Genomic DNA, 57,671 nt, shown 5'->3' with positions numbered 1-57,671 from the left:
GCCCGAATCGGCCTCTCTGTTCATCAATTTTCTGCCCAGCGTGGTGTATGATCCTGCCGTCTGTTTAAACAGCACCTTTCAGGCGTGCCAGCGCACAGGCGCAGACCTGGGGCGTCTGGTTTTCGAGGTGGTGGAGTCTGAGCACTTCCCGGACCTCACCCTGCTGAAATCCATTCTGGACCGTTACCGTGCAGAAGGGGCAAGAGTGGCCCTGGATGACCTGGGTGGCGGGTACACCAGCCTGTCGTATCTGGAGGTTCTGAAGCCCGACATTGTGAAACTGGACCGCACCCTGATCCGGGAAATCACCCCGGATGATCCACGGGTGCAACTGGTGTCTGCACTGATCCGCTACGCCCATGACCTGGGGGTCGAGGTGATTGCAGAAGGCATTGAGACCCTGCAGGAATTGCAACTGGCCTCAGAACTGGGTGCGGATTACGTGCAGGGGTATTTTCTGGGCAAACCTGCTCCACAATTGCAAAGCATCACTGTCCAGGCCCAGGCATTTTTTACGGGCACCTGAACCCTGCGTTTTTGATTTTGCGTTTTTAAGGGCTGAAGGACCCTGCAAATCCTTCGGCCCTTTTTTGAGTTGCAGGTGCAGGATCATCTGTGGTTTTTCACGACTGACATCACTCAGGCTGCGTGTGATGCAGGGGCTGTGGTGTTGTTTAAAAGCAAAACAGGTAGAATTGACATGGAGGTTCTTATTGTAAGGGTTTTGTTGTCAGGAGTTTCTTGGTCCCATGCCATTGTTCTTTGAGGTATCAAATGTATCATCTGAAAAAAACACTTGGGTTGCTTTCCGTTGCTCTTCTCGCATCATGTGGAATGTTGCAGGCCCCTGTTTCATCCACCAGTCCAGATCCCGCTCCTGATTTTGAAGAGCTGGGAGTGCCTCCTTCCTGCAGTGCATACACGTCAACGGGATCAGGATGGTCCCAGAACTTTTACGTCAACGACGGGGCTGCACCCTACAACTATCACAGTTTTACCCTTGCCCTGCCCCAGAGCACAGACCTTCACCTCGAGCCTTACTCGGCCAACAGTGCCGGTTCCAAAACGGTGGCTGCCCCGCTGTATTACAGCTACTTCTACCGTCCAACCCTGACCCTTTCGGGAATGCCTGAAGATGGCGGAGCTGCCACAGCAGTGTATGTCAATGCCACGGCTTTTCAGGGGCTGGTCTACCGCAATGACCTGAAAACCTGGGAATTGCGGGTGCAGAATGAATCAAACAATTACCGCAGCATCACGGGTGGAGTGGCCAGTGGCACCATTGTTGCTGGAGCCTCGATGAAGGCGTTGTCGACCCGCCGGTTCAGTCCAGGTGAAATCGTCAAGCTGGAAGCCTATCTGAAGCGCAATGTCACCTACCGCGATGAAATGGTGCTGGCCAACTACCAGGGGCAGGGCAACCTGCCAAAGAAATGGTTCAAGGTGGCCATGCCCTACCAGGACCTTGTGGTGAAAGTGACTTCCCTGACGGACAGTGGCACCCCAGTGTACCTGAGTGTGCCCCTGCGGGGCTTCACAGATGCCCCAGACGTCGACCATCGGGTGCGTTTCCGTAACGAACTGTATTATGCAGCGCCTTATGATGCCACCAGTGGAACCACGCTGGCAGCAGGCAGCAGTGGATTCTACACCTGGCTGGATGGCCGCAAGGATCACCTGCTGAACCTGATGGTGATGGACCAGTTGATCGGGAAAGTGACCGTCGATGCAAACAACAACCCATCGCTTCCTGTGGAGGTCAGGCGCATGGCAGACTGGGGCATTGGCATGCCCTCAGGCAGCAATGCCCTGAACTGCGTCAGCAAGACGGCAAGCGTGTACCGCAGCCAGACCATGGTGGATCACATCATGCCTGCTGCAACCCAGGGTGTGGCGAGTCTGAAAACCGCCAAACTTTCTGGTCCTGTGCTCAACCAGGTGAAGGTTCGCACCATCACCAGTCGGGACTCCCTGGTGCCTCCAGTCAAAACCGCAGCCACCCTGGTGTTGAAGAACACCGGGTCACAGCCTCTCACCTACGACTGGGACCGCATGAGTGACCTGAGTGTCAGCAATGGAGGCCTCTCACAGGTGGTGCCTCCAGGAGGTTCCCACACCCTGACCCTCACGGCAGACTGCCCTCTGGACCCCCTCACAGGCCGCCCGGTGGTGGGGGTGTTCTTCCAGAAATTCCGTGTGGTGACCAATGATCCTGGCATCTCGGGCCGCCCTGAGACGGCCGTGGAATTCAACTGCGGAACCACCACCCTGTATGGCTGGTCTGATGCCACCCGCACCTTTGTCAATGTGGATTACCCCGCCAGCACCGTTGCCAGTGGGGCTTCCCCATCCGCCAACCCCCTGGCAGACTTCAAGGCAAAACTGACCCCGGATCTGGTGTACAGCAACGTGCGGGAAGTGAACCCCCCTGCTGCACGCAACCACTGCCAGAGTTCCATCACCCGGGCCAACGACGCCACCCGCTGTTACTGGGCAGATGTTGAACCCAACCCCATTTACACCGAACCCAACCGTCTGGCTGTTTCCTGTGCAGAGCGGCTGATCACGGCCACACAAATCTGGCAGATCGATTTTGGAGGTCCCGGGTATCCTGCCGCTTCTGCACTTTATGGCGACAGCCAGAAAGCCTCCGAGTACACCACCGGGGTGTGCAACACCAGCAACCTGGTGATCACCGGAGACGCCGTTCCCAGCGGGTCCTTTCTGTACACCGTGAAGCACGTGCAGGGGAACACCACCTACACTGCGAGCACCAGCGGAATTGAGCCCAATCCCTTTTCTTTCAATTTCAAAGCAGCCAATTGTGCCACCGCTTTGCAAATGGGGGCTACAATCTGGTCTATCGATGTGGGCGGTCCCGGGTATCCTGCAGCATCAGAGCTGTATGGAGACAGCATCAAGGCTGAAAGATTCTCCACAGGTCCATGCAACAACCCGGATCTGACCATCACCGGAAATGCCGTGACCAGTGGAACCTACACCTACACCGTGAAACATCGGCTTGGAAGCACCACCTATACCTTGACTGAAGAGGGAATCAGTCCCCGTCCACGGGCCATCACCCCAGATGAAATTGCCTACAGTTGTGTTCAGAGACTTAACCAGGCGATCAGGACCTGGGAAGTGGATTACGGCTTCAACGAGGGTTATCCAGCAGTTTCTTACTTTTATGCCGATGGCAACACATCCTGGATGTATCAGGCAAGAGCCTGCCAGAATTCCACTCTGGTGCTGGGTGGTGCTGCTGTTCCTGCCCACACCTCTTACCAGTACACTGTGAAGCATGTGCAGGGAGCGACCACTTTTAACCTGTCTCAAACGGGAATATACCCTCCTGCTCCGTTTGCACAGTCTTGGCATTATGATCACCCGTCCAGCAATTGTGCGTGGAACCTGAAGAATGCTGCAGAACTGTGGAAACTGGAGCACCCCACCACCAGCGGTTACCCCACGGTTCAGACGTTCTACGGAGACCGGGCACGCAATGAGAAATACGGAACCTATGACTGCGAGTATCCGGGCCTGAAGATCGCGGGTGCAGCGGTCACCAGCGGGTCTTTCCAGTACACCGTTTCCCATCAGCTGGGGTCCAAGGTTTACACCGTGAGGGAGAGCGGCGTCACTTCTTCCCCTCTTTGATCTGTTGACACTTGTGCCCTCACTTTCGGGTGAGGGCTTTTTTGTTGCCTGAGTGTCCGTCTGGAATCCAGAATCCTTCAACGGTATTATGCTATTAACAAAACAATGGCAAGTAGATCTGTATATAGTACAATTGAGCCATCAGGTGTGCCCTGCAGCACCCAGGAAGGACCCCGAAATGAAACTCGTGATTGTGGAGTCTCCCGGAAAAATCAAGAAGATCGGCAGTTACCTGGGAAACGGCTATGTGGTCGCGGCCAGTTTTGGACATGTGCGGGACCTGCCTGCCAAAAAAGACGACCTGCCCGAAAAATACCGCACAGAGGCCTGGGCCAATCTGGGCATTGACGTGCATAACAAATTCCGGCCTTACTACGTGCGAAGCAGCAGCAAATCGGCCCAGATCCAGAAACTGCTGGAGCTTTCCAGAAAAGCCACGGAAATTTTACTCGCCACCGACGCGGACCGGGAAGGGGAGGCCATCTCCTGGCACCTCCTGCAGATCCTCAAACCCACCGTGCCCGTGCACCGCATGGTTTTTTATGAGATCACCCAGAGCGCCATCCAGCAGGCCCTGCAGAACCTCAGACCGTTGGACCTCAGTCTGGTGGCTGCACAGGAAAGCCGCCGCTGTGTGGACCGCCTGTATGGTTACGAGATCAGTCCCCTCCTGTGGAAAATGGGGCCCCGGCTGAGCGCGGGTCGGGTGCAGAGCGTGGCCCTGCGCATGGTGGTCGAGCGGGAACTGGAACGCATCCAGTTTGTACCCACGGCCTTCATCTCGCTGGATGCCCTCACCGAGCACGGTTTCACAGCCCGTCTGACCCACCACCACAACCAGAGGGTGGCCACGGGCAAGGACTTTGACAGCAAAGGCAAACTGAAAGAAGGGGCCTACCCCCTCAGCAAGGAAGAGGCCGATGCGGTGGCGGCGCAGCTCAAAAAGCATCCCCTCCTCTTGCAGAAAGACGAGGAGAAGCCTTTCACCCAGAAACCCCCAGCACCCTTCATCACCTCCAGCATGCAGCAGGAGGCGTCCCGCAAACTGGGCTTCTCGGTGAAAAAGAGCATGGATGTGGCCCAGAAGCTCTATGAGGCGGGTTACATCACCTACATGCGCACGGATTCCCCCTCCCTTTCAGATGAGGGCACCCAGGGGGCACGGGCTGCCGTGGCCCAGCATTACGATCCCAGGCTGCTTCCAGCAAACCCAAGGGTGTACGCCAGCAAGAACCAGAATGCGCAGGAGGCCCACGAGGCCATCCGGCCCTCTGGCAAGGTCTTCAAGACTTTGCAACAGGCGAAAAAAGACCTCTCTGACGATGAATACCGCCTTTACGAACTGATCTACAAGCGTACCCTGGCCAGTCAGGCCATCGATGCGCAGGGAAGGCAGCGCGTCCTCACCCTCAACCTCGAAGACCACCTGTTCACGGCAAGCGGCAAAACCTACGATGAACTGGGGTTTCGCACCCTGTATGTGGAAGGTAAAGACGAGCAGGAGGAGGAAGGGGAAAAACTTCCTCCCATGCAGATCGGGGATGCGGTCAAGGTCAAGAAGACCACTGTAAAAAACAACAAAACCCAGCCGCCTGCCCGTTACACCGAACCCCGACTGGTGCAGACGCTGGAGAAGGCCGGGATTGGCCGGCCCTCCACCTACGCAGCGATCCTCACCAACATTGAGTCCAGAGGGTACATCCAGCGCACCAAAAACACCCTGCATGCCACCTGGCTCGGGGTGGCGGTGGTCAAATTCCTGACCGAGAAATTCCCGCGTTTTCTGGACTACGCCTTTACCGCAGAAATGGAAAAGCAACTGGATGACATTGCAGAGGGGAAACGCACCCGTCTGGACTACCTGAACCAGTTCTATTTTGAGGCGGGCGGGCTTGCTGTTGAACTGGAAACCTACCGCAGGCAGCCTCCAGCAGACATCGACTTCACCCCTGAAATCCTGAAGGAAGCCGGTCTGCGGGTGCGCATTCAGGAAGGCATTCCCCTGCTCAGCGGGTCCGGGAAAGCTGTGAAAATTCCTGACACCCTCAAACCCGACGACCTGACCCCCGAGAAAGCGCTGGAACTGCTGGGATCGGGGGAGACCGTGACGATTGCAGCTCCAGCAGCCACCTCCCAGAGACGGGTGCTGGGCACCCATGAAGGGCAGGAGGTTTCACTCGGGGTGGGAAAGTATGGTCCCTACCTGAAAGTCGGAGAGGAATTCCGCAAGCTGAAAGTGCACTCCAGTGCAGTCCCACACCTGACCCTCGAAAAAGCCCTGCAACTTGCAGAAGCCGCTTCCAGCGAAAATGCCGTGCTGAAAGAACTGAAAAGTGGACGGGGAAAGATTCAGGTCAGGCGCAATGAAAGGGGCATGTACCTTGCCAGTGGCAGGCACTTTGCACCCCTGCCCGAAGGCACATCGCTGGACGCACTCACTTACCAGCAGGCCAGTGACCTGATCAAGCAGCACCAGGAGGGCCGCAAAAAACGTCCCCGAGGATAACACATGCCAGAGAAACCAGAACAGACCCCCCCTGACATCCCTGCTGAACTCCAGCACCAGCTGCAGGCCAGACGCCTGACCGAAAAGCAGGCCCAGGAGCTTGAGGTGCGCTACGGGAAGGTGTTCCGCTTTGTGCGCAGGTACATGCAGGAACAGGGGGTTCGCATGGAGCATCAGGTGGAGGGGGTGTTCACCGCGACGCGCTGTGTGCAGTGCAAACGGGCCGTGGTGTTCTTCGACACCTCCCGCTTCATTCCGCAGGCCTCACAGTTTCATCGTCTGCTCCGTCTGAGCCCCAACCAGGGCACCGGACCGAGGCACCGCTACATCAACACCTGCCCTTACTGTGGTCGCTGGCATGGCAAACGCATGATCGAAACGATCCATGACCAGAACCGCGAAAAGGAAGAGCAGACCTGTGTGATTTTCTCTGGAATGCAGTACCTCCTGTGGTTGCAGTCCCAGCCACAGGAGGAGTAGAGGATCAGGCCTGCTGTGGACTGGGTGGTTCGGTCACCCACTGAACCAGCTGATAGATGATGCCGTTGGGGTCCTGCGTCTGGAAGTACCGTTCTCCCCATTCTTCTGTTTCGATGGGGGTGACGATGGGTGCCCCTTCATTCTGGAGTCTGGTGTACTGGTCGTCGATGTCATCCACCACGAAAGCGACCAGAAGTCCCTGTCCTGCGCTGTCTGCATGGCTGGTGGGTTTGAAGCTGGAAAGGCCTGTCTGCAGGTAGATCAGGTGGAAATCCACATCCGGGCGGGCCAGGGAGACCATGAAATCAAAGTTCATTTCTGGCTGAAAGCCAAAGTGTTGCTGCACGAACCGGGCAGAAAGGGCAGGGTCGGGCACGTTCAGAGAAAGGGCAGAACGGGTGATCTTCATGGGTCCTCCTGAAAGGGGAGAGGGCGATGTGTTTGTTCTTTCTGGGGGCAGAACAAGACCGCTGCAGGTTTCTGGCAGAGCTCCACCACCAATCCGTACAACGTACCGTACACTGTACGTTAGATTTGTGCTAAAGTCAAGTATGGCCGAGGCACCGTCATCTTTCGATCCTGCACGCACCCTGGCCCTGTTGTGGGGGGCCCACCCTAAAACAGGCCGCTCGGGCCTGAATGTCAAAACCATCGTGGGTGCAGCCATTGCTGTGGCAGACCAGGAAGGCCTGAATGCCCTCTCCATGCGGCGCGTGGCCGAGCACCTCAAAGTGGGCACCATGTCCCTCTACACCCATGTGTCCGGCAAACCCGAACTGACCGAGCTCATGATCGACACCGTTTATGGTGAACTCTACGTTGATGCAGACGAACCTGCCAGGCAAACAGGAGGGTGGCGCAATGCCCTTGCCTTTGTGGCAATCAGAAACTGGGACCTGTACCACAAGCATCCCTGGTTGCTGGACCTCCCTGGAGCACGTCCGGTGCTGGGCCCCAACGCCACCCTCAAGTACGAGGCTGAACTCAGACCACTGGACGGAATTGGCCTCACGGATGTGGAAATGGACGCCGTGCTGACCCTGATCCTCACCCATGTGGAGGGCAGTGCCCGCATTGCAGTGAATCAGGCCCGTGCACATCAGGAGAGTGGCATGACCGACACCGAGTGGTGGACCCAGAGTGCGCCCCTGCTGGAAAAAGTCATGGATGCCAGACGTTTCCCCACTGCTTCGCGGGTGGGTCAGGCCGCAGGAGAAGCGTATGGGGCGGCGTTTGATCCCCAGCATGCCCTGCACTTTGGACTTCGGCGCATCATGGATGGGACAGATGCGCTGGTGGCTTCAAGGTCCAGATAGCTGAACCGGTCAATCCGAACCGACCACAGGCTGGAACAATCCCTACAGCGCAGCTTTTCATCGGGTGCTAGCATGCGCAGCATGTTTGAGTGGATTGAAAACCTGATGAACAGCATGGGCTATCTGGGCATTGTGCTCCTGATGTTTCTGGAAAACGTCTTTCCGCCCCTGCCCTCGGAACTGATCATGCCGATGGCGGGATTCGCTGCAGCCAGAGGGGACCTGACGTTCCTGGGCGTGGTGCTTGCAGGAACTGCAGGCTCTGTGCTGGGTGCCCTTCCCCTGTACTTCATTGGCCGTCTGGTGGGTGAAAAACGCCTGACCCGCTGGGCAGACAAACACGGGAAATGGCTCACCCTGTCTGGCGACGACATCAAGAAGGCCGATGACTGGTTTGACAAACACGGCAAGAAATCGGTCTTTCTGCTCCGTCTGGTCCCGGGCATCCGCTCTCTGATCTCCATTCCTGCCGGAATCAGCGAAATGCCCCTGATGCTGTTCATGCTCTTCACCGCACTGGGTACGGGTCTCTGGTCTCTGGTGCTGGCCTATGTGGGAAGCCTGCTGGGTGAAAACTACAAGGCTGTGGAAACCTACCTGAAGCCTGCCAGTTACGTGATCCTGGGCCTCATGGTGGTCTTCATTGTCCGGTGGGTGCTGAAGCGACGCAAAGAGCAGCAAAATGAGGGTTCCAAAGTCCGGCAGTAAAGGTTCAGGCACAGGAACAGGGTTTCAAAACCCTGTTCCTTTTTTGTCGTTTTTCAGAAAGAAAGAGGGAAAACCCCTACCCTGACAGCCTTCCAGCTGAAAGGTGTTGCTGGACAACAAAATGTCTATGCTGCTCTGGACCTAGAGCAATTTTTCATGATTCCGTCAGCTTCCTTTGTTAAATTTGATCAACTTCAAAAAAGCCACCCAGCACAGAAATCCTGCACCGGCAGGTTGGTTTCCCATTGCCAGGCCTTCATGCTGGAACCTGTTCCAGACAGTCGTTTCAGAAAAACCTTTCAGGAGTTGCTCATGTCCAGAAACCTCAAAGTCTCCCTTGCTGCCCTCACCCTCACTGCCCTCATGGCCGCCTGCAGCCAGCAGAACCCCACCTCACAGGTGACCGAACAGGTGCTGCCCCAGGCCCAGAGCACCCAGAATTACGTGCCCGACGAGGTGCTGGTGCAGTACAGTGGCACAACGGACACGCAGGAGCAGGCCATTGAGAAGAACCGTGGACTGTCCAGAAAAGAAACCGTGTCCAGCAAGAACGGCAAGCACCTCAAACTCCTGAAGATCAACAATGGCAAAGACGTGAAAGCCGTCATTCAGGAACTGAAATCCCAGCCCGGGGTGATGTTCGCCGAACCCAACTGGATTTACACCCATGAGGCCACCTCCAATGATCCCTACTTCACCGGAAACAATCTGTGGGGCATGTACGGAGATGGCAGCACTCCCGGCAACGCATTCGGCAGTCAGGCTGCAGAGGCCTGGGCTGCAGGACACACCGGATCAAAAAGCGTGTTCATCGGGGTGATTGACGAGGGCATCCAGGTCACCCACCCTGATCTTGCTGCCAACATCTGGACCAACCCTTTTGATCCTGTGGATGGTGTGGACAACGATGGCAACGGCTACGTCGACGACACCCACGGCTGGGATTTCGCCAACGGTGACCGGACGGTTTACGACGGCACCAAACGTGCAGGGACCGACGACCACGGCACCCATGTTGCCGGAACCATCGGCGGCATTGGCGGCAACGGACAGGGGGTCGCCGGGGTGAGCTGGAACGTCACCATGATCTCAGGGAAGTTCCTTGGGGGCAGAGGGGGCACCACCGCCAACGCCATCAAGGCCGTGGATTACTTCACCGACCTGAAAAAACGCCACGGGCTGAACATCGTTGCGACCAGCAACTCCTGGGGGGGCGGCGGGTTCTCACAGGGCCTCCTGGACGCCATCAACCGGGCAGGGGACGCAGGCATCCTCTTCATTGCCGCAGCAGGCAACGGAGGCAACGACCAGGTCGGAGACAACAACGACACCGTGACCAACTACCCCTCCAATTACGAGTGCACCAATGGAGGCTCCAGAGGGTGGGACTGCGTGATCGCTGTGGCCGCCATCAACAGCACGGGAGGCCTGGGAGGCTTCTCCAATTACGGTGCGAGAACCGTGGACATTGGGGCTCCCGGAGTGGCGATCAACTCTTCTGTGCCCACCAATTCCTACGCCTCCTACAGCGGCACCTCCATGGCAACCCCACACGTCTCTGGCGCTGCTGCACTCTATGCCAGCACCCACGCTGGAGCCACGGCACGGCAGATCAAGGACGCCATTCTGTCCTCGGCTGTGCCCACCCCCTCTCTGGCCGGGAAGACCGTCACCGGTGGTCGCCTGAACGTCAGCGGATTCTGAGCCCACAACTTTCAGAAGCAGGCAGAGGTCCTCTGCCTGCTTTTTCAGTTCATGATTTCCTGGGTTTCGCTGGACCTGTGCACCACCCTGTTGCGCCCCAGGTGCTTGGCTTCGTAAAGGGCCAGGTCTGCCTGCTGGATGAGCAGGTTGGGTGAGGTGCCGTGCTCAGGAATGAGGTTTGCAAGCCCCATGCTGACCGTGATCTGTGAAGACACCTCAGAAGCCGCATGGGGCAGGGCAAGTGCATTCAGCTCCTGTTGCAGGCGTTCAGCAACGCGCATGCCTCCTGCGAGATCGGTCTCTGGAAGGATCAGGGCGAACTCCTCACCACCATAACGGGCGGCCATGTCCTCCCGGTTGCGGGCACACCGCTCAATTGCCTTTGCCACCTGCTTCAGGCAACTGTCCCCCTGCAGGTGACCATACAGGTCGTTGTATTTCTTGAAGAAGTCCACATCGCACAGGATCAGGGACAGGGGCTGACTGGAGTCCAGGTGACTTTTCCACATGCGCTTCAGGTGGTCATTGAAGGCTGTGCGGTTGAAGATGCCTGTGAGGCCATCAAGCAGCACACTGCGTTGCAACTCCTGGTTGGCGACCCTCAGGGCTTTTTCGGCACGGGTGCGTTCCTTCACCTCCTGCTGCAATTCATGGGTGCGTTCCTTCACCTGCTGTTCCAGGCTCTCGGTGTAACGGCTCTGGGCCTGCACCTTCACCACCTGACTGAGGGCACGGCTGATCAGGTAACGGGGCATGTCCCCATCCAGATTGAATTTGGTGTGTTTCCCGGTCAGCAAGAGGCCGTAGTGCTCATCGTTGATGAAAAGGGGCATGGCGAACCAGGTGTCCTGATGCAAAGTGTCCTGCATGCTGTCCGGGACCAGCTGTCGGGTGGGGAAGGAGGAGGGTTCTGTAGGATGCGCTTCTGAGCACAGGGCCACATGGGCGGTGGCTGAAGGCTCAGGACCGAAGGTGTCATACAGCACCAGCACGTAACGTTCCACCTCCAGCCAGTCCAGATAGCGTTTCAGGCCCCCGAGCAGTGAAGGCAGATCCTGATAGGAGAGCAGTTCCGCATCAAGCCGCATCTGGTGGATCATGGTCATGGTGTAACTGAAATACGACCTCGACTGGGCCACCTTCTGGATCTCGTACAGCAGCCTGTGTCCTTCCAGCAGGGTGCGGGTCAGTTCTGGCCACAGGGCAGGGGAGAGGTTCTGCTGGGCCTGCAACTGCAGTTCCATCAGTTGCTGCTGCAAGGGGTCCAGTGGATCACCCAGGTTCACGGTTTCCAGCAGCAATTCATACCAGTGGGCTGTAAACCCGCCTTTGCATTCAGGCTGGCGCACCGTGTCCAGCAGGCTCTGGTACAGCCGATTCTCCCGGGTCAGGGGGAGGGTGGACATGTCTTCCAGACCAGGCAGGGTGCCGCAGGACTGCCGGACCACCAGCTGACTGCCCAGAAACACCTCTTCACGCCCCTGCCCTTCCAGCAGAAGGTTCACCGCCTCCACCCCCAGCTCCTGCAAAGGCTGGCGAATGGTGGTGAGGGGAGGAATGCGCACCTGCGCTTCTGCAATGTCATCAAAGCCGACCACGGCAACCTGGGTGGGCACCCGCAGTCCGTGGTCCTGCAAAGCCTGCATCACCCCGAACGCCATCTCGTCGTTGGCACAGACCACCACCTCAAAGTCCCGGCGCTGCAACAGAAATTCACGCATGGCGGTGTACGCACGGGCACTGTGGAAATCTCCGGTGAGAAAGTGCTCTTCCAGGATGTCCAGACTGTGCCGTTTCAGGGCGGCCCGGAAGACCTGCTCCCGCACCTGTGCATCGTGGTGCTGGGCAATGCCCCGCATGAACACAAACCGTCGGAAATGGCGTGTGACAATCAGGTGTTCCATCAGGTCCTGCATCCCCAGGGTGTTGTCGACCAGCACGGTGGGGATGCCAGGAAGCTTCCGGCCAATGCCCACGATGGGAAGTGGATGGTACGGTTCCAGAAAATCCAGGAACTCTGCATCAGACAGGTGGGTCCCGATGGCTGGAGTGAGGACGATCATGCCAGCGTGCCGGGAGGGATCAATCAGGCGGTACAGGTCGTTGGCCTTGCGGTAAGCAGAATTCTGGTTCACATCATGCACGGCATGTCCCACATAGGTGACCCAGGGGACACCTCTTCGGGCGAGTTCTTTTCTGATCCCACTGAAAATGCTGCCCTGGTATCCACCAATGTACGTGCCCATTTCTGCACCCAGGTAATCCAGCAGAATGGCGATGCTTTGATGGGGTTCCATGTGGCCTCCAGACAGAGAGAAAACGGCAGACAGAGGGTCAGAGTGAACTGTCTCCTTTATATGTTCTGGGACCTTACAAATTCCTCAAACCCCCCTTCACCTGCCAGCGTTCAGGAGACCCCACTCAGGTCTGGACAGGTGAAGCACCTCAAACCGTGCCGCCTGCACGGCTTCGGGTTTTCCTGCCCACAGCAGGAACTCAACCCTTTCCCAGCGGTGCGGATCAAGACCGAGCACACCCCCATGCAGATGGGCATGGCGGGACAGAGATTCCAGGCGTTTTGAAGCCTCCTGTTGTTCCTGCATGAGGTCTGCATCAGAGGCCAGGACAGTCCTGTGCAGTGTGGCCCACCGGGGTGTTTGAGAAGCCGGTCCTGCACAGAACTGCAGGCCCATCCAGCGTTCCACTGCAGGCCGACCAAAGTCCCGGGACAGGCCAGCAAATCCGGGACCGAGCAGAAAATTCTGCATCGCCTGCCCGGAAGTCCACAGGTAAAAAGGAGAATAACTGTTGACCGTCGACCCTGCAACTCCGGCTTCCCGCATCAGGTAGGCCTTGAAGCCCAGTCCTGGGAGCCTGTCCAGTGCATGCCCCCGGGTGCGGACCCGTTCACGGATGGCAGTCATGTCGAAATCCTCAGGCAACCGGATGTCATAGTGCATCAGGTGCATGTTGTGCCTCCCTTTCCATCAAACTGTTTCCTGGATGTGTCCTGAGCATCTGGGCTTCACCACATCCAAAAGACCAGTCTTCGGCGGTGTTGTGCAGCACCACCACCATGATGTCCTCTGGCCTGATGTGCAGTTTTTCTGAAAGCCTTGAGGCCAGGGTCTGGTACAGGCGTGTTTTGGTGAGGGTGCTCCTGGAGCGTCCAGCGGTGATCTCGACCAGCAGAAAGTTCGGGCTGCGCCGGATGCCCAGGTAGTCCGGGCTGAAAAAAAGCAGGCCCGTGGGAACCTCGTGGATCACCTGAAAACGGTCGTCTGGGGGCACCTCAAAAGCATCCACCAGTGTCTGGTGCACGGTGTCTGCGAGGGTCTGCAGAAACAATGGACTCTTTCCCTGATGCAAGGAAAGGCGAACAAAGGGCATGGCTGTCACCTCCTGTGGAAGAAGTGTAGTCCTGCCCAACCCTTCTGTCCATTAGAACTTTTTGAAGCAACACTTTGATAAAATCGAAGCATGCCACGCAAGCATGTGAACCTGGATCTGGACGTGCTGAGAACCTTCGTGACCGGGGTGGACCTGGGCAGTTACGGCAAGGCTGCAGAGCACCTCTCCCGGTCCCCCTCTGCCATCAGCAGCCAGCTCAGAAAACTGGAACAACAAACTGGGACGGTCATTTTTCAGAAGTCTGGCCGGGGCCTGTCCCTCACCGAAGCAGGAGAGGTTCTGCTGGTGCAGGCCCGCAGGTTGCTGGACCTCAACGATGAGACCGTCACCAGACTGCGCGGCCTGAACCTTGATGGTCAGGTGCGACTGGGTATGCAGGAGGATTTCGCAGAGGGGATCTTGCCTGAAGTGCTGGGTCGCTTTGTACGCAGCCACCCGAAAATCCGCATTGAGGTGCGGGTGGCCCGCAACCGGGTTCTCCGGGAAGCTGTGGATGCTGGACAGCTGGACCTCGCCCTGCTGTGGGACGATGGAAGTGCCCCACAGCACATGTGTAGACTTGCCGAAATGCCCATGGTCTGGATTGGGCCTGCGCACAACAGATCGCTGGCCTTTCAACCCGCTGACCCGCTGCCCCTGGCAGCCTTTGAAGCCCCCTGCCTTTTTCGCACGGAAGGAACAACCCATCTGGACGCTGCAAAGGTGCCCTGGAGAGTGGCTTTCACCAGCCCGAGCCTTTCAGGACTTTATGCTGCGGTGTCTGCTGGCCTGGGGGTCACCATCCGCACCCCTCTGGGCCTTCCTTCCACCGTGCAGGTGATGCAAGATGGAACACTCCCTGAGCTCCGCACGGTTCCACTGGCCCTGTATCAGGTGGACCCGAATCCCAGTGCAGCCATCACCCTCTTGAAGGAGATCGTGCAGCAGGTCATTGCAGATGCTGTTTTGAACAGCCCAGGGACTCCCAGATGTTCACAGGCATCTGGAAAGGATTGAACCAAATGCAGAATCCTCACTTGGGAACAAACCACATCAATGGTCTGAACCTTCAACATCTGGAATGGTCCCCTGCTGGACTGCCTATGGTGTGGCTCACAGGAATGGGCCACACGCCGTTTGTTTTCCAGGACATCATTCCTGCGTTCTCCAGCAACTTTCATTGCTTTGCTTTCAGCCGCAGAGGGCATGGTCGGTCGGATGCGCCCACAGATGGAGATTATAGCCCACAGACACTGGCCTCGGATGTTTTGACCTTCCTGGACCACCTGAACCTCACAGATGTGGTGCTGGTGGGACACTCCATCGCTGGCAATGAAATGACCCTCGCTGCAACCCTGCAGCCCTGGCGCTTTCGAGCCCTGATCTATCTGGATGCTGCTTATGATCGGAGTGGGGTTCTGGATCGCATCCGCAAGGACCCCTTGCAGTCAGGACAGGCTTCCCCACAGCCCCACACGCCAGAAGAGTTTCGTCACAATGCCCAGCAGCAATACGGCTTCTGGACTCACGCCCTCGAAGCCGACCTGCAGAACATGCTGCTGGAAACAGAGGGACGGCTGCACCTGAGGCCTCTGGCCTCCAGCCTCCTGCCAGCGACAGACCAGCATCAGCCAGATTACACTGGAATCCAGTGCCCTGCTCTGGCGATTTATGCCCTGTTTCCAGAGGATCACCCTACAGAAGATGATGCTTCCCAGCAGCAGGTTGCTTTTCGGTCTGAGGTGATGGTGCCCTGGCAACAAGCCTCCATCCAGCAGTTCAAGACCCAATGCAAGGAAGGGCAGGTGCTTGAATGGTCACAGACCCACCATTATTTTTTCCTGTCTGACCCTCAAAGGACAGTGGAGGCCATCAGGTGTTTTCTGAGGTAATTGTCTCTTACACAGTGTTTCTGGCACAAAGGTGTTTGCTGCTGGGTTCTGGTACGCACACCCCTTCTACGTCACGGAGCGTTCAGACAGTGAACCCAGACCCAAGCCCGAAGGCCACCCGGACCTGAGCGACAAGTGGGTTGGCGCAGGACACCTGAAAGTGGGGGACAAACTCAAACAGGCAGATGGCACCTTGGGTGAGGTCCGGTATGTCAACACCATTGCTGAAACCCGCACCATGTACAATCTGGAGGTCGAAGAGGCTCATACCTTCTTTATCAGGACCCAGGGTTGGTTGTTGCATAACTCCGGTCCGAGAATAAAGATTACAGCAGACGAAATTAGAGATTTGAACAAGCAATTTGGTGGAAAGCGAGAATACAGTGCTGTTGCAGAGGCTGCAATCGGTGCAGCAGAACGATACGATGGATTCTGGGAGCAAACAGCAGCCATCGTACGTTCGGTGGCGGGTGGACATATGTTTGATCATGGAAACAAACAGCATCAGCCAATGTCAAGCTTTTACAGGAGAGACATGGTATCACTACCGGGGTCCCTGATGATATTATGAAGAAGGTCATGTTTGAAATTGCTGAGGGCAAGCTTAAAGATGTTAAGGAAAGAGCTGCCAGACTGAGAGGATTCTAAGTGAGCATGAAGACCTATCAAGGCATTTTAGACGCTGTAGAGCAGCGTAAGTACTATTTTGCAGACTCAAATAATGAGCTTATAGATTACTTGAAGATATTTGATCTAATACGACAAGAGGGATACACGGCATTCATAAAATGGGATGGCGGTAGAGAGTATGAGATATATACAGTCATGATCACTGACTTACCTGAAGATGTTGATTATATACGCAGAGAAAGTAGTGATTTGGCCGAAAGCATTAGAGGTGTGATCTCGGAGTTCATTGAAGTGATATGGAATATTAAGTGAACAAAGGAAGAAGCTCTCCTCGCGTCAAGAGAGCTTCTTCCTTTGTTCACAGCCGACAGACCTCCAGCAGTCCCAGCCGACCTTCAGTCGATGGACTTCCCAGCTGTGGCATGAGTTTCAGCCGACCAGAGGGTATTTTGATGGAACTTCTGGTTCAGCAGGAGGGCTCAGGAACCTGGAATCAAAGGCTCAGCCACCCACTCAGACACCGTTTTGCTGGCAGAATCGAAATTGACCCCCACCATCACCACCCGTTTGCCCAGGTACTTTTCTCCGTATCCAGCCCCTTTGATCTGTTCCAGGGCTTCCTGAGCGGTGCCGTCCAGTTTGAATTCAAAAATGAACACTTGCTTCTCAAGTTCAATCACCGTGTCCATTCGCCCCTTGCTGGTTTGCACCTGACTCAGGGTGGGCAGGCCCGTCGACATCAGCATCAGGTGCATCAGGGAATTGAAAAAAGCTTCTTTCCTGGGGAAAATCTCATACGGCACCCCGGCCAGGGTGGTGTTCACCTGGGCAAAGAAGGCCTCCCAGTTCTGTTTCTCCAGAGCCGCCTGCAACCTGACCCCCAGAATTTCACTGTACTGGGGTCTCTGGATGTACTCATTAAGCAGCCCCTGGCTGAAAGCCTGCCGCACTTCCTCATTGGGATACGTCAGGTCGTAAAGTGTCCCTCCAGCGGTGTGTTCAATGCTTTTGATGGTCAGATAGCCCGTCTGAAACATCAAACCGATGGGACTCATCTGGTCAATGCTTGCTGTGGTCAACACCGATCCTGGAGCCGTGAAGTCTTCAAATTCAAACGGAGTGTAGGCCTCTTGCCGGACCAGTTTGAGCAGGAAGGTCGGGGTTCCGGTTTCATACCAGTGGCCCTTGAATCCAGGGTTTTGCAAAAAGACCAACATGCTAAAGGGGCAATACACCTTGCACTGCCCATCCCAGGAATACCCGTTGTACCAGCGCCTGACCATCTCCCAGTAAGGAGCAGGCTCCATCTTCAAGTGTTCCTGAGCCCGACCATGCTGGTCCGCAAATTTCCCTTGGAGTTCTTCGCGGGTGTAGCCACACAGTTCTGCAAATCTGGGATCGAGTGTTGCGTCATACAGATTGTTGAGATCACTGAACAGGCTCAGTTTGCCAAACCTGGAAACCCCCGTCAGGATCACCAGATGCAAGTGTTCGTCTAGCCCTTTGATGGTCCCATACATGCTTTTGAGCAGATTCTGATGGTCCTTCAGTCTTTGTGGATCGTCCAGGAAATCCACCAGGGGTTTGTCGTACTCATCGATCAGGAGCACCACTTTGCCGTTTCTGGACAACTGCAGCACCAGGTCCTGAAATGCTTCACTGGGGCTGCTCAGGTCCAGGGTCAAACCCTGCTTCCCTGCCTCCCTTTGCAAGTGTTTGAGGATGCCTGTGGCGAGCGGCAGACTTCTGGAGTCGATCCCCGAGAAATTCAGGTGCAGAACAGGACGTGGCTCAAAATCATGCTGGTCGTGAATCCATAAGCCTTCAAAGAGGTGCTTCTGACCTTCAAAAATAGCTTTGAGGGTGGTCAACGTCAGGGACTTTCCAAAGCGTCTGGGACGGGAGAAAAAATAATATCCCCCCTGAACGAAAGGCATCATGTGCATGGTCTTGTCCACATACACATAACCCCCCTCCCGGAGTTTCTGGAAGTCCTGAATGCCAATCGGAAGCTGCATGAACCCAGTTTAACACCTCAGGGTTTGCTGTCTCCCAGCGTACTTTTTCTGCCTGTGAAAGGCAGAAAGTGAGTGAATCCATGAGCAGACGCAGAAAAGGAACCGGCAGCCTGACGCACAAAGATGGACGCTGGATTGCCAGCATCACCCAGCGGGAGGGTCAGGCAAGTGGATGAAGAACAGCGTCGGGAAGGGGCTTTGCCTCTAAAACCCTGATGACTGCGAACCCCGAGGGTAGCCCTGAGGGAAATGTTGATCTGTCTATTTTGCGGTTTATGCAAGCAGATAGACGATTCTTCGGCTGGAATGTCGAGGTTCCAGCCGGGTGTTTTGATTCCGCACCCTCTTTCTACACCAAGGAGCGTATGAATCCCTTTGCAACCCTCCATCACTGAGCTCATGGTGTTTTCTCGGACAGTGCCAGTGGAGACAGCTCCCGTATCATTGTCGTATTCTGGGGTACCGCATCAACGGCTTTTTCACTCTGGAAGGACGGTAGGGCATGACCCGCGATGGTTCCCAATTTCTGGACACTTCTCTTGCAGCAGGAGAGCAGGTCTTGTGGCTGGACGCCCACGGGAACATTGTGGGTGTTTCTCCTGAACTTTCCAGGATCACAGGGCTGGATCCGGAAGAGCTGTCTGACACTGGCATCTGGACCCTGCTTGATCCTGCAGACCATGCGCAGGTACAGGCTTTCCTGGAAGGGAAGGAGCAGGACCTGCAGCCGATTCGCCTGCTGCTGAAAAAGGAGCAGCCTGTCCTGTGCAGGCTGAACCGCATTCACCTGAAACATGGGCAAGAAGGGATCACACTGGTGGGGGTTCAGTTGCTCCGAAAGGAAACCGAATCCCTCCACCTGCATGAACGCACCTTTGAGCGTGCTCCGTGGGGCATTCTGGTGGTGCTTCCTGGCACTTCAGAGATCGTGATGGTCAACCCCACCATGGCCCAGATGATGAGGAGCAGTCCTGCAGACCTGGTGGGACAAAAGGCCAGTGACACCATCACCCCGGAAGGTCTGGATCAACTGCGCCCCCATGTGGAACAGCTCAGGGAACAGGGGAGACATGTGCTTCTGACATCCTTCATGCGCAAGGATGGCTCATCCTTCACCGCACGGGTCCACCTGTACGCCCTGAGGGATGCCAGTGAGACTGTGACCCACTGGGTGGTTTACGTGTATGACGTGACCTCCGAGGAGGTGCAGACCGAGCGCCGCAACCGGCTTGCGCGGGTGGCGCTGGCACTGGTGCACACCAGCACCCCTGAGGAAGTTATCGAGGTGATGCTCAAAGAGGCCGGTCCTGCCACCGATGCCTATGCAGCCCTGCTGATGACGGTCTCGGAAGATGAAAAAACCCTGACCCTCTCAGGGCAGATGGGATACCCCGAGGAGATGCTGCGTCCATTCCGTGAAATTCCAGTCACGGCTGCTTTACCCATCGGTCATGCGGTGCTGGAACACCGTGCGATTTTTGTGGGTGCGGACCAGTTGCCGGAACTTTACCCGGCGGCAGTGTCCAGCCGAAACCAGCAGACCGTCAGCATTGCCACCATTCCCCTGATTGTGGAAGAGCATGTGCTGGCAGTGCTGGGGCTGAGCTTCAACCAGCAGCGCACGTTTGATAAAGATGAACAGGACTTCCTGCTGCAACTCACCCGACAGTGCGCCCAGGCCCTGGAGCGTGTGCGCCTCAGCCTTGTGGAGGAAGAGACCCGCGCTCGGCTGGAACGCCAGAAGGGGCAGCTGGATTTTCTGTCTGAAGCCAGCCGGAGGCTCTCGGAGTCCCTGGATTTGCAGGAGACCATCCAGAGTGTTTTGCACCTGGGGCAGCACCTTGCAGAGCAGGTGCTGCTGCACAGGGTGACACCGGAAAGAGACCTGTTGCTTCTGGGCAACTCAGGACCTGAAATGCCGGTGGCCCTGGAACCCCTGCTTCGGGAGGCCCTGCAGCAGAACGCTCCGATGCTGAGCACGGAGAAGGAACACCCGGACCTGGGCGACTCTGGAATTCAGGCGATCCTGAGCCTTCCCCTTGCCGTGCATGGGGAGTCTGCTGCGGTCCTCACGCTGATGCTGGAGCAGGTGCCTGATGCAGAACAGCAGAATTTTGCTGCACAGTTTACGTCCAGAGCCGCAGTGGCCCTTGAAAACGCTGAGCTGTACGAGGAGCGCCTTCATGCAGAAGAAGCTGCCACCCAGCGTGAAAAGGATTTTGCTTCTCTGGTGGCCAACATTCCGGGCATTGTGTACCGCTGCCTTTGCAACCAGGACTGGTCGATGCTGTACCTGATGGGCCGCATGGAGGAGATCACGGGACATCCTGCTGCAGAATTCCTGGGTCAGGGGGCCCGCAGTTATGCCAGCATCATTCACCCGGAGGATGTGGACACCGTTGAGCGTGAAGTCATGGAGGCCGTGGACCAGCACCTGCCCTTTGACTTGCAATACCGGGTGCAGCACAAAGATGGATCAGACATCTGGGTGCATGAACGGGGCAGGGCCACCTACAGCGACGAAGGAGAAGTCCTGTGGCTGGATGGGGTGATTCTGGACATCACTGGACGCCGCCTTGCCGAACAGGACCGCAGTGTGCTGCTGGAACAGGTGCAACAGGAACGCACCCGACTCATTGACGTGCTGGAGCAGATGCCTGTGGCTGTCTGGCTTGCAGAAGCCCCGAGTGGAAAACTGGTGTTCGGCAACAGGCAGGTGCATGCCCTGTGGGGTCACCCTTACATCGCTGCAGAGGACATTCAGGGCTACGAGGAGTACCGGGCATTTCACAAAGATGGACGCCCAGTGGAGCCAGAAGAGTGGCCTCTGGCCCGGACCATTGCCACCGGAGAGGTGGTCATCAATGAGGAAATCGAAGTGCTTCGCCCGGATGGCAGCCGGGTTCCTGCCACCTTCAGTGCCGCCCCCATTCTGGACCAGCACGGGAAACGGGTGGCCGGGGTGGTCACAGGTCAGGACATCACTGCCCTGAAGAACGTGGAACGCGAATTGCGAGCGGCACGCGATGAGCTGGAGCTGCGGGTTCAGGAAAGGACCCGCGAACTGGAATCCCTCAGTACCCTGCTGCAACAGCAGGTTCAGGAACTGGAGGCCAGAAGCCAGGAAACCCGTCTCCTCAGCGAAATGACCGAAATGCTGCAGGCCTGCTACACCATCCCGGAAGCCCAGGAGGTGGTGGCCCAGCACGTGCAGCAACTCTTCCCACAGGCTGCTGGTGCCCTCTTCTCCTTTGGGCCATCCCGCAACATTCTGGAAGAACTGACCCACTGGAACGGTGATCCCACCAGCACCTCTGTCTTCAGTCCGGATGAGTGCTGGGGCCTCAGGCGAGGCAGGCTGTTCATGCATGAGGCCGATGAAAGGGGCATCAACTGCAGGCACCTCGCCTCTGACGAGAACCTCACCACCCTGTGTGCACCCCTCCTGGCGCAGGGGGAAACTGTGGGCCTCCTGCACCTCGCCAGAGATCAGGGGACGTTTTCAACAAACGAAGTGCGACTGGCCCAGACGATTTCGGAAACGGTTGCCCTCGCCCTGGTGAACATCCGGCTCCGGGACCGTCTGAAAGAGCAGTCCATCCGCGACCCCCTCACCGGTCTCTTCAACCGCCGTTACCTCGAAGAGACCTTTGAGCGTGAGGTGCGCCGGGCAGAACGGCACCGGCTCCCCATGGGGGTGGTGATGCTGGACCTCGACCACTTCAAACGTTTCAATGACACGCATGGCCACGAGGCTGGTGATGCTGTGCTGAATGAATTTGGTCGCCTGCTCAGAGATGGGGTGCGCAACGAGGATGTGGCCTGCAGATACGGCGGTGAGGAATTCACCCTGCTGTTGCCCGGATGCAGTTACGAGGAATCTTTACAACGTGCAGAGCAGATCCGTGAGGCCACCTCCAGACTGCAGGTGCACGCCCAGGGTCGCATTGTGGGGAACATCACCTGCTCCATGGGTGTGGCTGCCTTCCCAGACCACGGTCGGGACCTGCATGAGATCCTGCGCTCAGCAGATTACGCCCTTTATGTGGCAAAGCGTGCTGGAAGGAACCGGGTGATCGGGGCTTCGTTCAGTGAGTGAATTGGGCATCTGAACACTGGCAAAGTTCATCAGAGATCAGGTGGCAAAGCAGACTGAAACATGGTGTTGGTCTTCCCGTAATGGGCACGTAATGCCTGTTCGTTAGGCTCCTGAGAAAGGTCAGGCGAGACTTGACCCCGGGACCCTGACAGCTGCAGGCTGTCCCTGGGCGTTTTGCACGGCTGGCTCACACCAGGACCAGAACCGTCCAGGCAGGACATTCCTGTCTGGACCTTTGTTTCAGGATTGAAGGAGTTGTCATGCCCCAGGACGGTCTTCTGAATTCGCAAAACACACAAATTCCCAGCCCTCTGGCTTCCCATGCCCAGCCTCCTGAGCTGCCCCAGATCATTCAGGGCGGCATGGGAATTGCTGTGTCCAGCTGGGAACTTGCCCGCGCCGTTTCACAGGCCGGGCAGATGGGTGTGGTGTCGGGCACCAGCCTTGACACCGTGATGGTGCGCCGACTTGCCGATGGAGACCCAGGAGGCCACATTGGACGTGCTCTTCGGCACTTTCCAGAACCAGAGCTGGCCTGGCGCATCCAGCAAAAATACCACAGACCAGAAGGCCGTGCAGCAGGGACCCCTTACCCCACCTTGCCCATCAGGCAGAACCTGAAACCTTCAGACCTGGACCTGCTGATTGTGCTGGCCACCTTTGTGGAGGTGTGGCTGGCCCGTGAAGGCCATTCCGGGAAGGTCGGCATCAACCTGCTCACCAAGATCCAGACCCCCACCCTCCCTGCCCTGTACGGAGCGATGCTGGCAGGAGTGGATGTGGTCCTGATGGGTGCTGGAATTCCCAGAGAAATCCCAGAAGCCCTGGAAAGACTCTCACAGGGTCAGGCGGCCTTCATACGGCTGGAAGGGACCGAATTCAGGCTGGAATTTGACCCTGTGAAAGCTTTCGGAAGGCATTTTCCGGTACAAAAACCCATGTTTGTGCCCATCATTTCTGCCCACACCCTCGCCCAGATGCTGGTTCGTTCCTGTCCTGGAGGCATTCACGGCTTCATTGTGGAAGGCCCCACGGCAGGGGGGCACAACGCTCCCGCCAGAGGCAAAGCCCAGGATGAACTCGGGCAGCCCATCTACGGAGAACGAGACCAGGTGGACCTCGGGGTGCTCAGGGGCCTGGGCCTGCCCTTCTGGCTGGCGGGTGGAACTGGCTCCCCTGCAGGCCTGCAGCAGGCCCTTTCAGAGGGGGCCAGAGGCATTCAGGTGGGCACCCTTTTTGCTTACAGCCAGGAATCCGGTCTGACATCAGGCCTGAAAAAGACCGCCTTGCAGCAGGTCCAGCAAGGCACCCTGAAAGTGTTCACCGATTCCAGGCTTTCTCCGACTGGGTTTCCTTTCAAGTCTGTGCAGTTGCAGGGGACCCTCTCGGACCCTGAAGTGTACGATCAGCGCAAACGCATCTGCGACCTGGGCTACCTGCGGCAGGCCTACATCACCCCGGAGGGCAAATTGGGTTTCCGTTGTGCCGCTGAGCCTGTGGACCTCTACCTCTCCAAAGGAGGCAAGCTGGAAGACACAGTTGGGAGAAAGTGCCTGTGCAACACCCTTTTTGCCAGTGTGGGGTTTCCCCAGGTCCGCAAAGGAGGCCAGGTCGAAGCTCCTCTTCTGACAGCAGGGGACGATCTGGCCCACCTCAGGCCTTTCCTGGACCGTTACGGGGTGAATTACAGTGCCAGAGATGTGCTGAATTACCTTTTACCGGACTGACCATTCTCCGAGAGGGGCAATCTGAAAGTTGAAAAGAGAAGAAACGTGTTTGGCACGTTTCTTCTCTGATTTTGTCCGAAAGTTTCAGGATCTGACTCAGCTCTCGCTGTGAACTGAGAACTGAAAACTTTACAGCAATTCGAGGTGCGCCAGTCCCTGCACGGCCTCACGGACCTGGGCGAGGGCAGAGAGGCGGTTGCTGCGCAGCTTCTCGTCTTCCACCATCACCATCACATCGTTGAAGAAGGCGTCCAGAATGGGTTTGATCAGGACCACCTGACGGATCTGGGAGTCCAGGGGCAATTTGCTCTCGGTGCTTTCTGCAATGTCCCAGGCGGGGAACGAGGCTTTTGCAGCCTGCTCAAGCTGGGTGCTGGATTCCTGCAGTTCTTTCAGGGCTGCAAAGAGGGCACGTTCAGAGTCATGCTCTGCCAGATCCAGCTGCACCTCACTGGCCTGCACGTCTTTGGACAGGTTCGCTGCACGTTTGTAGAGGGTGGCGAGGTCCTCGAATTCAGGCTGCTGGGCAAGTTCTTTCAGCAGGGCAATTCTCCAGGCGGCAGCGTAAAAGTTGCTGGCCGATTCGCGGGCTGCACGCACCCCCTGCACACTGTACCCTCCGGAGGTCATCAGGCCCGAGAAACGCTCCCAAAGGAAGGTTTCCAGCTGGGTGAGGGATGCCTCGGAAACCTCGATGTTCTGGGAGGCATACACAGCTGCGGCTTCCTTCAGGAGGTCCATCAGCGAAACCTCGATGCCAAAAGCAGCGATCAGGCGCACGGCACCGATCCCCAGACGCCGCAGTCCGAAGGGGTCTGCACTGCCTGATGGGGCCTTGCCGATGGAGAAGAAGCCCACCAGGGTGTCCAGGCGGTCTGCCAGGGAGAGCACAGCACCAGCGAGTGTGGCAGGCAGTTCTGCTTCTGCAGTGACGGGTTTGACGCCCTGCTCGAGGGCATCAGCCACCTCAGGGGTGCGGCCTTCATTCAGGGCGTAGGCTTTGCCCACCACACCTGCAAGGTCTGCATATTCGTAAACCAGTTGTGTGGCGAGGTCGGCTTTGAAGACCTCTGCGGCCTGCGACACCACACCTGAATCTGCCCCCAGTTGTGCGGCGAGGCGCTGGGACAGGTCACGGAGTCGGGTCTGTTTGTCCAGCATGTTCCCCAGACCCTTCTGGAAGGCCATGCCAGAGAGCCTTTCACGGTGCTCCAGCAGGGTTTTCTGGGTGTCGTTGTTCCAGAAGAACAGGGCGTCTGAGAGTCGACCATCGAGCACCTGCACGTAACCCTTCATGGGCACAGAAACATCCGGCACCCTGTTGTTGGAGATCACCACGAAACCGTTGACCAGCCTCTTTTCCCCTTTGACGGGGAAGTACCGCTGGTGCACCATCATGGTCTCGGCCAGCACCTCATCGGGGAGCTTCAGGTACTTCTCGTCGAAGCGGCCCAGGTAGGCGGTGGGGTACTCCACCAGGTTCACAATTTCACTGACCAGATCGTCGTGCCACTCCAGAGATTGGCCAACTTCGAGGGCACCTTTTGCAGCCTCGATCACCGCGTCATAACGTTTCTGCTGGTCAGCAATGACAAAAGCTTCTTCCAGTTGCTTTTCATAGCTGGCAGCAGTCTCAATGTCAAAAGGAGTGGGGGCCATGAAGCGGTGCCCTTTGGTGGTGCGGGATGCGGTCAGGCCAGCCACCTGCACAGGCAGCACTTCATTGTCCAGCAGGGCCACCAGCCACTGCACAGGACGCACGAACTGGCAGTCCTCGACGGCACCCCAGCGCATCTTGCGTTTGGCAGGCAGGTCACGGACCACATTTGCGAGCAGATCAGGCAGAAGTTCAGCGGTGGATTTGCCCTCATCCGTCAGGGTGACGTAGTAGTATCCGTCTTTCTCGGTCAGGTCCGAGAGGGTCTTGCCAATGCTGCCTGCAAAGCCCTGAGCGGCTTTTTCGCCTGCCTTGACGCTGGGACCCCTGCGCTCGGTGACCTGACGTTCCTGACGCTCAGGAAGGCCTGATACGCGGGCGGCAAGGCGTCTGGGGGTGGAGAAGAGTTCAATGGTCTCAAATCCAAGTCTGGCCTGCTTCAGGCGCTCGGAGAGCAGGGCCTCAAGTCCCTCGCGGCCCTCGTCCACATAAAAAGCGGGCAGTTCCTCGGTGCCAATTTCAAACAAGAGAATCATTTCTGCACCTCCTGACGGGCCTCTTTGCTGTTCTCATGGTCCACGTAGGCCTGTGCAGCTTTTGCAGCAATCTTGCGCACCCGCCCGATGTACGCCTGACGCTCGGCATGGGAGATGCTGCCGGAAGCGTCCAGCAGGTTGAAGCAGTGAGACGCCCGCATCACGAATTCATAACCGGGGTACACGTGACCGGAGGCCAGCAGACGGTTCGCCTCCGCCTCGTAATTCTCGAAGTTCTGGCGTTGCAGGTCCTTGTTCACCCCATTGAAGTTGTAATCCGAGTGCTGCCATTCAAAATCCCGCCGGATGTCACCCATCAGGACAGGTGGAGCTCCGGTGATCGGTGGCGGAGCGTACTCCAGGTCAAACGCGTGGTTCTTGCCCTGCAGGTACAGTGCGATGCGCTCCAGTCCATAAGTGATCTCTGCCGTCACCGGGAACACATCAATCCCCCCGACCTGCTGGAAGTAGGTGAACTGGGTGATTTCCATGCCGTCCAGCCACACTTCCCAGCCCAGACCCCAGGCCCCCAGAGTGGGGCTTTCCCAGTTGTCCTCCACGAAACGGATGTCGTGCTTGTTGGGGTCGATGCCCAGACGGTACAGGCTCTGCAGGTACAGTTCCTGCACGTCGCTGGGGTTTGGCTTTAAAATCACCTGATACTGAAAGTAATACTGGAAGCGGTAGGGGTTCTCGCCGTAACGCCCGTCTGCAGGTCTGCGGCTCGGGGCCACGTAGGCGGTGCGCCAGGGCTTCTTGTCCAGGGCACGCAGGAAGGTCGAGGGGTAGAAAGTTCCGGCCCCCACCTCCGTGTCGTAAGGCTGGGTGATCACGCAGCCATTCTCGGCCCAGAATTTATCGAGCTCCAGAATCAAATCCTGAAAATACTGCACGTTTTGCCTCCTTGTCCTCACCAGGGAATAAAAAAACGTCCCCAGGTGGCTTGAATTCCACCTGGGGACGAATGCTGTCTAGAATAACAGGACACCCGCGGTCCCACCCCAGTTCCCGAATGCTCGGGCACTTTTATGCAGTTGTTTTGCTCCCCGTCGCCCTTCCTGTGGCTCTGACCGTCAGGCTCACACCGTCCCTGACTCGCTCGGGCTGATCGCCACAGTACTCCTACGGATCAACACGAAGACAGTATAGGAAGACTCAGGCAAAAATGCAAAGGGGAAAGGCCAGCAAGGTTTGAGGGACCATCACTTCAGATACTCGATCTTGCGGGATTCCACGACTTTGCCTCCATCTTTCAGGTGGGTGGTCCGTGAGATCCAGTTGCCCCGTTCATCCATCTGGTATTCCACCCTGACGAAATCGTAGTAACTCCGCAATCCCTGAGTGTCGTAAAGGAAGGTTTCAATTCTCTGGTCTTTAGAGGAAGAAAAGGCTTTGCTCTCCTTGATCTGACGGCCCTTGGCATCGTACTGGTAGGTGGTTGTTGAAGTCGATCCTGACGTTTTGCCGTGATCCAGGTAATGGACTTTTTTGACCAGACGGTCCCCCTGATAGGTGTACACAGCTCTGGAAGACACCTGCCATTTTTTGTTCTTGTTGAGCTCATGGGATGTCTCGGTGATGGTGTTGCCAGAGTAAGTGCAAACCGAATAGAAATCCTGTTCTTTTTTTCCTTTGGGATTCAAATCAAAAGAGTTCATCCTCACAGGACGGCCCGTGGCATCGTAGAGGTACGCGTTGAAGCTGTGCTCTCCAGCAAAATGACTCTCAGAGCTGATCATGCGACCATTTTTGTAAACGTACTTGAAGACCATAAATTCTTCATGTGGAGACATGGCATAAGCGACATATGATGTGACTTTGCCATTTTGCAGCGTCCAGCTCTCTGCTTCACCTGAAGGGAAAGATCCCCCTTCCTTATCGATTCTGTTGGTCTGGTAATCGTAAACCCTTTTGACGTTCTGGGGCTGTTTGAGCCCCAGGGTCAGCAGGGGGATTTCAGGTTTCTCAACACATTGTGCAGAAGCGAAGGACAGCAGCGAGATCAGCAAAACAATTTGAGCCCATTTCATAAGCGTTCATTATAGCTTTTTGCTGGGATTGGGTGTAAAAGCACACTTCAGGAACGCACCCACTCCCGCTTCAGATCGAACTCTTCCAGCAACCTGAACACCTCATCCTCCCAGCGCCTTTTGATCAGGCAGCAGCAGCCCACATCCTGATGGTCTTTGCTGTGCAGCACGTAGATGGCGTGGGTTTTCTCCAGGGAAACCCGTTCCAGAACCTGTTTCAGCAGTTGCCTTTCCTGCTCCTGGGAGGCCATCACCTGTTCCCTGGAGGTGTAAAGGTCAAAGTTGCGGTAGGCGTATCCCACAAGGTCTGGCAGCACAGGCTCCTCTCCTGCAGGATGGAAGAACTGGTGCAGGTCAGCAAGTCTGGCAAAATAGGCCATCTGCCACCGGGAGATCCCACGGATGTGGAAGGTGGGCAGGTGATCATGCCTCATGGAAACTGCAGCAAGTTTGTGAAAAGGTGCAGCAGACATCAGACCTCCAGGGTTGAGATGGTGCTCTGAACGCCCAGAGCCCTCCATACAGAAATGTTCGTGTGATTGCTGGTTTTTTTGTTGCGGGTGGTCAGGAACAGATGCCCCGTCCTTTCCTCAGGTCTCGGTTGAGGACTGAAGGCAGGTGCAGCATGAAAGTCTGCCCGCCAGTTCTTTTGCTGGACATGGCTGGCAGATTGAGGTTTCACTGAACGGTTTTGCAGCAAGCCCGATCCAGGCTGCATCTGCTGTGGAAGGGTCCTGATGGGTTTTCGCCTGAAGTGCATCTCTGGCAGCCTGCCTCTCTGGGAAAAGGGACAGGAAACGGCGTCTGGGAAGAGGGTGGGGGCAGAGAGGGCGAAAAGGCTGGAACAGGTGGTCTGAAGTTCAAAGTCGGCTCTGAACTTCTTTGTTCTACCCTTTTTCGGAAATCTGGGGCGGATGGGTTGTTTAGGCAGGTGCAGGGTTGCCTGCGAAGTCTGACTGGGAAGGTGGGATGAACGGGCAGCCTGGGCATTGTTGGGAATGTGGCAATGCAATAGGATCTGAGTAAATGGCACGCAATCTCACCTTTCAGTATGTTTTTGAATCTTCTTTGACCTGGTCTGAAATGCGCGAACACCTGACCATGGAACGCATTCATTTGAGAAGAACAGCCTACATCGCCGTGAAGCATCATGACGACAGGATTTCTTTTCATTTGTACCAGCAGGTGGATACAGATTTTTCCAACACATTCAGCCTGACCCTTCACCCCTCTGAGACCCGACGGTATCCAGTGGGCACAGGAAATGAGATGGAGGGTTGTGTCACGCTGTTGAACCCTGTGGTGGCTGTCTGGTTTCTGGTCCTGTCTGGCCTCACCCTGTTCCATGTCCTCCGTGAAGCGCTCACCACTGTTCAGCGTTATGGCATGGGATATGATCCTGTGCTCAAAGCCCGGATCCTGGAGAACATCATCCCCATTTTGCAAAACATGCAAAACAGCTGGATTTTCTTCTCCATGTATTTCGTGCTGTGGGCGCTGATGGCATGGACTGCTGGCAGGGAGGGAGAAGCACACCACACCGTGCGCAAAGCCATTGAGCCCCTGCTCAAAGGCAAACTTCGCAAAACCAGAAAATTCAGTGCACCTGTACCGCACCCATCCTCAGGTGCCTGAGGTTCTCTGCTTTCTGTTTTTTGTGTTCTAAATGTGAATCAGTCATTTCATTGTGCCCTGCCTCTGGTGGGGCACAACTGTTCATGGTTCGTTCAAAGGGTTTTCAGGGGGGGCGTTCTAAAGTCTAAGCATCAAAGCGGACAGCACAACATCCTCCCTCCCGCACATTCCCAGTTGGACAAGGAGCACACCATGAAAAACAGCAAAATGAACCCCGCAAAAATCGTGATCGCCACCCTGACCCTCAGCCTCGTTCTTGCCTCCTGCGGTACCCCTTCCGTGCAGGAAAAAGCAGAAGACGTCAAAACCCACACCTTCAGCAACGGAGAGACCCTCAATTACCGTCACGTCGATGGTCTGATCGTCAGCGATGACATCATTGTGGGCACCGAGCAGGAATTCCCCGGCATGATTGACAGATACGAGGAGATTCTCGTGGCCAGGAAGGACCCTGAAGCCCAGAACAACAAGGTGAGTCCGCAAGGGGTGGGCATCATCAAGAACTGTGACATCAATTTCTTCTTCACCACCTGCCAGGATTCCCGCTGGAAAGACGGCAAGGTCTACTACTCCGTGGACAACACCTTCTCCCAGACCGAGAAACAGTCCATTGCCCTGGCCCTGGCAGACTGGAACCTGCGTGTGACGGGCGTCAAGTGGATCTATCAACCCTCTGCGCCCAACCGTGTGGCTTTCACCAGAGAAACCGACCCCAACGCCTGCGGACACAGCAGCATCGGGTACAAGGGAGGCGTGCAACAACTGCGCCTGCAGTGCTTCAAGCAGGGTGTGATCCAGCACGAGATGGGCCACGCCGTGGGCCTCTTCCACGAGCAGAGCCGCTGTGACCGGGACAACTTTGTCACCATCCAGTGGGCCAACATCAAGAGCGGTTACTCCGGCAACTTCAACAAGGCCTGCGGCAACACCGTCAGCGACTACGGCACTTACAATTACAAGAGCGTGATGCACTACGGAGCCTACGGTTTCAGCAGCAATGGCAAACCCACCATCGTGCCCAAGAACGGGGTGGCCCTGACCGACATTGGACAGCGTGAAGCCCTGGATGCCGGAGACATCAGTGCCATCAACAAGATGTACGCCGCTGGAACCGTCAAGTACCACTGAACCCTGATCTCCAGATAGCAGTGAAAGGACCTCCTCTCTGGTTTGAGAGGAGGTCTGCTTGTGGCCTGCGAGAGTCAGGGCTCGAAAGGGAAGCTTCCGACCTGGGTGGTCAGGTGTTGCCAGGTGCCCTGAGTGGTCAGGGTGGGTTTCTGGTAGCTCAGGGTGGAGGACTTGTGTCGAATTTGAGGGGTTGAAACAGTGCTGGTGGTCTCGGTCATGGTTTGATGGTTCTCCTGGGGATGTTTGTCTGGTCTGATCAAAAAGGCCAGAAGGGGATGCCCCCTAAGGTAACCCAGAGTTGTGAACGAGTTGTTAACAGAAAAGCGACCGGGTCCTCCTCATGCAGGGTCCATCTGGCTCGGATATGGTGAACCCATGCGCTGGATTTTGCCTGTGATGATGGTTTTTTCGCTGATGGGCTGTGCCCCGGTGTTCGTGAATGCACCCACCAGCAACGTGCAGGGGCAGCAGGAGCGGCAATACACCTACCAGACCATGGTGTTTTCAGGTCAGGGGCTTGGCACCTTCACCAGTGCCGATTACCGGATGGTGCTGGTGATCCGTAACGAAGACCTGCAGGTGAGGGGTGTCTTTTACAACCTGTCTGGCAACAACAATTACGATGTGTCGGGTTACGCCATCCGGTCCACGGGGGCAATGGATTTCAACCTGACCCTCTCTCAGGGCGCAGGGGCAGGGACGTCCTTCCAGAGCAAGGCGGCTGTGCTGGGCAGAGAATATCAGCTTTTTGGTGCGGGATGGAGCTCAGGTACAGAAGTGAAGGCACAGTTGACGGGCGTGCTCAAAGGAGAGGTGTTTCAGGGTCGCCTCAAGGTGATCCTCAACAATTACGAGGTGACCTTGCGCCGGGAGGAATGAACCTGATCAGCACCGATTTTTGAGGCTCTGCAGTGTGCTGGGTTGGAGGCATCCAACGGTTTACAATGGGTGAGCGTTCACATCCTTGTTGTGGAAAGGAAAATCTCATGTCTGACATTGCGTCGCAGCCCTCCCGTGCTCTGCCCCAGCCCGTTCTGATTCATCAGGTGGAGGTGCAGCACAGGCAGGTGGCTTTCACTTTCGATGATGGACCCAACCCCATCTACACCCCGCAGGTGCTGGAGATGTTCAGAGAAGTGGGTGGCAAAGCCACGTTCTACATGATCGGTGAGCAAATGAAGGCCCACCCAGAGCTGACCCGACAGGTTTTCGAGGCAGGGCATGAGATTGGAAACCACACCTTCACCCATCCTGCCCTGCCTGACCTCTCACCTGCAGACCAGCGGGATCAACTGGTGCGCACAGAAAAGCTTGTTCAGCAGATCACGGGCCAGCCTTGCAGAACCTTCAGGCCCCCTTACATTGCCATCAATGAACAGGTGTTGGATCTGGCAGTCTCTCTGGGCTACCACAGCATTGGGTGTGTCAATGGGGAGGCCAGAGACTGGGAGATGCCTGGAACGGAACACATCGTCAAGGCCACACTTGAGACCAGCACATCTGGCAGCATCCTGCTTTTTCATGATGGTTATGGGGACCGTTCCCAGACCATTGCGGCCGTGCGTGAATTGACCCGGCATTTTGCTGCCGAGGGGTTTGGACTGGTGACTGTTTCTGAGCTGCTGGCGGGTGCAATGCAGAGGCATTGAGCAAAGCGTGGGGTTTAAGTTTAAGAACCCTCTGGTGCTGGTCGGAGTCGCCCGGAAAAGGGCTCGGACAGGCACCTCCTGGAGAGTGCCTGAAATGGAAACTGCAGGACTTTCACATGTTCCTGTTGAAAGGTTGTGGTGTGCACTGCCCTGATGTGAGCGGTCACCCGCAGGCGCACATGCAGGGGTTGACAATCGAATCGATTCGAACGTATGATGGGCTGAACCAAAAACACACAGGGCAAAGTTGCCCTCATCTGGCCTTTGATGGCCCTGCTCAACAGAAAGGAACCCGGCTTCACAGAATCGAATCGATTCGAATACAGGCCTTCAACCTCCATTTTGCCCCCACCAGCCTCTGTGACTGACCTCCAGAAGCTGAGCCTGACCATGTCCAGAACCCCCATCTGGCATGCAAGTTGCCTCTGGAATCAAGGAGAACCCCATGAAACGAACCGCACTTGTCACCCTTGGTCTGCTCACCCTTTCCACTGCCTTTGCCCAGACCACCATCACGGGATTTTTTGCCGATGTGAACCCCAACTGGGCGAACATGCAAGACGACGTGGGCAAGGAAATCACCAAACGCACTGGAGTGGTGCTCAAAGCAGAATTCGCAGTGGGCGACCCGGACCAGAAGATCAACCTGATTGCCGCCTCTGGACAATACCCGGACATCATTGCCCCCAAGGGTGCCGCAGGGGTCCTGATTGATGCCGACGCTGTGCTGGACCTGACCACCCTCATCAACAAAAATGCCCCAAACATCAAAAAAGTCATTGGCAAGCAGTTCAACCGCATGAAGTTCAGCAACAAAAACCAGGGCATCTACTTCATTCCCAACAACGACACCATTGGACAGGTCTACTTCGACAACGATGCCCTGTTCAAACTGCAACTGCAGGCCCTCAAAGAGCAGAAGTACCCCAGAGTCAAAACCCTCAAGGACTTTGAGAAGGTCATCGCCGATTACGTGAAAAAACACCCCAAGACCGCAGATGGCAAACCCACCATCGGATTGTCTCTGCTCGCCGATGACTGGCGTTTCGTGATCTCCGTGACCAACCCCGCAACGTTTGCGATGGGAAGCTGGGACGACGGGGAGTGGGCCATTGACCCCAAGACCTACAAAGCCATGCCCCACCACTTCCGTCCCGAAGACCGCGAGTACTTCCGCTGGCTGAACCACATGAACGACATTGGCCTGCTGGACAAGGAATCCTTTACCCAGAAGTACGACCAGTACCTCGCCAAGATTGCTTCTGGCCGGGTGGTTGGTCTGATCGATGCAGGATGGGACATCGGGGACGCCGTGAACTCCCTCAAAGCTGCAGGGAAGCATGAACAGATGTACGGACGCTTTGGTGCAGTGCTCAAACCGGGCATCAAGGCCGCCTACAATGCCCCCACCGGATTCCGTGGTGGTTACGGCGTGGGCATCACCAAATCTGCAAAAGATCCCGTGAAGATCCTCAAATTCCTGGATTTCCTGTCCAGCGATGAGGGCCAGGTGCTGATCAACTGGGGCATTGAAGGCAAGCACCACAAAGTGGTCAACGGCAAGCGTGAATTCCTGCCCAAATACGAAGAACTCCGCAAGAAGGACCCTGCCGCCTTCCAGCGTGAAACGGGCATCGGGAACTATGGTCTGTCCCTGCGCTATGGGGACGGGGTGAAGGACAAGACCGGGAACTACTACACCACCAACTTCCCCGAGCAGATTCTGGAGAACTACACCGACGCCGAGAAGGCTGCCCTGAAGGCGTACAAGGTGAAGTTCTGGGGAGACCTCTTGCCCAAAGCGTCTCAATTCAAGCCGATTCCCTGGGCTGCTGCATGGTCCATTCCCGTTCCTCAGGACAGTGCCCTCAGTGAATTCTGGACCAAAGAGCAGGAAATTGTGCGCAAGTACATTCCAAAAGCCATCCTGGCCGATCCGAAAGAGTTCGACAAGATCTACGACGAGATGCTGAACGTGATGGACAAACAACTCGGGAAGTACAACGTCCTGATGACCCAGCTGGTTCAGGACCGCCTCAAGCTCTGGGGTGTTCTCAAGTAACCCAGTTTGATGTGCAGAAAGAACCCTCCAGTGTCATGCTGGAGGGACCCTCTTGTAGACCATCAATGGCACCTGGGTGCCTTTTTGAAAGGAACGCATGACGTATCAGAACCCTGTGATTTCGGGCTTCCATCCTGATCCCAGCATCTGCCGGGTGGGGGAAGATTACTATCTGGTGACCAGTTCTTTTGAGTATTTTCCCGGGGTCCCTCTGTTTCACAGCCGGGACCTGCTGAACTGGCGACAGATCGGAAATGTGCTGACCCGCAAAAGCCAGCTGGACTTCCAGAAATGGAGCCCCTCTGGAGGCATTTTCGCTCCCACCCTCAGGCACCATGAGGGCACGTTTTACATGGTCACCACCAATGTCAGTGGAGGAGGCAACTTCTATGTCCAAACCAACGACATTGCAGGAGATTGGTCCGATCCCATCTGGCTGGAGCAGGGCGGAATCGATCCTTCCCTGTTCTTTGATGACGATGGCAAGGTGTACCTGACTTCAAGCTGGGGAAAGGGCTGGCCCTCCCCCCCTGAAATCCTGCTGGAGCATGAGTACTGGGGCATCCAGCAGAGCGAAATCGACCTGCAAACCGGCAAATGCCTCACCGAGCCGAAAGTGATCTGGCATGGCACCGGGGGGCGCTACCCGGAAGGCCCCCACCTGTACAAAATGCATGGCAAGTATTACCTGATGATTGCTGAAGGTGGGACGGAGCGGGGGCACATGATCACCCTGGCCCGCAGTGACTCACCATGGGGACCCTGGGAAAGTTGCCCCCACAATCCCATCCTGACCAACCGCAGCCTGCAAAGTCCCCATCAGGCGCTGGGACACGGTGATCTGGTGGAAGCGCACGATGGCAGCTGGTGGATGGTGTGTCTGGGCATCCGTCCACAAGGAAATCCTGAAACTGCCCACCTGGGCAGGGAAACCCATCTGGTGCCTGTGAAGTGGAACGCACAAGGCTGGCCTGTGGTTGGAGACCAGGGGGTTTTGCGGCAACACAGTCCTCTGCCGGAGTTTCCCCTGCACTCCTGGCCTGCAGCCGAGCAGGAGGACTTCCGGGGCCCAGACCTCCATCCAAAATGGGTCACTCTGGGCCATGCGCCAGGGGGGATGTACTCCCTGGCTGAGCGCCCTGGGAGCCTCAGGTTGCAGGGGAATGCAAAGTGTCTGGACGATGGACAGGGGGTTGCTTTTCTTGGCACCGCCCAGACACAGTACACCTGTGATGTGAGCGTTCACCTGGACTTTGTGCCTCTTTCAGAAGGCGAGGAAGCCGGAATCACCGTCTGGATGAACCCACAACACCACTACGACCTGCTCATCACCCTGAAAAACGGCGCACGGGTGGCCTGCCTGCGAAAACGCATCGATGACCTGATCGTGAACACAGCAGGCGTGGCACTGCAGGAAGGCCCTGTCACCCTCAAAATTCAGGCCCTGCCAGAAAAATACACTTTCCTGGTCATGCAGCCTGGAACTGCAGAACATGTGGTGGGCTCTGGCGTTCCCCGTTACCTCTCTCCAGAAGTGGCCGGAGGGTTTACTGGTGTGATGCTGGGTCTCTGTGCCACGGGAAATGGGAAGGGACAGATGCCGCCTGCGTACTTTTCAAAATTCAGGTCCCAGGGTTGATCTTTTTGCAGGGGGTCCCGGTTCCAGTCTGGAACCGGGACCCCCTGTGCTTCAAAAGGTTTGCCATCTGAAACAAAAAGGTGAAGCCTGATGAGAACAGCTCATGTCTGCAGGGGCGGATGTGCACTCAGGGAGCACGGTGAAAGTTCGGTGAACATCACATTTTTCCTTTCGAAGACAGGCTTTCGCTTCAGGGTGGCCCTTAATGTTTCTGAAGAGCATTAAGATTCATATGTACAAATCATGACGTTGATCTCATATAATGACCCAAGTTGAACTCAGTCCAGTCCGCTCTCGGGCCTTGCAGCACGGGATGGATCAACATGCCCGGTCACGGGTGTGGCTTGTTGTGCCGGACCGAGAACTCCAGATTGTGCTTCCTGAAGAGGCATGGTGAAAGCAGGTCAATGATGAACGGTTCCATGAAAAACATCCTGATGCTGGGTGCACTCCTGCTGGTGGGCTGCAATGCTGCCCTGCCCGCTCCAGTTGTTCCCCCTGTCACGGCAAAACCCAATCACCTGTTCGAGGTGGAATTTGAACGGGTGGGCACCCAGACCCCCGAAGCCCGCGTGCAGCAGGTGGCTTCAGGGGTCAGCAAGCAGGCCCTGAACAGTGTGGAGTCTGGGATCAGCTTCAAGAAGCTCAGCGTGCAGACCTTCTCGGTGGAAAGCCAGAACAAACGTTACGTGCAGGCCAGCTTTCAGGTGACCAACAACACCGGACGCACCCTGAATGACCTGACTTTCATCCCTGTGGACACCGACGACACCGATGGAGACAGCAGCAACAATGCTTCGCAGCCCACCATTCGCTCCACCACCTTCAAAAACATCTATTATTTTGACCGCAGTGACGCTGCTGCACGGGCAGAAGACCTGACCCCCGTATACCCCCAGATTTACCGCCCTGCCCTTGATCAGGTAGAAGACGACACCACAGCAAGCCCCCTCAGGCAGGAACTTGACCTGTCCCCCCTCAACATCAGCGCTCCAGCAGGCCTCTCGGTGGCCGGAGTGCGGGATTACGGCTGGCAAATCAACGGGGCCATTCCCAATGGTGAGACAGGCGTGGTGACTTTCGCAGTCAGTTATGACATGGACGCGGACGCCACCAAAGATCCCTTTGGATTCACCCTGCTGGTGTCTTTTGCCGATGACCCCGACCAGGCCAGCATCACCCGCATCCACACCATTCAGGGTTCCACAGGCAGTGGGGAGGCAGCCAGCCCGCTGAATGGACAGGTGGTGACCATCGATGGTGTGGTGACCGCAGACTTCCAGGCCAGCAATGAACTGAATGGTTTCTTTGTGCAGGAGCAGGCGGACCATGCAGACAGCGATCCCACCACCAGTGAGGGCATTTTCGTTTACTGCAACACCACCTGTGCTGATGTCTCGGTGGGGAACCGCGTGCAGGTCACGGGCACCGTCACCGAGTTCAACACCCTCACCGAAATCACCTCGGTCACCGGTGTGGTGAAACTTGGCAGCAACACCACCCTGCCTGCTGCCACCCCCATCACCCTTCCGGTCAGCTCCATCAACGACTGGGAGCGTTACGAGGGCATGAGGCTCACCGTAAGCGGCGTGGTGACCGACAATTACCTGCTGGGACGTGGCGGCTCTGTGAAACTCGCGGATGCCCGCATCCCCAATTACACCCAGGTGAATGAACCCACGGCCTCTGGCTACACCAGCTTCCTGGACGACATGAAGCGCCGAATCATCACCATTGATGACGGCATGATGGGCCAGAACCCCGAGCCCGTCAAACTTGCCAGAGGCGGCCAGACCCTCAGTGCCAGCAACACCCTGCGTGGAGGCGACACGGGCACGGTCACCGGGGTCCTGAGCTACAGCTATGACGGCTGGAATGGCTCCACCGACAGCTACCGCATTCATGCCACGAACAGCACCTTCACTGGGCCTGCCCGCCCCACTGCTCCCGGCAACCTCGGAGGCACCCTGAAGGTGGCCAGCATGAACGTGCTGAACTACTTCAATGGGAACGGTGCAGGAGGCGGATTCCCCACCTCCCGTGGCGCGGAATCCATCAGCGAGTACAACAAACAGAAAGCCAAGATCGTTGAGGCACTCGTCGGTCTGGATGCTGACGTGATTGGCCTGCTGGAAATCGAAAACGACTACAGCAGTGCAAACCCTGCCATTCAGGAACTGGTGAATGCTGTGAACAGCCACCCCGGGGTCAATGGCACCTACACCTACGTGAACCCCGTGTCCAAAGTGGGCACCGACGAGATCTCTGTGGGCATGATCTACCGCAACACCGTCACCCCCGTGGGACAGTTCGCCGTTCTGGACAGCAGCTTCAACCCCCTCTATGTGGACACCAAGAACCGTCCCACCTGGGCGAGGTCCTTCCAGGACAACACCACCGGAGGCATCTTCACTGTGGTTCAGGCCCACCTGAAATCCAAGGGTTCAGAGTGCGGGGCCGGAGACGATGACACCACCACCGGACAGGGCAACTGCAACAAGACCCGCACCGACGCTGCAACAGTGCTGATGGACTGGCTTGCCGGGCAACCCACCGGAGTCAGTGATAACGACGTCATCCTGATGGGCGACCTGAACGCCTACATGAAAGAGGACCCCATTCAGGCCATCCTGAAGGGTTCTGACGACACCGCAGCCACCGGAGACGACTTCCAGAGCCTCTTTGACCAGAACTCCTACAGCTACCAGTTCGGCTCCCAGTGGGGAAGTCTGGACCACGGAATTGCTTCGGGCAGTCTGGCCGCCCAGGTGTCCGGCGCAGAAAAATGGCACATCAACAGTGATGAGCCCACCGTGCTGGACTACAACGAGAACTTCAAAACCCCCACCCAGATCACCACGTTCTATGCTGCAGATGCCTACCGTTCCAGTGACCATGACCCCCTCAAAGTCGGCCTGAACCTGAACGCAGACGTTGCACCTGCCGCCAGCTTTGACCTGCGGACCTCCAGCAGCAATGTCGATGTGACCGTGGGCAACTCTGGAACCGTGTACGTGGGTGTGCTGGGGTCCAACTACGCTGCACCTGTGATGCTCTCCGCGAGTGTCTCAGGAGGCACAGGCATCACTGTGTCCTACCCCAGTGACCCCATCATCAGTGGTGAGGCCAGTGAAGCGGTGCAGATCGACGTGCCAGCGGGCACCCCTGATGGCACCTACACGGTGACGCTCACCGGAATGGGCATTCCTGCCGGGACCAGTGACACCGCCACTTTCACCATCACTGTGAGCGGCAACACCCCCGTGGGACCCACCCCCTGGATCAACGAGATTCACTACGACAACTCAGGGGGGGATGTTGGAGAATTCATTGAAGTGATTGTGCCCTCCGGCTACAGTGCCACTGGCCTGAAAGTGGAACTGTACAACGGTGGCAACCTTTCGATGTATGACTCTGACCCGCTGGTTCTGGTTGGGACCCACAACGGGTACTCCATTTACCGGGTGGACTATCCTGCTGATGGCATTCAGAACGGTGGTTCTGACGGCATGGCCCTGTGCAGTGGAACCACGCTGATTCAGTTCCTGAGTTATGAAGGCACCCTGACTCCCACCAGTGGATGTGCAAGTGGTGTCACCAGCACCGACATTGGTGTTGCTGAGATCAGCACCACTCTTACGGGGTCCTCCCTGCAACTCACGGGCACAGGCAACAAATACAGCGATTTTACCTGGACGGGCCCCACTGCCAGCACCACAGGGGCAGTGAACACCGGACAGACCCTCAACTGACCCCATCAAATCAGCAGAGCTTCAAACCCCATCCCCTGACACAGGTCAGGGGATGTTTCACTCTTAACAGGTTGTTAACACCTTCCCCTTACAGTACAACCAGGACCCCACGGGGGACAGAAGAGAGGCAAAGTGAAAACCATAATGCTGCTGGGGGAATGCTCGACCAACACCCTGAAACTCCAACTTTATTTTGATGGGCAGCAAGAGCGAACCCTGCTGTACAGCGCTCCTGACCTGAACATGCTGCAGTTGAATCCAGACGCACTGGTGCTGGAGGTGCAGGAACGTTTTGATTTGCGGCACTGGCTCCCGAGGCTCAGGATGCGCTGGAATGTGCCAATCCTGCTGCTGGCCTCCAGACTGGACCGGGAGCAGGTGGTGGAACTGCTGGATCTGGGTGCAGACGACTGCATTTACAAGCCTGCAGAACCCCGCGAAGTGCGGGCCCACCTGAATGCCCTGTGGCGCAGGTACCCCCTGCTGAACCCCTCGCAACCTACCTGAATCATCTGAAGCATTACTGAAGGGCAGGAATTCGGGCTTTACCATCAGGCCATGTTTCTTCTGCTCACTGGACTTGCACTTTTTCTTTATGGGGTTTCACTGGCCGGCAGCAGCCTTCAGGCCCTGCTGGGCAAGGGCATGCGGCGCATGCTGGCCCGGGTGACCCGTTCAACCTTTGGTGCAGCACTGGTGGGAACGGTGGTCACGGCGGTGGCCCAGTCAGGCACCATGATCACGGTGCTGACCGTGGAGTTCGTCAATGCAGGAATCCTGCGCCTCAGGCAGGCCCTGGTTGTTGCTCTGGCTGCTGGAATTGGCGGGACCCTCACCGTACAGTTGCTGGCTCTGGACCTGGAAAACATCCAGTACCCGCTGATCGGTGCCAGCCTGCTGCTGAGCAGCAAACGCATTCTGGACGGCAAACTTGGGCAGACCCTGCTGGGTTTCGGCCTGCTTTTTCTGGGTCTGGACCTGTTGATGGAGTCCCTGGAGCCCCTGAAAAACAATTCGCTGGCCCAGCAGATCATCGCCCTGCTGGCAGACCATCCCCTCACCCTGACCCTGTTTGGGGTGTTCCTTGCAGCGGTCCTTTTGCAGAGCAGCAATGCCACCGCAACCCTGGGCCTTGCCTTCCTGAGTGGCGGCCTCATCAGCGAGGTCCAGAGCATCGCTCTGATTGTTGGGGCCAACATCGGAACCACCGTTTCTGCAGTGACTGCGAGCCTCAACAGCAACGTGGATGCACGGAGGGCCGCCATCGGGCACCTGATTTTGAAGATCCTCTTTGGGGCTGTGGTGGTGGTCTTTGCCGGTCAGGTGGCAGGCTGGATTTCCTCCTTCAGTTCTGGTGGGCAGCGCTTTGTGGCAAACATGCACACCCTGTTCAACGTGCTGGTGCTGCTGGCGGTGATTCCCTTCCTGACCCCCATTGTGAGGCTGCTGGAGCGTTTCATTCCCACCCCACCTGACCCCCACGCCCCGAAGCACCTCGATCTGGAGAAGTCTGTGCGGGACCCGGAACTGCTGTACGGTCTGGCCCTGCGTGAAACGGTTCACATCGCAGAACGCACCGAGCACCTGTATGCCACGGCCATCTTGCGTTTGCAGGGCAAAGACGTGCAAGCAGAGGTGGAGTCTGGAGAGAAGCATGTGGACCGACTGGTCAACACCGTGGTCATCACCCTGGGCCGCCTGACGGGCAAAGTGGAGGAATCCCGGCTGTCTGCCCTGCTGCTGGCCGTCAATGAACTGGAAGCCATTGCTGACCTGTGCAAGCGTCTGGTGCGGCAACCCCGCAAGCTGGAACGGCGCGGATACCGGTTTTCCAGTGAGGGAGAGCAGGAACTGCTGGAGAGTGCGCAGGAGCTCCGGGAACACATGGTGCGCTGTGTGACTTCCCTCAGCGAAAGGCGCAATCTGGTCCAGAACGAGGAGGCATTTGAGAAGAAGCTGATTGCCCAGCGTGTGAACCACCTGCACAGGCTTTCAGAGAAGAGTGACTCCAGAGAATCCAGCAGCATCCACCTGGATGTGATGACTGTGCTGGAGCAGATTCACAGTGGGTTCAATCGGGTGGCCAGGCTCTCTGAGGAGATCTGAGTCCAGAAGACCTGGGGAGCAGAGAATGCATTCGATTAAGGAATATTCCTTGACAGGAATATTCCTGGTATGGCATACTTACATCAGGCAAGAGAGACCTCAGGAAAGGAGGAATCCCACTGAACGCCACCACTTTCAGTGCCCTGGCCGAACCCCACCGCCTGCACATCATTGAACTCCTGATCGAGCAGCCCCTCACCGTTGGCGAAATTGCCACCCGGCTGGACATCCGGCAACCCCAGGCGTCCAAGCACCTGCGTGTGCTCAGCGATGCTGGACTCATCGAAGTCGAAGCCGTGGCCAACAAACGCGTCTGCACCCTGCGGGCTGCACCCTTTCAGGAACTCGACCAGTGGCTCAGCACCTACCGCAAGCTCTGGGAAGAACGTTACGACCGCCTGGACGACTACCTGCAAAAGCTTCAACAAGAGCGCAAAGAAAAAACCGAATCCCAGACCCCCACCGAAGACCAGAATTCCAACCCTGACAGGAGAAAACCATGACCCAGACTGCAAAAAACCCCATCAACTCCCGCATTGAAAACGGCAAAGTTCTCGTTCTGGACCGCGTGTTCAAAGCCCCCCGCGATCTCGTTTTTGAAGCCTTCACCACCGCAGAACACCTCAGCAAATGGTGGGGCCCCCGGGGATGGGACATGCCCCACTGCACCGTCGACCTGCGCCCCGGCGGCAAATGGCACTACTGCATGAAATGCGTGGACCCCAACCAGGGCCAGTTCTACGGCATGGAATCCTGGGGTCTGGGGGTGTACCAGGAGATTGAAGCCCCGGCGCGTCTGGTCTACACTGACCACTTCTCTGACGCTCAGGCCACCATCAATGAGAACATGCCCGCCACCCTCTCCACCCTGACCTTTGAAGAGGTGGAAGGCGGAACAAAAGTCACCACCCGCGCCGAATACGACACCGAAGAGGCCCTGAAGACCGTGATGGACATGGGCATGCTGCAAGGCATCACCGAAACCTGGGACCGTCTGGCCGAACACCTGGCCGCAGCGCAGGACTGAAACCACCAGACCCAGATTTGAAGAGAGGCGACCTTTGCTGGTCGCCTCCCTTCTGTGAACACAGGAGCGTGATTGAACCCGGATTGGCCTCCCTGACGTTCAGACGTTTTCCATAAAAACCAGATCACGGACTAACCACGCCTCCTTCTTTATCCTGAAGCCACAAGAAGGAGGCCATCATGAAAAAAACCCTTGCAATCACCCTTTCCACCCTGCTCTTCTCTGCAGGTGCCGCCCTTGCCCAGCAGTCTGTCACCGTCAGTGGTGTGGTTCTGGGCACAGGCGGCAAACCCATTCCGAAAGCAAAAGTGATCGTCCGTCCTGCCCTCACCACCGGACAGGTGGATGTGCGCACCAATGCGAATGGCAAGTACGAGGCTGCAGTGCTGCCCAGACTGCCTTACCGCGCTTACGCCAACGCAGAATTCAAGTACCTCGGGAAAACCTACTGCCTGCGGGTCGCACCAGAAAAAAGCGAAGGTTACGAGGTGTTCACACCCACCAAAAACCTGGTGCGCAACTTCAAGTTGAAACTCTCCGGAGAAATCGAAGACCTCGAAAATGGCTTCTGGGGAGGGGAGATCCGGTTGTTCCGTCGGGATGTGGAGCAGGGAGACACCGCAGAACTGACCTTCACACCGCAAGGTCCACTGATTGACGGCAGCACCGGAAAGGTCCTGCGCAAAACAGAAGACGAATACCTGATGGTCTACGACATCCCCATCGGGCGCTACAAGGTCAGTGGGGTGCTGAGGAAAGCCAATGGCAGCAAAATCCCCCTCCTGCTCAGCAACAACGACGACCAGTACCAGAACGAGGCCCTCTTTGAATTCAAGCCTTCCGGGTGCAGTGTCGCCACACACGGCATTGAACGGGGATTTCTGTACTACAAACCCGTCACCAGTGCCGAACCCCAGCCCTGATCAGGTGTCCTCGGTGTAACTGATCAGGCGTTCCACGCTCTCCAGGGTGCCCACCACCACCAGGGTGTCGTGGGCCACCACCCGGTCATCGGCCTTCGGAGAGATGCGCACCTGACTGCCGGTTTTCAGGGCGATCACCTGCACCCCGAAACGGTTGGTGAGGTTCAGGTCCTTTAAAGTGCCCTCGATGCGCCCGGTGGCGGTGACCTCTGCAATGGCGTAATCGGTGCCCAGGTCGATGTCATCAAAGCTGTGGGGCCGGACCAGTTTGCGGGCCAGACGCACCCCCATGTCGTGTTCGGGGCGCACCACGAGGTCTGCCCCCACTTTCTCCAGCACCCGTCGGGTCATGTCGTCCACGGCCTTGCTGACCACGTATTTGGCTCCGGCGCTCTTGGCGGCCACGGTGGTGAGGATGTTGGCTTTCACATCTGCCCCAATGGCCACAATGACCACGTCGAAATCCTGAATGCCCAGTGCAGAGAGGGCGCGCTCGTCGGTGGCATCCAGCATGGCGACATGGGTGACGTGGTTCATGACCCTCTGCACGTTTTCTTCATGCTCATCGATGGCGACCACTTCATGTCCGAGCTGGTACAGGGTGGTTGCCACAGCGGTCCCAAATCGGCCCAGTCCGATGACCAGAAATTGATGTTTTCTCATGTCCTTTTCCTCTCTGTTCCTAGCCGATCTGGATGTTGCGGTCTGCAGGATAATGGATGACGCCTTTGGTGGAACGGGTGCTGAGGGCAATGGCGAAGGTGAGGGGCCCGATCCTCCCCACGTACATCAGAAAAGCCAGAATGATTTTTCCGGCATCCGAGAACTGTCCTGTGGCATTCATGCTCAGGCCCACCGTGCAAAAGGCACTGAAGGTCTCGAAGATGATTTGCAGCAGGGTCAGTTTTCCCTGGGCCATGTTCTCCTGCTCGGTGATGGTCAGCAAAAACAGGGCGAAAACGATGATGCTCAGGGACATCACCGCAACCACGCCCGCCCGCATCACGATGTCCTGTTCGATGCGCCGTTTGAAGGCGACCATTTCCCCCCTGCCCCTCAGCATGCTCCAGACGCTGGTGATCAACACAAAAAAGGTGGTGGTCTTGATGCCCCCCCCGGTGGACCCCGGATTGGCCCCCACGAACATCAGCATGATGGTGATGAGCAGGGTCCCATGGTGCATCAGGCCGTAATCCACGGTGTTGAACCCGATTGATCTGGGTGCAACGGAGTGAAAGAACCCTGCCATGATGCGGTCTGACCAGTGCAGTTTCCCCAGGGTTGCTGGATTGTTCCACTCCAGTGCTGTGATGGTGAAAAACCCCAGCAAGAGCAGGAAAACCGACGTCCAGATGGAAATCCAGGCGTTCAGGTCCAGGCGGTGCTGTCTGGGCTTCTGAAGGTGCAGCAGCAGGGAGGCCATCACCAGAAACCCCATGCTGCCCAGAATGACCAGGGCAGAAATCACCAGATTCACGTACTTGTCATCCACAAATCGCATCAGGCTGTCGGGGTACAGGGCAAAACCCGCGTTATTGAAGGCACTCACTGCATGAAAAGCTGCGTAATACAGCCCTCCCACAGGACCTTCGAGGGGCAGAAAGTGGATGTACAAAAGCAATGTGCCTGCCAGTTCAATCACCATCACGAAGCGGAAGATCTGCACCAGAATGTGTTTGACCTCACCTGCATTGACGCCCCCAAGCTGGGTGGCGAGGTTCAGGCGTTCCTGCACGCCCATGCGCCGCCCGGCAAAAACAGCAAAGGCTGTCCCGAAGGTCAGGATGCCCAGTCCTCCGATCTGGATCAGCACCATGATCACCAGTTCCCCCCACACACTGAAGGTGCTGGCCGTGTCCAGAACGGCGAGTCCAGTGATGCACAATGCACTGGTGGCTGTAAAGAGGGCCTGTAAAAAGGTGACTTCCTTGCCAGGCGCTGCACTGAAAGGCATCGACAGCAGCACCGTGCCAATGACCAGTCCGAACAGGAACGTCAGGGCAATCATCTGAAAAGGGTTCAGGGGTCTGGGATTCTTGCGCATGGGGGTGTCAGAGGAAACTGAAAATCTGTCCCATCTTACTCTGATTGACCCGCTTTGTGACTGTGGGTGTTGCTGAAATGTCTTTTGTCCGCTGTCAAGTGCATTTGCTGTTTCACCGCTGACCGTTCGGATGCATCATGAAGACAGGAGATGTGTTTTGCAGCTGATCCTGTTCCAGAAACGTTCTCTGCCCTGTCCCCGGAGGTGGCGTGATGGCTTTGTTGATTTTCAGACCCTTTGCATGGAAGGAGGCCTGACATGGGAGTGGCCCTTCAGAAACCTGCCTCTCGATCCCACATGAACCGCAATGCCTTCTGGGCACTGTTTTCCATTGCCCTGGTGATCCTGATTGCCATGGCGGGCCTGCCGGTGATCAACACCTATCTGGCCACCCCCCGTGACCTGAATGGCACCTGGACCTGCCATGCCAGTTGCCCCAAATCCACCTCTTTCATGCTGCGTGGAGGGGGCGTGTACCGTGAAATTGACGGCAAAGTGCAGCAGATCGGTTACTGGAAGTGGAATTCCAGTACAGGACTGGTCCTCAAAACCAGACCTTCCACCCAGAAAGCCTTCAAGTGGGTGTTCTTCAACAGTGCCCTGGAACCCAGGGTGCATTTCCGCTGGTGGACCGGAGAGCCGCAGTTCTGTGTGGACCAGAAGCAGGTGTGGTGTTTCTCCCGCACTTCAGGGTCCTGATGAACCCAGCAAAAGGGCCACCTGAAGTGTTACAGGCAGCCCCTGGTCTGAGAGATCTGAAGAGCGGGTTTTACTCGAAACGCTTGACCAGAATCTGGCTCTGGTTGGCGGTGCTGGCACTGTACTGGTTCCACACCACACTCACGCTGTTGTTGGGGCCAGCAGCCATGCGCATGTAATCGTACGCTGCAGAGCTCTCTGGGTGCACCGGAGAAAGCAGGGTATCCCAGGTGTTGCCATTCCAGCGTTTCACATGGTACTGCAGGCCATTGCCCATTTCTTCGTACCAGGAGACCACGGGGCGGTTGCTGCTGTCCACCACCACAGTGGGTTGGTAGGCCTGTCTGGTTTCCACACTGTCCAGGGGACCACCGAGTTGAACCCAGGTGTTGCCATCCCAGCGTTTCACATGGACATTGGCGTTGTAATCATTGCCGTATTCACTCCAGCCCACCACAGGCACGTTGTTTTTGCCCACTGCAACAGAGGTGTTGAGCACATGGTGGCTCTGGTTGACATCAAGCGGACCACCGAGTTGTGTCCAGGACGTACCATTCCAGGCTTTCACCCACACATCGCCTGACTGGTTGTCCACCGCTTCTGCCCACGCCACCACGGGTTGCCCGGAGGTGTTGAAAGCCACACTGGGGAATTCCAGGTAATGGTACTGACCAAAATTCAATGCGCCTCCGAGATCCACCCAGCCTGTCCCCGTCTGGTATTTGAGGACGTGCAGTTCATCCGATGGGGTGCTGTAATCGGCCTTCATGCCCGTGTAGACCACCACGGGCGCACCATCTGGTGCCACAGCGAGTTGCATGGACCCTGTGTCGAGGTGCATGTGCATGTCGTCCAGTTCAACGGCAGTGCCCAGATCATCCCAGCTGTTGCCATTCCAGCGCTTCACAGCCAGAGCCAGGCCTCTCCCTCCGTACGTCTGGGCCATCACCACGGGGTTTCCAGAGGGCGTCAGGGCCACACTGGGTTCTCTCGCCCCTTCGGTTGCGCTGTTGAAAGGGACAGGATAGGCATCCCAGGTGCTGCCATTCCAGCGCTTCACCTGCGTGACCGTGCCAATGTCGTTGAACCACTCCATGTAGGAGACCACCGGGGTGTTGTTCTGGTCCACTGCGATGAATGGACGGCTGGCATCGGGTGAGACGTTCAGCGCGCCCCCAAGGGTGACAAACTGTGTGGGCTCGGGAAGCACATTTTCGCTGTAGGTGGCCACAAAGGAGAAACTGTAGGGATCATTTCTGGGGTCCGCATCCATCGGGAAAGCCACCGAGAACGTCACCACCTGCGAGGTGCCACTGGGGAAATCGCCTTCCAGGAACCACCCGAAGTCCTGCACGTTCATTGTGAGACCCGAAGGTGCTGCTGGAGTGAAGCCGTTCAGGTCCAGGCCACTGCGGTAAACGGTTCCACTGTCATCGGCAACGGCACTGTCTGAACGGTAATCGTATTTCTGGGCTGTGCCAGGAACCAGAACAGGCGCTTTTTCACTGGCGTCTGAGCCATCGTAGTGTTTCAGGCTCCTGAAAGCGGTGCCCTGTGCGGTGGGAGACACACTGTTGTTGCTGGCGTCACCATCGGTGTCGTTCAGGGCGACACCCACCAGGCCCAGGTCATGCAGGGTGCGGCCAGTGTTGTTGGTGATCTGGTAGGTGGCGGTCACGAAGCGTGTTCCTGTGCGTTTGACGGTGAACGTGCTGGTGGACAGGGAGGTGAACTGCAACTCTCCGGTGACTGTTTGCAGGCCCTGTTTCTGGAGGCCTGAGGATTGCAGGGTTTTTGCGCTGCTGGTGGGCTGGGCGGTTCCCACACCATTGAATGCCACTTCCACCAGATGGGTGGTGTTTCGAGGAGGTTCGGGAAGCACAGGGAGGTTGGAGGTGGCTTTCTGGGCGCAAGAAGCAAGCAACCCGGAAAGGATCAGGGCAAAGAGGGGGTGTTTCATGGTGAACCTGCCTTGAAAAACGAGAAGGTGAAGCAGCTGCCTTCAGCTGCCATTCAGCGGGATGGTTCCAGCATAAAGCGGTTTTTCTTACCGGGTTGTCACCAGATGGCTCAAAAAGACAGACCTTTGTGTTACACAACCATGACATTTTGCCTGTCCACCAGAAGAGCGTTTGCTGAAGACCCGCCTTCCTCCCAGGGGCACAAAAAAACCTGCCCAGAGGCAGGTATGGTTTCTTTCACCTCACAGGGATCTGGAGGCAATCACCTGCTGACCCTGCTGCTGGAGGTGCTGGTGCAGGCGCTCAAAATCACTGAGGGCCTCTTCGAGGGTGAGCACATTTTTTTCCATCAACAGGGTTTCCCCCTGGGGGGCCTGCAGGCGCACACCGTAGTGCACCTGACGGGCAGGATCGGAAGGAATTCCAGTTTCATAAAAGAACAGAATGCGTGACCCCTCAGATTCATACACCGGAAGTTCATAAGAGCCTTCCTTCAGGGTGGTCCAGTGGGTTTCGAGGCGGATGCTTTCCATTTGCGTCTGGTTCATGGGGGCATTATTGCACTGTGGGAAGGGGTTTTTGCTGTGATTTGCTGCAATCTGCCCGGCTTTTTGTGTTGCCAGCAGGAGCCTTCAGGTGATCTTGAGCTTCATTGTGTATGGTGAATCCCATGCGACTGCTGCCGGAACAGAAACGCCTGCAAGAAGCCGAAGCCCGTGAACAGAACTGGAAACGCTGGGGACCCTACCTGTCGGAGCGCCAGTGGGGCACCGTGCGGGAAGACTACTCGGAAGATGGCAACGTCTGGAGCAGTTTCACCCACGATCAGGCCCGCAGTCGGGCTTACCGCTGGGGTGAGGATGGCCTCATGGGCATCACCGACCGGGAGTGCCGTCTGTGTTTTGCACTGGCCCTGTGGAACGGTCAGGACCCCATTCTCAAGGAACGCCTGTTCGGCCTGACCGGGCCCGAAGGCAACCACGGTGAGGACGTCAAAGAGCTTTATTATCACCTGGACTCCTCCCCGACGCACAGTTACCTGAAATCGCTCTACAAGTATCCGCAGCAGGCTTTTCCTTATCAGGCACTGGTGGAGGAAAACCACAGGCGCACCCGCGAAGATGCGGAATTTGAGATTCTGGACACCGGGGTGTTTGATGGGGGATATTTTGATGTTTTTGCCGAGTATGCCAAGGAAAGCCCAGATGACCTGCTGATCCGCATCACCGTGGCGAACCGGGGAGAAGAAGAGGCCACGCTTCACCTGCTGCCCACCTTGTGGTTCCGCAACACCTGGTCCTGGGGCCGCACCGGAGAGGGGTACTGGTCGAAACCTTCCATTGTGCTGGATCAGGGGCGTCTCAAAACCCACCATGAAGCCCTGGAAGATTTCGTTTTTGAAGCCCAGACCCCACCTCTGGAGTGGCTCTTCACCGAGAATGAATCTGACCAGCAGCGCCTGTTCAGCGTCCCGAATGCTTCCCCTTACGTCAAAGATGCTTTTCACAGCTTTGTGGTTCAGGAAAAAAAGGACGCAGTGAACCCCGCACAGACCGGGACCAAAGCGGCCGCCCACTACATCCTGCACGTCCCCGCTGGAGAAAAATCCGTGTTGCACTTCCGTTTGCATCAGGCAACGCAACCCATTCTGCAGCCATTTGGAGAGGACTTTGACCGGACCTTCGAAACCCGAATCCAGGAAACGGATTTCTTTTACGGTCAGGTGCTTTACGGGGTGCCCCCGGAGCAGGCCCGAATTGCCCGACAGGCCTACGCAGGACTTTTGCACAGCAAGCAGTTCTACTGGTTTGTGGTGAAAGACTGGCTGGAGGGGGACCCTGCCCGGCCTGCCCCTCCTTTGAAACACCAGTTGGGACGCAACGCCGAGTGGGAGCACCTGTACAACCGGGATGTGATCTCCATGCCAGACAAGTGGGAGTACCCCTGGTATGCCCTGTGGGATCTGGCCTTTCACATGCTGCCGATGTCACAGATCGACCCGGATTTCGCCAAAATGCAGATGATCCTCTTTTTGAGGGAGTGGTACATGCACCTGAGTGGGCAGATGCCTGCCTACGAATTCAACTTCAGTGACGTGAATCCTCCGGTGCATGCCTGGGCAGCCTGGAAGGTGTATGAGGCCACAGGCGCAGAGGACACCCTCTTTTTAAAACGGGTGTTCCAGAAGCTCACCCTGAATTTCACCTGGTGGGTGAACCGCAAGGACCGGGACGGCAACAACCTCTTCGCCGGAGGGTTTCTGGGCCTCGACAACATCGGGGTGTTTGACCGCTCACGCCCCCTGCAGGGCTGGAAACTCGAGCAGGCCGATGGGACCGCCTGGATGGCCTTTTACGCCACCACCATGCTGAAGATTGCCCTGGAGCTCGCCCAGAGCGATCCTGCGTTCGAGGACATGGCCTCCAAGTACTTCGAGCATTTTCTGGCCATCGCAGATGCCATCAACACCCTCGGTGGAAGCGGCCTGTGGAATGAGGATGACGGCTTTTATTACGACATCCTGCATGTGGACGATGTGGCCTTTCCACTGAAAATCCGCTCACTGGTGGGCCTCTTGCCTCTGATTGCGGTGGTGCAATTGGAGCAGCAGGTGCTGGATCACCTCCCGGGTTTTACCAAACGCATGAACTGGCTGTTGCAGAACCGTCCAGAGCTCGCAGGCCTCATCAGCAGCATGACCGTAAACACCCAGGAAGGAACCACCCGCCGCCTGCTGGCCCTGCCCAGCAAAGAGCGCCTCGTTCAGGTGCTCTCCTACCTGCTGGACGAAGACGAGTTTCTCTCCCCTTACGGCATCCGTTCGGTGTCGAAGGTGCATGAGGTGCATCCCTACACCCTCAAACTCGATGGGGTGGATTACACCGTGAAATACACCCCGGGTGAATCGGACATCGGCATGTTCGGGGGCAACTCCAACTGGAGGGGACCGATCTGGCTTCCCATCAACGAACTGATCATCGAAGCCCTGGAGCGCTACGCCGAGTTCTTTGGGGATGACCTGAAGGTGGAATGCCCGGTCCGATCAGGAAGACACCTGACACTGCGGGAAGTGGCCAATGACCTCAAACAGCGCCTGATACGCCTCTTTCTGCCCGATGCACAGGGAGATCGGCCCATTCACGGTGGAGAGGAGCGTTACCGCAGTGATCCGCACTTCCGGGACCTGCTGCTCTTTTACGAGTACTTCCATGGGGAAACAGGCAGAGGACTCGGAGCAAGCCACCAGACGGGCTGGACTGCACTGATTGCCACTTTGATTCAGCCAGAGGAATGACATGATACAGTCAGGTTTGTAAAAAAACCGATCTTTCAACTTTCCTGAAGGAGCCCATGAAGCCAGACCCTGATGTGTTGATGCATTTGCCTCCCACTGCGATCCTCAATGCCCTTCAGGGGCCAGCCTGGATGGCAGACCCTGCATGCAGGGTGTTCCTCACCAATCAGGCTTACCAGAGGCATTTTGGCACAGGGGTTTTCGATGCAGGGCAACTTGAAGAATGGCTGCCTGAAAGCCACCGTAAGCGGGTGCTGAATGACTTCACATGCCAGAGGCAGACAGGGGAGGGCTTCACCCTGACTTTCCCTTTGCTGGAAGAGCAACGGGAAAACTGGTATGAACTCAGCGTCACCCCCATTGTCGATGAAGGCTTGAGAGGCTGGCTGGGCATCCTGCGGCCCCTGGCAGAAACCGAAGGCTACCTGGAAGCTTTGCTGGAGAACGCTCCGGTGGGCCTGGGCCTGATGGACCGGGATTACACCCTCAGGGTGCTGAACAACACGGTGATCGAGGACACCCCTTACACCCGGGAGGATTTCCAGAAGCACTCCCTGGAGGAACTGTACCCCAACACCTTCCCCCTGCTGAAACCCGTTCTGGAACGGGTGTTTCTGCACGGCGAATCCCCACCCCCACTGGAATTCGAGTCCCGTTACCCCAGAGGCAACCAGCCACCAGCGTACTGGCGGGTGCACTACTTCCCGGTGCGCACCAGAGACGGTCAAATGCTGGGCGTGGGGTACATCAGTGACAACATCCGTGAACTGAAAGACACCGAGGCGAGGCTCAGGGAACAGCAGGACTTTCTGCTGCAGATCACCGACGCTGTGCCAGCCACACTCACCGTGCGGGACCTGCGCACCTACGAGGTGATCCTCTCCAACCGGCAGATGGCCGACTTCCTGGGGTACTCCCACCAGGAGCTTGAGGCCCTTCCCCTCGCAGAGCTGACCTTCCCGGAAGATGCCGGGCGCTTCACCTCCACCATTCAGCGCATCGGTCACCTGAAAGAGGGGGAGGTCCTTGAAGACCTGATGCGCATGCGCCACAAGGACGGAGAGGAACGCTGGCTGTACGGACGGGTGGTGATCTTTCGCAGGGACGAAGAAGGAAGGCCACTGGTCTCCATCAATGCTGGGGTGGATGTCACTGCCCGCGTGCAGGCTGAGCGCCTGCTCAGGGAAAGCGAACAGCGGCTGAAAACCATCACCAGCAGTGCCCCGGTGATGCTGTGGATGAGTGACCGCCACCGCTCCTCGACGTTCTTCAACACCGCATGGTTTGAGTTCACCGGAACGCTGGAAAACGAGGCAGCAGGGTGGGACTGGGCCAGCTTCGTTCATCCTGAAGACCATGACCACCTGATGGCGGTCGCCGATCAGGCCTGGAAGAACCTGCAACCGTATGAACTGGAATTTCGCCTGAAGCACCACAGCGGAGCCCACCGCTGGGTGATGGTCCGTGCCGTTCCCGAGTTCAGTGTGGAAGGGGAATTTCAGGGGTACATCGGCAGCACCATTGACATTCATGACCGCAAACTCGCCGAAGAACGCATCCGCCAGAGTGAACTGGAACTTCAGGAAATGATTCGCCGGGAGAAACAGTTTGTGCAGAATGCCGCCCATGAATTCCGCAACCCGCTGGCTGCCATGCAGGGCAACCTGGACATCCTGGTGCGTCACCCCAACCTGCCCCGTTCAGAGCGTCTGGACGTCATCGAAGAGGTGCAGTGGGAGACCCTCAGGCTCAGCCGCATGGTCAACGACATGCTGATGCTTGCGCGCGGAGACATGGGCCTCGAATTCCTGATTGAAGACCTTGACCTCACGAAGGTGCTGCAGGAGGTGTGGGATGACGCGCGGGCCAGCAACCCCCACCATGCGTTCAGGTGGAACCTCCCAGAAAAGGTGAATTTGAGGGGGGATGCTGAACGACTCGCCCAGCTTTTCTCTGAGCTGCTGGAAAATGCTGTGAAATACAGCCCTCCTGGTGCCGCCATCACCCTGGACCTGCAGCAGGATGCGGAGGGCGTCACCCTGATCTTGCAGGACCAGGGTGCAGGGATCAGCGAGGTGGACCTGCCCCATGTCTTCGAGCGCTTCTACCGGGTGGACAAGGCCAGACAGCGCTCCGGGCGCGCCGAAGGCACCGGTCTGGGCCTCCCGATTGCCCGCTGGATTGTGGAGCAGCATGGAGGGAACATCGAGCTTTACAGTGTCCTCGACAGGGGAACCACCGTTCAGGTGTGGTTGCCCCGGGATGTGGAGTGACAGGTTCTGGTTCACCCAATTGCACGAAACCTCACAGTTTTCTTCCAGGGTCTTGCAGGGGTTTCCTCCGGTGTGAAAGACCTTTTTTTACAAATCTGGTCCTTTTTTCTCCCCAGCGCACATCCCTTGTAACAATCCGCCAGATGGCAGATGCAGAGCAGCCTGTTCATGGTTTTGTGACAGAACTTTTGCTAAGTTGACAGGGATGCAGCTTCAGGACGCCCGGGATTTCATCATGGTGCTCACCCTCACCAACGAGGTGGAGACCCTCTCGATGCGTCAGATTGTGCAGGTGACCAACACCCCCAGCCTGGACCCCCTCTCCGTGGTGCTCCTGAAAACAGCCAGTGGACATGAACGGCAGGTCGTGATCCGTGAGACCGCCGAAGTGTTCCTGCAAAGGTGCACAGACCTCAAAAGGGCCCTCACAGAGCGGGACATGCTGGCCATCAACCACCACCTGGCCCCAGCCCTGTTTTGAGGACTGCTCTGCTGACCTGAAAGTCACTGCCCGGAAGGGTAGGTGTCCGGGAGTTCTCCGGCCTCCCATCCACTGGTCCGGTCCAGAGGCACCAGGGCGGAGGTGCGGTCAAAGTACAGCAGGGCGTCGTACTGGTCTGAAGGTCGGGTCAGGTAATAATGGCTCCAGCGTTCAGTCTGGGGCCGGTAGATCACCCCGATGAACCGTTGCAGCCTGCTCTCCTGCAGGGCGCTCAGGGTATTCCGGTCTGCCCGCAGGTCCAGCCAGAAATCCTGCACCCCCACCTCATGCAACAGGTCCTCCACACTGTTTTGCAGCGCGGGCCTCACGGTTTTGCGCTTTGCAGGCTGTCCCCAGTCGTCGGCAGCCGTCACCTCACCGTGGTGGGTGCTCAGACCGATGATGAAGGTGTCCTCCGGGTGCCTTTCACGCACGTACTGCCCCACGTTCTGCTGGTTCTGCCGCCAGTTCACCTCGGTGGCCCGCGCATCTCCCAGATGGGAGTTGTGGGCCCAGACCACAATTCTGGGTTCCAGCCCCTGGTCCTTCTGGTGCAGAAAAAGGGCATCGATGGTGTCCGCCATGTGGGCATCTCGCAGGTTCCAGGTGTCTTCCCGGCCATGAAACACTGCCCGGTAATACCGCTCTGCGTTGAGGGCCAGGCGGGCATTCTGCTCGGCAAAAAAGTGCTCATCTTCGGCGAGCACCCCACCCTGTGAGAGTTCAGTTTCCCGCTGACGCAGTTCCATCAGTTGCGCCACCACCTCGCTTTCACAGGGCTCCTCTGTGCCATACACGGTGGCCATGCCGTACTCCTGGGGGTCCTCGCCGTAAGGCTCAAAACAACTGTAACGTTGTCTGGCCCGCTGTGCCGCCTGGGGGTCCACAGTGTCCAGATATTCAACAACGGCTTCCATGGAACGGTGCAGGCTGTACAGGTCTATGCCATGAAAACCTGCCTGCCTGTCCGCATGACGGGTGTTGTGGTCCCGCAACCAGCTCACAAAACCATGCACGTCCTCGTTGCGCCACATCCATTTCGGGAAACGCTGGAAGTCCCCGAGGGCCTCTGAAGCATCTCTGTCCTCTCCCAGACCGCGCACAAAGCGGTTCACCCGGTAGGCATCAGGCCAGTCTGCTTCGACCGCCACAGCCGTGAAGCCTTTCTGCTCAATCAACAATCGGGTGATGCGTGCCCGCTCCCGGTAGAATTCATGGGTGCCGTGCGAGGCCTCCCCGATGAGCACAAAACGCGCGTCTCCAATGGTCTGCAGGAGTGTGTCGTAATCCTCTGATCCACCTGTGAGCGGATGGGCTGCAGTTTTGATGGCCAGTGCCAGGGTGTTCAGGTCTGCCATGGTGTGCCTCCTTTCCTGAATCAGAAAGGCAACTGGAGTGACCCATGAAACCTGACCTGCAGGCCCATGTGAAGTTCGCTCCCGCTCTGAAAAGGAAAACATTCTCCCAGACGCAAGATGTCTGGATGTTTTTTCATCCTAACACCTGTGGAGTTGGGCCACGCGGAGATTTCTTACCGACAGGAAAAAAGGGGCCTGCTGTTTTGTCCGCTGGAGACTCTGGCAGAATCAGAGAGAGCCTGGGTTGTACCGCCTAAAATCAGGGCATGTCAAACCCTGATTTCAACTTGCTCCTCACCCTGGATGCCGTCCTCGCGGAAGGCAGTGTGGCGCGTGCTGCTCGACGCCTGCACCTCAGTCCATCGGCCATGAGTCGTGCCCTGGCCCGGCTGCGGGAGACCACAGGAGACCCCCTGCTGGTGCGGGCAGGCAGAGGACTGGTTCCCACCCCCCGTGCTGTGGCCCTCCGTGAACAGGTCAGGAGGCTCGTGCAGGAAGTGCAGGAGGTGCTGCGCCCTGCCACCCCACCTGATTTCAGCACCCTCCAGCGCACCTTCAACCTGCGGGTCCGGGAGGGTTTCGTGGAAAACTTCGGTCTGGACCTTCTGCACCGGATTCAACAGGAGGCTCCGGCGGTGAGGCTGTGCTTTGTACAGAAAACCGACCGGGACAGCACTGCCCTGCGAGAAGGTGTGCTGGATCTGGACATCGGAGTGGCAGGAAAAAACACCAGTCCAGAAGTACAGACCCGGCAACTGTTCAGGGACCGCTTCATTGGGGTGGTGCGGCAGGACCATGACCTCAGTGCAGGTGAAATCACCCCCACGCGTTTTGCCCTCGGACAGCACATCAGCATCGCAAGAAGGGGAATGGAAAAAGGCCCCATCGATGACACCCTCAGTTCCCTGGGCTTGAAAAGGGACATCATCACGGTGGTCGGAGATTTCGCCACAGCCCTGGCCCTGGTCAGGGCATCCAACCTGATCACCTGTGTGCCAGAGCAGTACACAGGCAAATTGAGGGCAGGTCTTCACAGTTTTCCCCTTCCTTTCCCAGCACCAGAAATCACCATCTCGATGCTGTGGCACCCCCGTCTGGATGCCGACCCAGTGCACCGCTGGTTGCGAAACATGGTTCAGGAGGTGTGCTCAAGGCCCTTTGAAGACAGAAACAGCCAGCACACCTGATGCTGCCCAGAACAGAAGAAAGTGTGCTCCCTTGTGCGGCCTGTTTCTTGCCACTCAAAGCCTGCATCTGGCACACCCTCCCCAGAGATGAGCTTTATT

At 57.0% G+C, this 57,671-nt stretch carries 47 protein-coding genes (1 of these 47 running past the window's edge); 31 read left to right on the top strand and 16 right to left on the bottom strand.

Annotation, left to right across the window (positions count from 1 at the left end; translation table 11 throughout):
- The 4 genes from DC3_RS24230 to DC3_RS24215 form a co-directional block, all read left to right on the top strand.
- Positions 1 to 526: the final stretch of an EAL domain-containing protein gene (locus DC3_RS24230; RefSeq protein WP_246130800.1), read on the top strand. The gene continues 530 nt to the left of window position 1, outside the view; 526 of the gene's 1,056 nt are visible here — the last part of the coding sequence; its start codon lies beyond the left edge, outside the window; it ends in the stop codon at positions 524 to 526.
- A gap of 308 nt (positions 527 to 834) precedes the next feature.
- Complete coding sequence (locus DC3_RS24225; RefSeq protein ID WP_146889586.1) at positions 835 to 3,660, top strand: hypothetical protein; 2,826 nt, start codon at positions 835 to 837, stop codon at positions 3,658 to 3,660.
- 178 nt (positions 3,661 to 3,838) lie between these two features.
- The gene (gene topA / locus DC3_RS24220) at positions 3,839 to 6,166 is read left to right on the top strand and encodes a type I DNA topoisomerase (protein ID WP_186816231.1); all 2,328 of its coding nucleotides are present in this window, start codon (positions 3,839 to 3,841) and stop codon (positions 6,164 to 6,166) included.
- Positions 6,167 to 6,169: 3 nt separating this feature from the next.
- Positions 6,170 to 6,646: a hypothetical protein gene (locus tag DC3_RS24215; RefSeq protein WP_146889580.1), complete on the top strand. Its 477-nt coding sequence runs from the start codon at positions 6,170 to 6,172 to the stop codon at positions 6,644 to 6,646.
- A gap of 4 nt (positions 6,647 to 6,650) precedes the next feature.
- Here DC3_RS24215 and DC3_RS24210 read toward each other — a convergent pair whose 3' ends face one another.
- Complete coding sequence (locus DC3_RS24210; protein ID WP_146889577.1) at positions 6,651 to 7,055, bottom strand: VOC family protein; 405 nt, start codon at positions 7,053 to 7,055, stop codon at positions 6,651 to 6,653.
- A gap of 142 nt (positions 7,056 to 7,197) precedes the next feature.
- On the opposite strand from DC3_RS24210, the gene DC3_RS24205 reads away from it, so the two are divergent.
- The 3 genes from DC3_RS24205 to DC3_RS24195 all read left to right on the top strand — a co-directional run bounded on the left by DC3_RS24205 (position 7,198) and on the right by DC3_RS24195 (position 10,374).
- Entirely contained in the window at positions 7,198 to 7,962 is a 765-nt protein-coding gene (locus tag DC3_RS24205; RefSeq protein WP_146889574.1) for a TetR/AcrR family transcriptional regulator C-terminal domain-containing protein, read from the top strand.
- 81 nt (positions 7,963 to 8,043) lie between these two features.
- Entirely contained in the window at positions 8,044 to 8,670 is a 627-nt protein-coding gene (locus tag DC3_RS24200) for a DedA family protein (protein WP_146889570.1), read from the top strand.
- A gap of 312 nt (positions 8,671 to 8,982) precedes the next feature.
- Positions 8,983 to 10,374: a S8 family peptidase gene (locus tag DC3_RS24195; protein ID WP_146889567.1), complete on the top strand. Its 1,392-nt coding sequence runs from the start codon at positions 8,983 to 8,985 to the stop codon at positions 10,372 to 10,374.
- A gap of 44 nt (positions 10,375 to 10,418) precedes the next feature.
- On the opposite strand, the gene DC3_RS24190 is transcribed toward DC3_RS24195, so the two are convergent.
- The 3 genes from DC3_RS24190 to DC3_RS24180 form a co-directional block, all read right to left on the bottom strand.
- Positions 10,419 to 12,671 carry a diguanylate cyclase domain-containing protein gene (locus tag DC3_RS24190; protein ID WP_146889564.1) on the bottom strand — a complete coding sequence of 751 codons (2,253 nt, stop codon included), beginning with the start codon at positions 12,669 to 12,671 and terminating at the stop codon, positions 10,419 to 10,421.
- Positions 12,672 to 12,767: 96 nt separating this feature from the next.
- The gene (locus DC3_RS24185) at positions 12,768 to 13,343 is read right to left on the bottom strand and encodes a DUF4865 family protein (protein WP_146889561.1); all 576 of its coding nucleotides are present in this window, start codon (positions 13,341 to 13,343) and stop codon (positions 12,768 to 12,770) included.
- Positions 13,324 to 13,764 (bottom strand): tautomerase family protein, encoded by a 441-nt coding sequence (locus DC3_RS24180; RefSeq protein WP_146889558.1) that lies wholly within the window; start codon positions 13,762 to 13,764, stop codon positions 13,324 to 13,326. Before DC3_RS24180 ends, DC3_RS24185 begins: the two co-directional genes overlap by 20 nt.
- Positions 13,765 to 13,854: 90 nt before the next feature.
- Here DC3_RS24180 and DC3_RS24175 point away from each other — a divergent pair, with 90 nt between their 5' ends.
- From DC3_RS24175 to DC3_RS24160, 4 genes are all read left to right on the top strand, one after another.
- On the top strand, positions 13,855 to 14,781 hold the full coding sequence (locus tag DC3_RS24175; RefSeq protein WP_146889555.1) for a LysR substrate-binding domain-containing protein: 927 nt from the start codon (positions 13,855 to 13,857) through the stop codon (positions 14,779 to 14,781).
- A gap of 20 nt (positions 14,782 to 14,801) precedes the next feature.
- Positions 14,802 to 15,656, top strand: a complete 855-nt coding sequence (locus DC3_RS24170) for an alpha/beta fold hydrolase (RefSeq protein WP_186816230.1) — start codon at positions 14,802 to 14,804, stop codon at positions 15,654 to 15,656.
- Between the two features lie 31 nt (positions 15,657 to 15,687).
- On the top strand, positions 15,688 to 16,227 hold the full coding sequence (locus DC3_RS24165; RefSeq protein ID WP_146889549.1) for a polymorphic toxin-type HINT domain-containing protein: 540 nt from the start codon (positions 15,688 to 15,690) through the stop codon (positions 16,225 to 16,227).
- Between the two features lie 83 nt (positions 16,228 to 16,310).
- Positions 16,311 to 16,598, top strand: a complete 288-nt coding sequence (locus DC3_RS24160; RefSeq protein WP_146889546.1) for a hypothetical protein — start codon at positions 16,311 to 16,313, stop codon at positions 16,596 to 16,598.
- Positions 16,599 to 16,765: 167 nt separating this feature from the next.
- Here DC3_RS24160 and DC3_RS24155 read toward each other — a convergent pair whose 3' ends face one another.
- The gene (locus tag DC3_RS24155) at positions 16,766 to 18,304 is read right to left on the bottom strand and encodes a PD-(D/E)XK nuclease domain-containing ATP-binding protein (RefSeq protein ID WP_146889543.1); all 1,539 of its coding nucleotides are present in this window, start codon (positions 18,302 to 18,304) and stop codon (positions 16,766 to 16,768) included.
- A gap of 502 nt (positions 18,305 to 18,806) precedes the next feature.
- Between DC3_RS24155 and DC3_RS24150 the strand changes: the two genes are divergently transcribed.
- The gene (locus DC3_RS24150) at positions 18,807 to 22,403 is read left to right on the top strand and encodes a diguanylate cyclase (RefSeq protein WP_146889540.1); all 3,597 of its coding nucleotides are present in this window, start codon (positions 18,807 to 18,809) and stop codon (positions 22,401 to 22,403) included.
- Positions 22,404 to 22,663: 260 nt separating this feature from the next.
- Entirely contained in the window at positions 22,664 to 24,130 is a 1,467-nt protein-coding gene (locus DC3_RS24145) for a nitronate monooxygenase (RefSeq protein ID WP_246130798.1), read from the top strand.
- Between the two features lie 129 nt (positions 24,131 to 24,259).
- Here DC3_RS24145 and glyS read toward each other — a convergent pair whose 3' ends face one another.
- The 4 genes from glyS to DC3_RS24125 all read right to left on the bottom strand — a co-directional run bounded on the left by glyS (position 24,260) and on the right by DC3_RS24125 (position 28,826).
- A complete protein-coding gene (glyS, locus tag DC3_RS24140; protein WP_146889537.1) occupies positions 24,260 to 26,323 on the bottom strand; it encodes a glycine--tRNA ligase subunit beta in 2,064 nt (687 codons plus the stop codon).
- A complete protein-coding gene (locus tag DC3_RS24135; protein ID WP_146889534.1) occupies positions 26,320 to 27,216 on the bottom strand; it encodes a glycine--tRNA ligase subunit alpha in 897 nt (298 codons plus the stop codon). Before DC3_RS24135 ends, glyS begins: the two co-directional genes overlap by 4 nt.
- A gap of 309 nt (positions 27,217 to 27,525) precedes the next feature.
- Complete coding sequence (locus DC3_RS24130; RefSeq protein WP_146889531.1) at positions 27,526 to 28,353, bottom strand: hypothetical protein; 828 nt, start codon at positions 28,351 to 28,353, stop codon at positions 27,526 to 27,528.
- A 47-nt stretch (positions 28,354 to 28,400) separates the two neighbouring features.
- On the bottom strand, positions 28,401 to 28,826 hold the full coding sequence (locus DC3_RS24125; protein ID WP_146889528.1) for a hypothetical protein: 426 nt from the start codon (positions 28,824 to 28,826) through the stop codon (positions 28,401 to 28,403).
- A 553-nt stretch (positions 28,827 to 29,379) separates the two neighbouring features.
- Between DC3_RS24125 and DC3_RS24120 the strand changes: the two genes are divergently transcribed.
- Both DC3_RS24120 and DC3_RS24115 read left to right on the top strand, forming a co-directional pair.
- Positions 29,380 to 29,988 (top strand): hypothetical protein, encoded by a 609-nt coding sequence (locus tag DC3_RS24120; protein WP_146889525.1) that lies wholly within the window; start codon positions 29,380 to 29,382, stop codon positions 29,986 to 29,988.
- Between the two features lie 192 nt (positions 29,989 to 30,180).
- Positions 30,181 to 31,116, top strand: coding sequence for a M12 family metallopeptidase (locus DC3_RS24115; RefSeq protein ID WP_146889522.1), 936 nt, complete (start codon positions 30,181 to 30,183; stop codon positions 31,114 to 31,116).
- A gap of 74 nt (positions 31,117 to 31,190) precedes the next feature.
- On the opposite strand, the gene DC3_RS29355 is transcribed toward DC3_RS24115, so the two are convergent.
- Entirely contained in the window at positions 31,191 to 31,334 is a 144-nt protein-coding gene (locus DC3_RS29355; protein WP_186816229.1) for a hypothetical protein, read from the bottom strand.
- A gap of 157 nt (positions 31,335 to 31,491) precedes the next feature.
- Here DC3_RS29355 and DC3_RS24110 point away from each other — a divergent pair, with 157 nt between their 5' ends.
- The 8 genes from DC3_RS24110 to DC3_RS24080 all read left to right on the top strand — a co-directional run bounded on the left by DC3_RS24110 (position 31,492) and on the right by DC3_RS24080 (position 42,324).
- On the top strand, positions 31,492 to 31,995 hold the full coding sequence (locus DC3_RS24110; RefSeq protein ID WP_146889519.1) for a hypothetical protein: 504 nt from the start codon (positions 31,492 to 31,494) through the stop codon (positions 31,993 to 31,995).
- A gap of 107 nt (positions 31,996 to 32,102) precedes the next feature.
- A complete protein-coding gene (locus tag DC3_RS24105) occupies positions 32,103 to 32,765 on the top strand; it encodes a polysaccharide deacetylase family protein (protein WP_186816228.1) in 663 nt (220 codons plus the stop codon).
- 445 nt (positions 32,766 to 33,210) lie between these two features.
- A complete protein-coding gene (locus DC3_RS24100; RefSeq protein WP_146889516.1) occupies positions 33,211 to 34,827 on the top strand; it encodes an ABC transporter substrate-binding protein in 1,617 nt (538 codons plus the stop codon).
- A gap of 97 nt (positions 34,828 to 34,924) precedes the next feature.
- Positions 34,925 to 36,466: a glycoside hydrolase family 43 protein gene (locus DC3_RS24095; protein ID WP_146889513.1), complete on the top strand. Its 1,542-nt coding sequence runs from the start codon at positions 34,925 to 34,927 to the stop codon at positions 36,464 to 36,466.
- Between the two features lie 262 nt (positions 36,467 to 36,728).
- A complete protein-coding gene (locus tag DC3_RS30040) occupies positions 36,729 to 36,863 on the top strand; it encodes a hypothetical protein (protein ID WP_281292598.1) in 135 nt (44 codons plus the stop codon).
- A gap of 25 nt (positions 36,864 to 36,888) precedes the next feature.
- A complete protein-coding gene (locus tag DC3_RS24090; protein WP_186816227.1) occupies positions 36,889 to 40,218 on the top strand; it encodes an ExeM/NucH family extracellular endonuclease in 3,330 nt (1,109 codons plus the stop codon).
- Positions 40,219 to 40,350: 132 nt separating this feature from the next.
- The gene (locus tag DC3_RS24085) at positions 40,351 to 40,725 is read left to right on the top strand and encodes a response regulator transcription factor (protein ID WP_146889506.1); all 375 of its coding nucleotides are present in this window, start codon (positions 40,351 to 40,353) and stop codon (positions 40,723 to 40,725) included.
- Between the two features lie 51 nt (positions 40,726 to 40,776).
- On the top strand, positions 40,777 to 42,324 hold the full coding sequence (locus DC3_RS24080) for a Na/Pi cotransporter family protein (protein ID WP_146889503.1): 1,548 nt from the start codon (positions 40,777 to 40,779) through the stop codon (positions 42,322 to 42,324).
- Positions 42,325 to 42,407: 83 nt separating this feature from the next.
- Here DC3_RS24080 and DC3_RS29840 read toward each other — a convergent pair whose 3' ends face one another.
- Positions 42,408 to 42,578, bottom strand: coding sequence for a hypothetical protein (locus tag DC3_RS29840; protein WP_246130797.1), 171 nt, complete (start codon positions 42,576 to 42,578; stop codon positions 42,408 to 42,410).
- On the opposite strand from DC3_RS29840, the gene DC3_RS24075 reads away from it, so the two are divergent.
- From DC3_RS24075 to DC3_RS24065, 3 genes are all read left to right on the top strand, one after another.
- Entirely contained in the window at positions 42,504 to 42,827 is a 324-nt protein-coding gene (locus DC3_RS24075; RefSeq protein WP_307724758.1) for an ArsR/SmtB family transcription factor, read from the top strand. The two genes, DC3_RS29840 and DC3_RS24075, sit on opposite strands and share 75 nt — an antisense overlap.
- Complete coding sequence (locus tag DC3_RS24070; protein WP_146889497.1) at positions 42,824 to 43,351, top strand: SRPBCC domain-containing protein; 528 nt, start codon at positions 42,824 to 42,826, stop codon at positions 43,349 to 43,351. Before DC3_RS24075 ends, DC3_RS24070 begins: the two co-directional genes overlap by 4 nt.
- Before the next feature lie 179 nt (positions 43,352 to 43,530).
- A complete protein-coding gene (locus DC3_RS24065; protein WP_146889494.1) occupies positions 43,531 to 44,274 on the top strand; it encodes a carboxypeptidase-like regulatory domain-containing protein in 744 nt (247 codons plus the stop codon).
- On the opposite strand, the gene DC3_RS24060 is transcribed toward DC3_RS24065, so the two are convergent.
- On the bottom strand, positions 44,275 to 44,937 hold the full coding sequence (locus tag DC3_RS24060; RefSeq protein WP_146889491.1) for a potassium channel family protein: 663 nt from the start codon (positions 44,935 to 44,937) through the stop codon (positions 44,275 to 44,277).
- Positions 44,938 to 44,956: 19 nt separating this feature from the next.
- Positions 44,957 to 46,318 (bottom strand): TrkH family potassium uptake protein, encoded by a 1,362-nt coding sequence (locus tag DC3_RS24055; protein WP_146889489.1) that lies wholly within the window; start codon positions 46,316 to 46,318, stop codon positions 44,957 to 44,959.
- Between the two features lie 258 nt (positions 46,319 to 46,576).
- Here DC3_RS24055 and DC3_RS24050 point away from each other — a divergent pair, with 258 nt between their 5' ends.
- Positions 46,577 to 47,017 carry a hypothetical protein gene (locus DC3_RS24050; RefSeq protein WP_146889486.1) on the top strand — a complete coding sequence of 147 codons (441 nt, stop codon included), beginning with the start codon at positions 46,577 to 46,579 and terminating at the stop codon, positions 47,015 to 47,017.
- Between the two features lie 70 nt (positions 47,018 to 47,087).
- Here the strand turns inward: DC3_RS24050 and DC3_RS24045 are convergent, their stop codons facing one another.
- Together DC3_RS24045 and DC3_RS24040 are read right to left on the bottom strand one after the other, a co-directional pair.
- Positions 47,088 to 48,977, bottom strand: coding sequence for a hypothetical protein (locus DC3_RS24045; protein ID WP_146889483.1), 1,890 nt, complete (start codon positions 48,975 to 48,977; stop codon positions 47,088 to 47,090).
- Between the two features lie 243 nt (positions 48,978 to 49,220).
- A complete protein-coding gene (locus DC3_RS24040; RefSeq protein ID WP_146889480.1) occupies positions 49,221 to 49,526 on the bottom strand; it encodes a hypothetical protein in 306 nt (101 codons plus the stop codon).
- Between the two features lie 122 nt (positions 49,527 to 49,648).
- On the opposite strand from DC3_RS24040, the gene DC3_RS24035 reads away from it, so the two are divergent.
- From DC3_RS24035 to DC3_RS24025, 3 genes are all read left to right on the top strand, one after another.
- Positions 49,649 to 52,273 (top strand): MGH1-like glycoside hydrolase domain-containing protein, encoded by a 2,625-nt coding sequence (locus tag DC3_RS24035; protein WP_222594827.1) that lies wholly within the window; start codon positions 49,649 to 49,651, stop codon positions 52,271 to 52,273.
- Positions 52,274 to 52,329: 56 nt separating this feature from the next.
- Positions 52,330 to 54,546: a PAS domain-containing sensor histidine kinase gene (locus DC3_RS24030; protein WP_146889474.1), complete on the top strand. Its 2,217-nt coding sequence runs from the start codon at positions 52,330 to 52,332 to the stop codon at positions 54,544 to 54,546.
- A 205-nt stretch (positions 54,547 to 54,751) separates the two neighbouring features.
- The gene (locus DC3_RS24025) at positions 54,752 to 55,027 is read left to right on the top strand and encodes a hypothetical protein (RefSeq protein ID WP_146889471.1); all 276 of its coding nucleotides are present in this window, start codon (positions 54,752 to 54,754) and stop codon (positions 55,025 to 55,027) included.
- A gap of 23 nt (positions 55,028 to 55,050) precedes the next feature.
- Here DC3_RS24025 and DC3_RS24020 read toward each other — a convergent pair whose 3' ends face one another.
- Positions 55,051 to 56,385, bottom strand: coding sequence for an erythromycin esterase family protein (locus DC3_RS24020; RefSeq protein ID WP_146889468.1), 1,335 nt, complete (start codon positions 56,383 to 56,385; stop codon positions 55,051 to 55,053).
- A gap of 266 nt (positions 56,386 to 56,651) precedes the next feature.
- Between DC3_RS24020 and DC3_RS24015 the strand changes: the two genes are divergently transcribed.
- Positions 56,652 to 57,572 carry a LysR family transcriptional regulator gene (locus tag DC3_RS24015; RefSeq protein WP_146889465.1) on the top strand — a complete coding sequence of 307 codons (921 nt, stop codon included), beginning with the start codon at positions 56,652 to 56,654 and terminating at the stop codon, positions 57,570 to 57,572.
- Positions 57,573 to 57,671: the final 99 nt, after the last annotated feature.

Source organism: Deinococcus cellulosilyticus NBRC 106333 = KACC 11606, assembly GCF_007990775.1.
GTDB lineage: Bacteria > Deinococcota > Deinococci > Deinococcales > Deinococcaceae > Deinococcus_C > Deinococcus_C cellulosilyticus.
This window is presented reverse-complemented; position numbering and strand designations above follow the sequence as displayed.

Coding starts and splice junctions, on each gene's coding strand:
- DC3_RS24210 (WP_146889577.1), bottom strand. CDS start 7,055: ATGAAGATCACCCGTTCTGCCCTTTCTCTGAACGTGCCCGACCCTGCC.
- DC3_RS24090 (WP_186816227.1), top strand. CDS start 36,889: ATGAAAAACATCCTGATGCTGGGTGCACTCCTGCTGGTGGGCTGCAAT.
- DC3_RS24215 (WP_146889580.1), top strand. CDS start 6,170: ATGCCAGAGAAACCAGAACAGACCCCCCCTGACATCCCTGCTGAACTC.
- DC3_RS24200 (WP_146889570.1), top strand. CDS start 8,044: ATGTTTGAGTGGATTGAAAACCTGATGAACAGCATGGGCTATCTGGGC.
- DC3_RS24105 (WP_186816228.1), top strand. CDS start 32,103: ATGTCTGACATTGCGTCGCAGCCCTCCCGTGCTCTGCCCCAGCCCGTT.
- DC3_RS24180 (WP_146889558.1), bottom strand. CDS start 13,764: ATGCCCTTTGTTCGCCTTTCCTTGCATCAGGGAAAGAGTCCATTGTTT.
- DC3_RS30040 (WP_281292598.1), top strand. CDS start 36,729: ATGACCCAAGTTGAACTCAGTCCAGTCCGCTCTCGGGCCTTGCAGCAC.
- DC3_RS24175 (WP_146889555.1), top strand. CDS start 13,855: ATGCCACGCAAGCATGTGAACCTGGATCTGGACGTGCTGAGAACCTTC.
- DC3_RS24195 (WP_146889567.1), top strand. CDS start 8,983: ATGTCCAGAAACCTCAAAGTCTCCCTTGCTGCCCTCACCCTCACTGCC.
- DC3_RS24045 (WP_146889483.1), bottom strand. CDS start 48,977: ATGAAACACCCCCTCTTTGCCCTGATCCTTTCCGGGTTGCTTGCTTCT.
- DC3_RS24100 (WP_146889516.1), top strand. CDS start 33,211: ATGAAACGAACCGCACTTGTCACCCTTGGTCTGCTCACCCTTTCCACT.
- DC3_RS24035 (WP_222594827.1), top strand. CDS start 49,649: ATGCGACTGCTGCCGGAACAGAAACGCCTGCAAGAAGCCGAAGCCCGT.
- DC3_RS24145 (WP_246130798.1), top strand. CDS start 22,664: ATGCCCCAGGACGGTCTTCTGAATTCGCAAAACACACAAATTCCCAGC.
- DC3_RS24030 (WP_146889474.1), top strand. CDS start 52,330: ATGAAGCCAGACCCTGATGTGTTGATGCATTTGCCTCCCACTGCGATC.
- DC3_RS24040 (WP_146889480.1), bottom strand. CDS start 49,526: ATGAACCAGACGCAAATGGAAAGCATCCGCCTCGAAACCCACTGGACC.
- DC3_RS24185 (WP_146889561.1), bottom strand. CDS start 13,343: ATGCACCTGATGCACTATGACATCCGGTTGCCTGAGGATTTCGACATG.
- DC3_RS24155 (WP_146889543.1), bottom strand. CDS start 18,304: ATGCAGCTTCCGATTGGCATTCAGGACTTCCAGAAACTCCGGGAGGGG.
- DC3_RS24190 (WP_146889564.1), bottom strand. CDS start 12,671: ATGGAACCCCATCAAAGCATCGCCATTCTGCTGGATTACCTGGGTGCA.
- DC3_RS24020 (WP_146889468.1), bottom strand. CDS start 56,385: ATGGCAGACCTGAACACCCTGGCACTGGCCATCAAAACTGCAGCCCAT.
- DC3_RS24110 (WP_146889519.1), top strand. CDS start 31,492: ATGCGCTGGATTTTGCCTGTGATGATGGTTTTTTCGCTGATGGGCTGT.
- DC3_RS24130 (WP_146889531.1), bottom strand. CDS start 28,353: ATGAAATGGGCTCAAATTGTTTTGCTGATCTCGCTGCTGTCCTTCGCT.
- DC3_RS29355 (WP_186816229.1), bottom strand. CDS start 31,334: ATGACCGAGACCACCAGCACTGTTTCAACCCCTCAAATTCGACACAAG.
- DC3_RS24120 (WP_146889525.1), top strand. CDS start 29,380: ATGGCACGCAATCTCACCTTTCAGTATGTTTTTGAATCTTCTTTGACC.
- DC3_RS24160 (WP_146889546.1), top strand. CDS start 16,311: ATGAAGACCTATCAAGGCATTTTAGACGCTGTAGAGCAGCGTAAGTAC.
- DC3_RS24125 (WP_146889528.1), bottom strand. CDS start 28,826: ATGTCTGCTGCACCTTTTCACAAACTTGCTGCAGTTTCCATGAGGCAT.
- DC3_RS24015 (WP_146889465.1), top strand. CDS start 56,652: ATGTCAAACCCTGATTTCAACTTGCTCCTCACCCTGGATGCCGTCCTC.
- DC3_RS24025 (WP_146889471.1), top strand. CDS start 54,752: ATGCAGCTTCAGGACGCCCGGGATTTCATCATGGTGCTCACCCTCACC.
- DC3_RS24225 (WP_146889586.1), top strand. CDS start 835: ATGTTGCAGGCCCCTGTTTCATCCACCAGTCCAGATCCCGCTCCTGAT.
- DC3_RS24070 (WP_146889497.1), top strand. CDS start 42,824: ATGACCCAGACTGCAAAAAACCCCATCAACTCCCGCATTGAAAACGGC.
- DC3_RS24065 (WP_146889494.1), top strand. CDS start 43,531: ATGAAAAAAACCCTTGCAATCACCCTTTCCACCCTGCTCTTCTCTGCA.
- DC3_RS24060 (WP_146889491.1), bottom strand. CDS start 44,937: ATGAGAAAACATCAATTTCTGGTCATCGGACTGGGCCGATTTGGGACC.
- DC3_RS24055 (WP_146889489.1), bottom strand. CDS start 46,318: ATGCGCAAGAATCCCAGACCCCTGAACCCTTTTCAGATGATTGCCCTG.
- glyS (WP_146889537.1), bottom strand. CDS start 26,323: ATGATTCTCTTGTTTGAAATTGGCACCGAGGAACTGCCCGCTTTTTAT.
- topA (WP_186816231.1), top strand. CDS start 3,839: ATGAAACTCGTGATTGTGGAGTCTCCCGGAAAAATCAAGAAGATCGGC.
- DC3_RS24095 (WP_146889513.1), top strand. CDS start 34,925: ATGACGTATCAGAACCCTGTGATTTCGGGCTTCCATCCTGATCCCAGC.
- DC3_RS24080 (WP_146889503.1), top strand. CDS start 40,777: ATGTTTCTTCTGCTCACTGGACTTGCACTTTTTCTTTATGGGGTTTCA.
- DC3_RS24205 (WP_146889574.1), top strand. CDS start 7,198: ATGGCCGAGGCACCGTCATCTTTCGATCCTGCACGCACCCTGGCCCTG.
- DC3_RS24115 (WP_146889522.1), top strand. CDS start 30,181: ATGAAAAACAGCAAAATGAACCCCGCAAAAATCGTGATCGCCACCCTG.
- DC3_RS24050 (WP_146889486.1), top strand. CDS start 46,577: ATGGGAGTGGCCCTTCAGAAACCTGCCTCTCGATCCCACATGAACCGC.
- DC3_RS24150 (WP_146889540.1), top strand. CDS start 18,807: ATGACCCGCGATGGTTCCCAATTTCTGGACACTTCTCTTGCAGCAGGA.